Origin of the sequence: Psychrobacter urativorans (assembly GCF_904846695.1) — a bacterium.
GTDB classification, from domain to species: Bacteria; Pseudomonadota; Gammaproteobacteria; order Pseudomonadales; family Moraxellaceae; genus Psychrobacter; species Psychrobacter urativorans.
The window spans coordinates 1-57,671 of record NZ_CAJHBR010000011.1 but is presented as its reverse complement, the minus strand read 5'-3'; the positions used below and the strand labels follow the sequence as shown (position 1 = coordinate 57,671).

General features: G+C 42.5%; 42 protein-coding genes, 2 tRNA genes and 2 rRNA genes (1 of these 46 running past the window's edge). 19 read left to right on the top strand and 27 right to left on the bottom strand.

Features of this window, described 5'->3' with window-relative positions; genetic code table 11:
* From JMY09_RS08740 to rplU, 16 genes are all read right to left on the bottom strand, one after another.
* Positions 1-890, bottom strand: partial view of an NADH-quinone oxidoreductase subunit N gene (locus tag JMY09_RS08740; RefSeq protein ID WP_201623206.1) — the 5' portion only. 589 nt of this gene lie to the left of the window's left edge; the window shows 890 of its 1,479 coding nt (coding positions 1-890); the start codon lies at positions 888-890; its stop codon lies off the left edge, out of view.
* Between the two features lie 3 nt (positions 891-893).
* Positions 894-2,522, bottom strand: a complete 1,629-nt coding sequence (gene nuoM / locus JMY09_RS08735) for an NADH-quinone oxidoreductase subunit M (protein ID WP_201623205.1) — start codon at positions 2,520-2,522, stop codon at positions 894-896.
* 1 nt (position 2,523) lies between these two features.
* Positions 2,524-4,398 carry an NADH-quinone oxidoreductase subunit L gene (gene nuoL / locus JMY09_RS08730; protein WP_201623204.1) on the bottom strand — a complete coding sequence of 625 codons (1,875 nt, stop codon included), beginning with the start codon at positions 4,396-4,398 and terminating at the stop codon, positions 2,524-2,526.
* A 4-nt stretch (positions 4,399-4,402) separates the two neighbouring features.
* A complete protein-coding gene (gene nuoK, locus JMY09_RS08725; protein ID WP_201623248.1) occupies positions 4,403-4,711 on the bottom strand; it encodes an NADH-quinone oxidoreductase subunit NuoK in 309 nt (102 codons plus the stop codon).
* Between the two features lie 98 nt (positions 4,712-4,809).
* Positions 4,810-5,538 carry an NADH-quinone oxidoreductase subunit J gene (gene nuoJ / locus JMY09_RS08720; RefSeq protein WP_201623203.1) on the bottom strand — a complete coding sequence of 243 codons (729 nt, stop codon included), beginning with the start codon at positions 5,536-5,538 and terminating at the stop codon, positions 4,810-4,812.
* Positions 5,535-6,083, bottom strand: coding sequence for an NADH-quinone oxidoreductase subunit NuoI (nuoI, locus tag JMY09_RS08715; protein ID WP_227677248.1), 549 nt, complete (start codon positions 6,081-6,083; stop codon positions 5,535-5,537). The genes nuoJ and nuoI overlap by 4 nt, the downstream gene beginning before the upstream one ends.
* Before the next feature lie 38 nt (positions 6,084-6,121).
* Complete coding sequence (gene nuoH / locus JMY09_RS08710; RefSeq protein WP_373416589.1) at positions 6,122-7,123, bottom strand: NADH-quinone oxidoreductase subunit NuoH; 1,002 nt, start codon at positions 7,121-7,123, stop codon at positions 6,122-6,124.
* Between the two features lie 52 nt (positions 7,124-7,175).
* The gene (gene nuoG / locus JMY09_RS08705; RefSeq protein ID WP_201623201.1) at positions 7,176-10,262 is read right to left on the bottom strand and encodes an NADH-quinone oxidoreductase subunit NuoG; all 3,087 of its coding nucleotides are present in this window, start codon (positions 10,260-10,262) and stop codon (positions 7,176-7,178) included.
* Positions 10,263-10,272: 10 nt separating this feature from the next.
* Entirely contained in the window at positions 10,273-11,697 is a 1,425-nt protein-coding gene (gene nuoF / locus JMY09_RS08700) for an NADH-quinone oxidoreductase subunit NuoF (RefSeq protein ID WP_201623200.1), read from the bottom strand.
* Positions 11,694-12,203 carry an NADH-quinone oxidoreductase subunit NuoE gene (gene nuoE / locus JMY09_RS08695; RefSeq protein WP_201623199.1) on the bottom strand — a complete coding sequence of 170 codons (510 nt, stop codon included), beginning with the start codon at positions 12,201-12,203 and terminating at the stop codon, positions 11,694-11,696. The genes nuoF and nuoE overlap by 4 nt, the downstream gene beginning before the upstream one ends.
* Positions 12,204-12,363: 160 nt before the next feature.
* Positions 12,364-14,139, bottom strand: a complete 1,776-nt coding sequence (gene nuoC / locus JMY09_RS08690; protein ID WP_201623198.1) for an NADH-quinone oxidoreductase subunit C/D — start codon at positions 14,137-14,139, stop codon at positions 12,364-12,366.
* 105 nt (positions 14,140-14,244) lie between these two features.
* The gene (locus tag JMY09_RS08685) at positions 14,245-14,913 is read right to left on the bottom strand and encodes a NuoB/complex I 20 kDa subunit family protein (RefSeq protein WP_201623197.1); all 669 of its coding nucleotides are present in this window, start codon (positions 14,911-14,913) and stop codon (positions 14,245-14,247) included.
* Between the two features lie 234 nt (positions 14,914-15,147).
* Positions 15,148-15,765, bottom strand: coding sequence for an NADH-quinone oxidoreductase subunit A (gene ndhC / locus JMY09_RS08680; protein WP_201623196.1), 618 nt, complete (start codon positions 15,763-15,765; stop codon positions 15,148-15,150).
* A gap of 875 nt (positions 15,766-16,640) precedes the next feature.
* Entirely contained in the window at positions 16,641-17,348 is a 708-nt protein-coding gene (lolA, locus tag JMY09_RS08675; protein ID WP_201623195.1) for an outer membrane lipoprotein chaperone LolA, read from the bottom strand.
* Positions 17,349-17,811: 463 nt separating this feature from the next.
* The gene (rpmA, locus tag JMY09_RS08670) at positions 17,812-18,069 is read right to left on the bottom strand and encodes a 50S ribosomal protein L27 (RefSeq protein WP_193011160.1); all 258 of its coding nucleotides are present in this window, start codon (positions 18,067-18,069) and stop codon (positions 17,812-17,814) included.
* 97 nt (positions 18,070-18,166) lie between these two features.
* Complete coding sequence (gene rplU, locus JMY09_RS08665; RefSeq protein ID WP_201623194.1) at positions 18,167-18,478, bottom strand: 50S ribosomal protein L21; 312 nt, start codon at positions 18,476-18,478, stop codon at positions 18,167-18,169.
* A 620-nt stretch (positions 18,479-19,098) separates the two neighbouring features.
* Between rplU and JMY09_RS08660 the strand changes: the two genes are divergently transcribed.
* From JMY09_RS08660 to argB, 10 genes are all read left to right on the top strand, one after another.
* Entirely contained in the window at positions 19,099-20,028 is a 930-nt protein-coding gene (locus tag JMY09_RS08660) for a polyprenyl synthetase family protein (protein WP_201623246.1), read from the top strand.
* 894 nt (positions 20,029-20,922) lie between these two features.
* On the top strand, positions 20,923-22,347 hold the full coding sequence (locus JMY09_RS08655; RefSeq protein WP_201623193.1) for an efflux RND transporter periplasmic adaptor subunit: 1,425 nt from the start codon (positions 20,923-20,925) through the stop codon (positions 22,345-22,347).
* A gap of 35 nt (positions 22,348-22,382) precedes the next feature.
* Entirely contained in the window at positions 22,383-25,691 is a 3,309-nt protein-coding gene (locus tag JMY09_RS08650; protein ID WP_201623192.1) for an efflux RND transporter permease subunit, read from the top strand.
* On the top strand, positions 25,688-27,517 hold the full coding sequence (locus JMY09_RS08645; protein ID WP_227677246.1) for an efflux transporter outer membrane subunit: 1,830 nt from the start codon (positions 25,688-25,690) through the stop codon (positions 27,515-27,517). The genes JMY09_RS08650 and JMY09_RS08645 overlap by 4 nt, the downstream gene beginning before the upstream one ends.
* A gap of 279 nt (positions 27,518-27,796) precedes the next feature.
* Complete coding sequence (gene hemB, locus JMY09_RS08640; protein ID WP_201623191.1) at positions 27,797-28,804, top strand: porphobilinogen synthase; 1,008 nt, start codon at positions 27,797-27,799, stop codon at positions 28,802-28,804.
* Between the two features lie 407 nt (positions 28,805-29,211).
* Positions 29,212-31,245, top strand: coding sequence for a UvrD-helicase domain-containing protein (locus JMY09_RS08635; protein ID WP_201623190.1), 2,034 nt, complete (start codon positions 29,212-29,214; stop codon positions 31,243-31,245).
* 307 nt (positions 31,246-31,552) lie between these two features.
* On the top strand, positions 31,553-32,956 hold the full coding sequence (mgtE, locus tag JMY09_RS08630; protein ID WP_201623189.1) for a magnesium transporter: 1,404 nt from the start codon (positions 31,553-31,555) through the stop codon (positions 32,954-32,956).
* Positions 32,957-33,080: 124 nt separating this feature from the next.
* On the top strand, positions 33,081-33,545 hold the full coding sequence (gene dut, locus JMY09_RS08625; protein ID WP_201623188.1) for a dUTP diphosphatase: 465 nt from the start codon (positions 33,081-33,083) through the stop codon (positions 33,543-33,545).
* 56 nt (positions 33,546-33,601) lie between these two features.
* Positions 33,602-35,662 (top strand): phosphohexomutase domain-containing protein, encoded by a 2,061-nt coding sequence (locus JMY09_RS08620; RefSeq protein ID WP_201623187.1) that lies wholly within the window; start codon positions 33,602-33,604, stop codon positions 35,660-35,662.
* 274 nt (positions 35,663-35,936) lie between these two features.
* Complete coding sequence (argB, locus tag JMY09_RS08615) at positions 35,937-36,848, top strand: acetylglutamate kinase (RefSeq protein ID WP_201623186.1); 912 nt, start codon at positions 35,937-35,939, stop codon at positions 36,846-36,848.
* A gap of 146 nt (positions 36,849-36,994) precedes the next feature.
* On the opposite strand, the gene JMY09_RS08610 is transcribed toward argB, so the two are convergent.
* Both JMY09_RS08610 and JMY09_RS08605 read right to left on the bottom strand, forming a co-directional pair.
* Positions 36,995-37,360, bottom strand: coding sequence for a hypothetical protein (locus JMY09_RS08610; RefSeq protein WP_201623185.1), 366 nt, complete (start codon positions 37,358-37,360; stop codon positions 36,995-36,997).
* Between the two features lie 141 nt (positions 37,361-37,501).
* Positions 37,502-37,891, bottom strand: a complete 390-nt coding sequence (locus JMY09_RS08605) for a Spx/MgsR family RNA polymerase-binding regulatory protein (RefSeq protein ID WP_201623184.1) — start codon at positions 37,889-37,891, stop codon at positions 37,502-37,504.
* Between the two features lie 171 nt (positions 37,892-38,062).
* On the opposite strand from JMY09_RS08605, the gene leuS reads away from it, so the two are divergent.
* From leuS to JMY09_RS08570, 7 genes are all read left to right on the top strand, one after another.
* Complete coding sequence (gene leuS / locus JMY09_RS08600; protein ID WP_201623183.1) at positions 38,063-40,792, top strand: leucine--tRNA ligase; 2,730 nt, start codon at positions 38,063-38,065, stop codon at positions 40,790-40,792.
* A gap of 39 nt (positions 40,793-40,831) precedes the next feature.
* A complete protein-coding gene (locus JMY09_RS08595) occupies positions 40,832-41,521 on the top strand; it encodes an LPS-assembly lipoprotein LptE (RefSeq protein ID WP_227677245.1) in 690 nt (229 codons plus the stop codon).
* A gap of 130 nt (positions 41,522-41,651) precedes the next feature.
* The gene (locus JMY09_RS08590) at positions 41,652-42,782 is read left to right on the top strand and encodes a DNA polymerase III subunit delta (protein ID WP_201623182.1); all 1,131 of its coding nucleotides are present in this window, start codon (positions 41,652-41,654) and stop codon (positions 42,780-42,782) included.
* 165 nt (positions 42,783-42,947) lie between these two features.
* A complete protein-coding gene (locus JMY09_RS08585) occupies positions 42,948-44,402 on the top strand; it encodes an efflux RND transporter periplasmic adaptor subunit (RefSeq protein ID WP_201623181.1) in 1,455 nt (484 codons plus the stop codon).
* Between the two features lie 248 nt (positions 44,403-44,650).
* Complete coding sequence (locus JMY09_RS08580; protein ID WP_201623243.1) at positions 44,651-46,615, top strand: MacB family efflux pump subunit; 1,965 nt, start codon at positions 44,651-44,653, stop codon at positions 46,613-46,615.
* 505 nt (positions 46,616-47,120) lie between these two features.
* Positions 47,121-47,196, top strand: a tRNA-Lys gene (locus tag JMY09_RS08575).
* A gap of 285 nt (positions 47,197-47,481) precedes the next feature.
* Positions 47,482-47,557 (top strand) — tRNA-Lys (locus tag JMY09_RS08570).
* A gap of 102 nt (positions 47,558-47,659) precedes the next feature.
* Here JMY09_RS08570 and JMY09_RS08565 read toward each other — a convergent pair.
* Together JMY09_RS08565 and JMY09_RS08560 are read right to left on the bottom strand one after the other, a co-directional pair.
* Positions 47,660-48,427 (bottom strand): MBL fold metallo-hydrolase, encoded by a 768-nt coding sequence (locus JMY09_RS08565; RefSeq protein ID WP_201623180.1) that lies wholly within the window; start codon positions 48,425-48,427, stop codon positions 47,660-47,662.
* A gap of 578 nt (positions 48,428-49,005) precedes the next feature.
* Positions 49,006-51,093, bottom strand: coding sequence for a catalase (locus JMY09_RS08560; protein ID WP_201623179.1), 2,088 nt, complete (start codon positions 51,091-51,093; stop codon positions 49,006-49,008).
* Between the two features lie 292 nt (positions 51,094-51,385).
* Between JMY09_RS08560 and JMY09_RS08555 the strand changes: the two genes are divergently transcribed.
* Positions 51,386-52,177: a dienelactone hydrolase family protein gene (locus JMY09_RS08555; RefSeq protein ID WP_201623178.1), complete on the top strand. Its 792-nt coding sequence runs from the start codon at positions 51,386-51,388 to the stop codon at positions 52,175-52,177.
* A gap of 181 nt (positions 52,178-52,358) precedes the next feature.
* Here JMY09_RS08555 and JMY09_RS08550 read toward each other — a convergent pair whose 3' ends face one another.
* The 6 genes from JMY09_RS08550 to rrf (JMY09_RS08525) all read right to left on the bottom strand — a co-directional run bounded on the left by JMY09_RS08550 (position 52,359) and on the right by rrf (JMY09_RS08525) (position 55,237).
* Positions 52,359-53,009 (bottom strand): DUF938 domain-containing protein, encoded by a 651-nt coding sequence (locus JMY09_RS08550; RefSeq protein ID WP_201623177.1) that lies wholly within the window; start codon positions 53,007-53,009, stop codon positions 52,359-52,361.
* 60 nt (positions 53,010-53,069) lie between these two features.
* On the bottom strand, positions 53,070-53,534 hold the full coding sequence (locus JMY09_RS08545; protein WP_201623176.1) for a flavodoxin family protein: 465 nt from the start codon (positions 53,532-53,534) through the stop codon (positions 53,070-53,072).
* Between the two features lies 1 nt (position 53,535).
* The gene (locus JMY09_RS08540) at positions 53,536-53,949 is read right to left on the bottom strand and encodes an OsmC family protein (RefSeq protein WP_201623175.1); all 414 of its coding nucleotides are present in this window, start codon (positions 53,947-53,949) and stop codon (positions 53,536-53,538) included.
* A 290-nt stretch (positions 53,950-54,239) separates the two neighbouring features.
* Positions 54,240-54,443 (bottom strand): hypothetical protein, encoded by a 204-nt coding sequence (locus JMY09_RS08535; RefSeq protein ID WP_201623174.1) that lies wholly within the window; start codon positions 54,441-54,443, stop codon positions 54,240-54,242.
* Positions 54,444-54,592: 149 nt separating this feature from the next.
* Complete coding sequence (locus JMY09_RS08530) at positions 54,593-54,943, bottom strand: hypothetical protein (RefSeq protein WP_201623173.1); 351 nt, start codon at positions 54,941-54,943, stop codon at positions 54,593-54,595.
* 180 nt (positions 54,944-55,123) lie between these two features.
* Positions 55,124-55,237 (bottom strand): 5S ribosomal RNA (gene rrf, locus JMY09_RS08525).
* 273 nt (positions 55,238-55,510) lie between these two features.
* On the opposite strand from rrf (JMY09_RS08525), the gene JMY09_RS08520 reads away from it, so the two are divergent.
* Positions 55,511-57,250 carry a hypothetical protein gene (locus JMY09_RS08520; protein ID WP_201623172.1) on the top strand — a complete coding sequence of 580 codons (1,740 nt, stop codon included), beginning with the start codon at positions 55,511-55,513 and terminating at the stop codon, positions 57,248-57,250.
* A gap of 239 nt (positions 57,251-57,489) precedes the next feature.
* Here the strand turns inward: JMY09_RS08520 and rrf (JMY09_RS08515) are convergent.
* Positions 57,490-57,604, bottom strand: a 5S ribosomal RNA gene (gene rrf, locus JMY09_RS08515).
* Positions 57,605-57,671: the final 67 nt, after the last annotated feature.

Genomic DNA, 57,671 nt, shown 5'->3' with positions numbered 1-57,671 from the left:
GCTAATAAGTTACCGATTAGAATAGATAGGGTGGCCATCACCATAAGCAGCATTTGTACTGAAGGCAATACCAATAGCTTGGTATCTAATAAGAAGCGGATAGCCAACGCCATCATTGCCACTTTGGTCACTGAAGCCAAATAAGTTGCGACAGGCGCAGGGGCCCCTTCATAAACATCTGGTGTCCAGATATGAAAAGGTGCCGCAGATAGCTTAAAGGCAATGCCGAACATCATCAGCGCTGCACCTAGTATCAATAGTGGCGACTGATACATAGTGGCTAACTGTAAGCTAATAGGCTTAAAGCCTAGTGAGCCAACTTGCGCATAAATAAAGGCCATGCCCATCAACAATGTCGCTGATGCCGTCGCTGACAACACTAGATACTTAAGCCCTGATTCAAGCGAGCGACTACGCAAAAAGGTATAAGCCAACATGCCATATAACGGCACTGACAATAGCTCTAGGCTTACAAAGAATGAGGCCATATGCTGAGCACATACCATCAATAATGCGCCAGAAGTCGATAACAACATCAACAAATACAGCTCATCTTTATTGTCATGATAATTATCAAAATAAGCATATGATAAAGTACAGCATGCCAGCGCACAGATAAAGATAACTAGCATGTTGAACTGGGCAAAACCATCAATAGCAAATAATTGACTCGCCTCAAAAAGTGCCGGACCGCTGTCAATAATCCCAGTCATCTGACCTATTAAAGTGAATAGACCAACGTTAAGTCCTATTACTGTAATAGTACCAGCGATGACATGTGAGCGTTTAATAGTGATAGCGATCATCACTAGCAATACTGTAATTATCACCGCAACAATGGGCGCATAAGGCATCAGCCCCATCAAATCATTCATCGTAAATTCAGTCATGACTTAACGTGCCTCCGTTGCATCAAGTAATGGCGATGCATCTACTTGAGTTACTTCACTATAGATATAAGCATTATTAATCCACTGCATAGCGTGGCTCGAAGTATCCAATATTGGCTGCGGATATAGCCCGAGCCAAACTAGCCCAAAAGCCAGTATTAATAATAATGACACCTCACGTCGACCTAAGTCTCTTAGTCGGCGCTCAGGTAGGCCATGTGACTTAGTTTCGTGACTAGCGACTTCTTTAATATTATTAACACCAAATAGAGTGCGATACACTAGTAGTAATGAGTATAAACCCGCTAATACTAAGCTAAAGGTGGCAAAGACTACGAATACTGGATAGTCAGCAAATGAGCCGAATAAAATCATGAATTCGCCGACGAAGTTACCAGTACCAGGAATACCTAGCAAGGCGGCACAGAAGAACATCAGTAACGGAGCGTAGTAACGAAACTGACCCCACATACCGCCCATTACAGTGATGTCGCGAGTATGCAAACGCTCGTATAACTGTCCTGCCATAATAAAGAGCGCCGCTGAACTTAGACCATGCGCTAACATCTGTATCATCAACCCTTGCAGGCTGAGCAAACTACCGGCATAGATAGCTAGAACGATAAAGCCCATATGCGAGATACTAGTGTAAGCCAATAAGCGCTTCATATCGGTCTGCATAAAGGCCAACCACGCCCCATAGAAGATACCGATTGTTCCTAGAGTCATCGCTATAGGTGCAAACTCTTGGGAGGCTACCGGAAATAGAGGCAGCACAAAACGAATCAACCCGTAAGCGGCGGTCTTAATTAGTACCCCTGCCAAATCAACTGAACCGGCAGTAGGTGCCTGCGCATGCGCATCAGGTAACCAACCATGAAAAGGTATAATCGGTAGCTTGACGGCAAAACCAATAAAGAAGCACAACATAATGGGATATTCCCAGCCTCCCATAGGAGTGCCGAGTAAATCATTATAGTTAAAGCTAAATCTACCAGTATGTGCCTGACTAAATAGCACTAATAATAAGATACCAATCAGCATGATCAGCCCAGAGAGCTGAGTATAGATAAAGAACTTAGTGGCTGCCTGCTCTTTGGTCTTACCGCCCACTACATCATGACCCCAAATGGCAATCAAGAAATAGATAGGAACCAGCATCATCTCCCAAAAGAAGAAGAATAAGAACATATCAATGGCCATAAATACGCCAATGACGCCGCCTAAGCTCCACAATAGGTTTAAGTGGAAGAAGCCAACCCGACGTTGAATCTCGTTCCAAGAACAAGCAACGGCTGCGACCCCCAATAGTCCAGTCAAACCTACCATTAGCAAGGACATACCATCCATTGCTAAATGAAAGCTGATACCCAATCTAGGTATCCAAGGCACACTAAATTCAGCGAACCAAGGTATAGCAGCTTGCGGTGCGAGCACTTGCTTGCTCATACCACTAAAGTTGCCATACTGCCATAGCACTATAGATAAGCCAAAAGTCAGCAGCATGCCGATCAAGGCAATCCAGCGTGGCAAACGCTTATTGTAACGCTCTACCAACCAGCATAATAAACCGGCAATAAATGGAATTGCAATTAATGCTGGTAGCATCCATGTTTGTTGTAACTCTATCATCTTATACCACCGTCATCATTACCAGCACTAGCAATACAGCCATTCCCAAGCCGAAGCTTGCAGCATAACCTCGAAGTGACCCTGTCTGCGTCGCGGACAACACTTTATTACCCGCTGAAGCCAGCCTAGGTAATATTAACCAAGCTTTATCGACAGGATCGGACTTGAATAAACGACCGATGAGTAAAAAGGGTTTTACAAAAACTATATCGTATAGTGCATCAAAGCCCATACCGTGATAGCACCAGTAAAATAAGGCACCACCGATACTTGAACGCTTAAAGCTAGTGAGCAGACGACCTTTATTGACTACATATAATAATGCTGCCACTAGTAAACCTGCTACCATCGCCCCCATCGCTATAAATTCAGCGGTGTGCTTGCCATGTGCTTGACCGGCAACTTCTAATAAGTGACCAACGCTCTCTGGCAGTACGCCTTGTAGTGGTGGCACAATTAGCGCACCCACAGCAGTCGATAATACCAATAACACGCTAAGCGGTAGCCAATATGACATTCCTGCCAATTTGTGCGCATGGGTCTTCTCTTCGCCAAAGAATACTATCCAAATCATACGGAAAGTATAAATAGCAGTTAAGAAAGCACCGAACACGCCCATATAGAATAATACTTGATGGCCAGTAGCATAAGTTTCCCACAGGATAGCTTCTTTTGAATAAAAACCAACCGTTACCCAAGGAATCGCTGCTAAGGCACCACCACCAATCACATAACACCAAAATACTAATGGGATCTTCTTACGTAAGCCACCCATTTTAAAGATATTTTGCTCATGATGTACCGATAGGATGACTGCACCTGATGATAAAAACAGCAAGGCTTTAAAGAATGCATGAGCCATCAGATGAAAGATAGCCCCTTGCCAAGCACCAACGCCAAGCGCTAGGAACATATAACCAATCTGACTCATCGTCGAATAAGCTAAAATACGTTTTATATCCGTTTGTGCCAGCGCACAGAAACCAGCGACTACTAAGGTTAACGCCCCAACACCACCTACCCAATATAATAAAACCTCTGGGGTCAGTATGAATAATGGATGCATACGGGCGATTAAATAAACCCCTGCTGTTACCATCGTTGCTGCGTGAATCAACGCTGATACTGGCGTAGGACCTGCCATTGCATCAGCCAACCAAGTATGTAGCGGTAGTTGAGCGGATTTACCCATCGCTCCACCTACTAACATCATGGTAGTCAAAACCATAATAGGATTATTAATGTCGAACATATCTGGGGCGCGCGTAATGATCTCTTGAATATTGAGTGTACCAAATTCGCGGTACAGCAAGAATAAGCCAAAGGCCAAAAATACGTCGCCAACTCGGGTGACAGTAAAAGCTTTCATCGCTGCCCGACCATTGGCCCGATCATCGAAATAAAAGCCAATCAATAGGTAAGAGCAGATACCAACGCCTTCCCAACCGAGATATAACAATAATAAGTCGTCAGCTAGTACTAGCAATAACATACTGGCAACGAATAAATTCATATAACTAAAAAAGCGCGCGAAACCTGTATCGCCTTTCATATACCAAGCGGCAAACAGATGGATCAAAAAGCCAATGCCGGTAATAACCCCAAGCATAGTCAGCGCTAAGCCGTCAAAGCTAAGACCAAAAGTCGGCGCAAAATCACCAACTTGCATCCAAGTCCACATCGGTACAGTGACTACTGTACCTGCAGGATAAGTGGTCAAAAAGGTAAAGCTAACAAACAACGCACAAAGAGCTGATAGCGCCATGCTACCTACTCCAACGAGCGCTGCTGCTTGTTCAGTCAACCTGTCACGCATAAAGGCTAATATCAAAAAGCCAACGAGCGGGAATATAAAGGTTAATGGTAATAGACTCATGACATCATCCTTTCATCTCATTGGCGCTATCGACATCGAGATGTCCACGCTTATGATAAAACTGTAATAAGATTGCTAGCCCAATAGAGACTTCAGCTGCTGCGAGGGTTAATATAAAAATAAACATTATTTGTCCATCTGGATCAACCCAACGGCTGCCTGCAACTACAAATGCCAATGCGGCCGCATTCATCATGATCTCAAGACTCATCAGCATAAATAAGAAGTTACGCCTGACCATTACCCCGCAAAGACCAATAGAGAATAAAATTCCAGCTAATATAAGTCCATGGCTCATGGGGATCATACCCAAGACGTTTTGCACCTCGACAGTAGGCTGTACTAAGCCTACTACTTCATGGGCAAATGGCACAGCCGCTACTTCCGTTGCCACGCTTACTGCTTGTACCATCAGTCTAACTCCTTATGCAAGGCAGGCTTGGCTCGCTGCATACTCACTGACTTACCAACATAGTCATGCGGATCAACATCTTTATATTCATAAGGCTCAACTGTTGTCACAGCGTCAGTAACATCAGCCGAAGTATGACCATCGTATTCTTTAACACTACCTACGCTCGGCTGAGAGTCTAAGCTTTCATTACTGATGATCTCATCATCAATAGACTCTTTACCCAAGTGATAAGCAGCAACCAAAGCTGCTAACAGTAGTAAGGCGGCAATCTCAACCAATAGGATATATTTGCTAAATAATGCGGTACCTACTGCTTTGGCCGGAATACTAACACCGCCAATCATTGCTGCTGGATCAGAGTTACTACCTATCATCGCATAAAGAACCACAGCAATAATAAACGTCAGCCCTGTCGGCACTGCCCAAGTTTTGGCATCTAACCAGCGCTCTTCACGAGCATCATTAGCCATCCCTAAATTGAGCATCATAATCACAAACACGAATAAGATTAAGATAGCACCCGCATAGACCACGATTTCAAGCGCCCCAGCGAAGGATGCACCGATGATAAAAAATATCCCAGCAATAGCCATCAGGGTAACGATCATCGATAAAATAGCGTGTACTGGATTGGCCAGTATTACTACACGTAGACTGGCAAATATAGCCACCGCTGCTAACGCGTAAAACCCGACCAACTCAGGATTATTTAAAAAATTCATCATGGCAGCAAGCTCCTTAGATCAATAGGTGCTGCTTCGTTTTGTGCAGCGCCTTTTGGTTTATCTGCTACCGCCATACCGGACACCCGATAATAGTTATAATCAGGATACTTACCTGGCCCGGATATCAGCAAATGCTCTTTTTCATAAACTAAATCTTGACGAACATACTCAGCCATTTCAAAATCAGGGGTCATCTGAATAGCTGTAGTTGGACAAGCTTCTTCACAGAGTCCACAAAAGATACACCGTGAAAAGTTAATGCGGAAAAACTCTGGGTACCAGCGACCATCTTCACGCTCAGCTTTTTGTAGTGAGATACAGCCCACTGGACAAGCAACCGCACAAAGGTTACAGGCCACACAGCGCTCATCACCATCAGGATCACGAGACAAAATAATACGTCCGCGAAAACGTGGTGGTACAGGTACGGGTACTTCTGGATATAAGATGGTATCGCGTGGCCTAATGGCATGACTATTCACCATCCACATACTACGGATGATAGTATAAAAGCCAACGATGATCTTTTTTATGCTAGTAAACATGGGGTTATTATCCTTATCAGCTCTGCCCTAGCCGCTAATTAATACACTATCGGCGTTGGAAAAAAGATCAAAATTACTGCCGCAGTAACTAATAAATTAATTAAGGTTATGGGCAAACAGACCTTCCAGCCAAAATTCATTACCTGATCATAGCGTGGGCGCATGAGCGAGCCCCGTGCCAGAATAAACATGGTCATAAAGAATAGCGTTTTAATCATGAACCAAAAAGCTGGTGGAATAAATGGAATATCTAAATTAAAAGGGGCTAACCAACCACCGAAGAACAGACAAGTCATCAAGGCTGAAATGAGTACCACGTTGACATACTCACCAATAAAGAACATACCAAACTTCATACCTGAGTATTCAACATGATAGCCTTCGGCAAGCTCTTGCTCAGCTTCTGGTTGATCAAAAGGATGTCTATGGGTAACTGCCACGCCCGCTATAACAAAAGTTAAGAAGCCAAAGAACTGTGGGAAGATATACCAGCCATCACTCTGCGCTTCGACGATCATTCGCAAGTTAAAGGAGCCTGTTAACGCCACTACGCCCATCAATGATAAGCCTAAGAATACTTCGTAGCTGATGGTCTGTGCGGCTGAACGTAAGCCCCCTAATAATGAGAACTTATTCGCTGATGCCCAACCGCCGAACATTACTGCGTAAACGGCAAGACCTGCCATAGCAAAGAAGAATAAAATCCCGATATCCCAATCAGCAACCCCAAAGGTTGGCGATATAGGAATGATGGCAAATGACGCCAGTGCGGTAAACATCGCTACCGCTGGTGCCAAAGTGAACATAAACTTATCGGTAAAATTCGGCGTCCAGTCTTCTTTAAAGAAGATCTTGAGCATATCGGCAACTAACTGTAAGGAACCAAAAGGCCCTACACGGTTCGGACCATAACGATCCTGCCAAAGCGCCAGCATCCGACGCTCATAAACGATCATCAGAGCGGCAACAATAACCACCACTAAGAAAATAACTAATGACTGTATGACCAAAAATAGAATGGACCAGCTGTCAAAAGTCATTATACCAGCCAAAAAGCTTGGCACATCAGGGATAATACGAGTAAACGACATCTTACACTTCCTGTATGCTAGTTGGCGCTGCTAAATCTATGACATTTGCCATGTCACCTACGATAGTCATCACTTCTACTGGCGCGGCAACCTTACTTACCGATGCTGGTAGCGAAGGATGGATAATACTTACCTGCCCGACTGGATAGCCAATACAGCCCTCTGCTAAATAAGGCACTAGCTGCACAGGTAAAGTAATCTGTTGGTTATCAACTTCAATAGCCAAATAATCACCAGCGGTAATTTGCCAGTCCTGAGCATCCTCAATACCGATACGCCAAGTAGCGATAGGTAATTGTTCCGCTACTACTGGACTGCGTGAAGCCATCATAGAGCTGGCATAAATATTATAAATAGGCACTAATTTGGCGTGCCCTTGTTGAATATTAGTACTAGGTAAAGCGCTAGCTTCTGGAGCTATATACTGGCGTAGTGCCAAACGCTCGTTTTGATCAAATAAGCGTACACCGGGATCACCATTTTTAAGGCTACCCCCTACTTTATCTTGGTATTTATTCCAAGCTTGTGGTGAGTTCCAACCAGGAGTGTTAGCAAACGGAATCATCGAACTTGGCGTTTCAGTACCACTATAGCCTTCCATTGAGAAGGTTAAGCCCGTATCCAAATCTTTTGGTTGCATTGGCTCATGTACTGATAACGGTGCACGCATAGCAGTACGACCTGAATAGCGACGTGGCTCACGAGCAATTTTCAGACCAGTTATACGATAATCTGCATCGGGCGCCGCGCCTTTGATACCAGCAAGCTTAGGATGAGTGGCTATCAAAGCATTGATGACGTCGTCGAGCTGAGTCCAATCGACTGATTTACCTTGTAAGCTGCTATGTACTGCATGCAACCAACGCCAGCCTTCTTTAATGCTACTGAGCGGTTGATAATAATTGTTATCGTAAACTTGGAAGAAGCGTTGCGCACGGCCTTCGGCAGATACCAAAGTACCATCTGCTTCTGCAAAACTAGCCGCTGGTAAGACGATATCGACATGCTCATGCCAGTCCAATAACTGATGATCAAGGGCAATGACTGTCTTATTGCTTAATAATTGGCTAAGTTTTTGTGCATCAATAGCATCAGTCAGCTGATTTTCAGCAACTACTACTACTTCAAAATCAGAGGCTAGCAACTCTTCTACAGACTGCCCCCCTAGCATGCAGACCCCAATACTATTGGCATCAGGCACTGTTAGATAAATACCTGCTTGAGCGCTATAGCGAGTGTTTTGCTCTTTAAGCTCAAGCTTTTTAGCAGGTTGGCGCTCGAGATTATCTTCTGTCTCTTTGTTAGTGCCGCCTGCCGGCTTCGCCGGTTTAGCCGCTAGTTCTTGATCTTCAGTAGGCTGCGTGGTTTGTGCTTGTTGTTCAGCGGCCGCCACATTAGCTGCTTGTACTTTGGCATTATGATCATCAACTTGACTCTGCTCAGTAGCTTTAATCGCTGCACGTTTTTGACTCAGAGCTTGAGTGATTTGAGCAGCAGCTTCAATCATCGCTATAGATGACAAGCTAGTGCCCGCTACAACCAGCGGCTTATCAGCTTGAATTAAATCATAAGCAATTTGCTGCGCTAAGGCTTGCATCGGACTTACTTGCTGATTCGCTGCCTGTTCTGGAGCAATATCCGTGGTTTGCGGATCGATGATGTCCGCTAAATCGTTAGCTAACTTATCAATCTCATCGGCTACTTTAAAGCCAAGCGCAGTAATATCTTCTGGAGTGGCGACTACACTGACCTTACTGATATCGTCAAGTTTAGTTTCGCAGACATCCAAAACATAAATAGGACTGAGCGCCCCTTGAGCTATACGTTGTACAGGTTCAGCTAGCCAAGCTTGCGTTTTGGCAGCAGCAGCCATTTTTATCGCTTCATTCTTAGCAGCTTGACGAATAGACAAAGCAACTCGTGAAGACGTCTGAGTAATATCTTCGCCTAAAATCAGCACTGCATCATGACTTTCAATATCAGTCATTCCGGGGTTATAAACCCCTTCGGTACTGAGCACTTCAATACATTTATTAACTAACGCTTGCTGCTGATGATTGAGGCCAGTAGAGAAGTTATCAAAACCAACTAGATTTTTCAGCGCAAAGTTAGTCTCAAGGCTAGCGCGTGGCGAACCAATACCTATAACTTTTTTATTTTCTAGACGCTTGATAGTTTCATCCAAAGCGTAGTCAATATTTATTTTGACATGCTTGCCATTGATGCGCTCAAGCGCTTGCGTTGGACGGTCTTCGCGATTGACATAACCATAACCAAAACGGCCTCGGTCACATAAGAAATAGCGGTTTACTTCACCGTTATAGCGGTTTTCAATCCGGCGCAACTCGCCATAGCGTTCACCCGGTGAAATATTACAGCCTGCTGAGCAACCATGACAGATGCTTGGTGCATACTGCATATCCCATTTACGGTTGTAGCGTTCTGAGTGAGTCTTATCAGTGAACACCCCTGTTGGGCAAACCTCTGTTAAGTTACCCGAGAACTCGCTTTCAAATTGACCATCTTTATCACGACCAAAATAAACCCGATTATTAGAGCCATAAACGCCTAAATCTTCGCCACCAGCATAGTCTTTATAAAAGCGTACGCAACGATAGCAAGCGATACAACGATTCATCTCATGGGCAATAAAAGGCCCAAGCTCTTGGTTATGATGGGTACGTTTGGTAAAACGATAACGACGATGATTATGACCAGACATATAAGTCATATCTTGCAAATGACAGTGACCGCCCTCTTCACAAGTAGGACAATCATGCGGATGGTTAGTCATCAGTAGCTCGATCATTGACTTACGAAATGCTTTCGCTTCATCATCAGTGACTGAGATATACATATCATCGCTTGGGGCGACCATACAAGACATTACTAATCTACCGCGACCTGCTTCTAAATCTTCTTTGCTTTGAAATTGTTTGACCGCGCACTGACGGCAAGAGCCTACTGAGCCTAGAGCCGGATGATAACAAAAATAGGGCACATCTATACCTAGCGACAAGCACGCTTGTAGCAAGTTGTCCGCGCTATCTACTTCGACAGTGGTTCCATCAATATGTATGACTGCCATGCCGCTCTCCTTATTTCGCTACTAGCTGTTGACTATCTACAGCCTCAATGACCTGTGCACCGACCGCTTGTTCAATTTTTTGATCAAACTCAGGACGGAAATATTTGAGCGCACTCATAAGTGGCTCCATAGCACCCGGGGCATGAGCACAAAAAGTCTTGCCAAGCCATAAATCACGAGTTAATTCTTCTAGTTTTTCCACATCACCCAGCTGACCTTGGCCATCATTGATAGCAGTCAGCAGCTTGACACCCCAAGGTAGTCCATCGCGGCAAGGCGTACAAAAACCGCAAGACTCACGTTGGAAGAAGATCTCAAGATTGCGTAGCAAAGGCACCATATCTTGCTCTTCATCGACGACCATAATCAGTCCAGTTCCCATCCGACTACCAGCAGCCTGAATAGTATCAAAATCGACTACAGTATCTAAATGATCAGCGGTCAAGAAGTCAGTAGAAGCACCGCCTGGCAACCAAGCCTTAAGAGTGCGGCCTTCTTGCATACCACCGGCGAAGTCTTCAATAATTTCTCGAGCAGTATAGCCAAAGGGCAACTCCCATAGACCGGGATCATTAACTAACCCTGAGCAGCCAAACAACTTAGTGCCCGGAGTTTCGACTACCCCTTTAGCCTTCGGTAAATCCTGATACCACTCGCTACCATGTAACATAATGGCGGAAACGTTATGCAAAGTTTCGACGTTGTTGACTACGGTTGGACGACCCCATGCTCCAGCTACTTGCGGGAATGGTGGTTTAGTACGTGGATTAGCACGACGCCCTTCTAAAGAGTTGAGCAAAGCAGTCTCTTCGCCACAAATATAGCGTCCAGCACCAGTATGCACATGCAGATCAAAACTATAACCTGAGCCTAAAATATCATCGCCAAGTAAGTTATTGGCTTTAAGCTCTTCGACAGCAGCATTAAGACGCTCAGCTGCTAAGATATATTCACCGCGGATAAAGATATAGCCCGCCGTAGCTCCGATGGCATAAGCAGAAATGATCATACCTTCGATAAGCTGTAGTGGTAGGCGCTCCATCAGCAGTCGATCTTTAAAAGTACCCGGCTCCATCTCATCAGCATTACAAACCAAATAGCGGGGACCGCCATCAGGTGGCGCCATCAACGACCATTTGATACCCGCTGGAAACCCTGCACCACCACGGCCTTTGACTACCGCTTCTTTGATAGTCTTTAGCGTAGCTTCTGGCGTTTGATTTAGAGTCATTTTAAGCGCTTCAAAACCACGTAGTGATTCATAAGTCGCCAGATCTAATACCGCATCATGATGGGCTAAACGCCAAGTTAGCGGTCTAGTTTCACTAGTAGCAGTGGCTTTGTCACCATATATTGGGATACGCTGCTCATTGAGCTGGCTAGGTGCTTTACCTTGGCTACGAAGGGCAACTTGTTCTGCAACCGTTAATCTCATGCGTATAGCTCCAATAATTGCGCCACCTCAGTAGGATGAACTGGGCCATAAGTATCTTCATCTATCAATACCGCAGGACCTTTATCACAGTTACCTAAACAGCAAATTGGTAATATAGTGAAGCGTCCATCAGCAGTGGTTTGACCATAATCGATACCCAACTGCGCTCTAAGCTCAGTAGATAACGCTTCATAACCTGTTAAATAACAAGCAATGGAATCGCAAATTAAGATCACATGACGACCTACTGGCTGACGATAGATACGATTAAAAAAAGTAGCTACCCCATCGAGATCAGTCACTGGAATATCTAGCAAGTTAGCGATCGCATTCACTTGCGCATCATCGACCCAACCATTACGCTTTTGCACTATCTTCAATGAATCTAGAGAAGCTGCACGAGCATGTGGGTAATGATGAATAAAATCACCAATAGCGGTAATCTCTTCAGTGGTTAGGATGCTTTCTACATCTACCTTTGGTGCTTTATCAGTAACAATTCTCATATCTTTTGTCTTATCCTCACTCATCGCGCTATTTTCTATAAAATGTCATGATAGCTATGGCGTCTTACAAGTATAGCGTTTTGGTGCACCATTAGGTGGTAACTCATTGATTAAGCTTATTTTATAACTATTCTTTTATTACTAGTCTTTTATAACTTCCCTAACGATCACAGTCAGCCATTACGATGTCAATAGAAGCCAAATACATGATAGCATCGGATACTAACGAGCCGTTGATCACTGAAGGCATCTGCTGAATATGCGCAAACGTCGGAGTGCGAATACGAGTACGATAGCTCATAGTGGCGCGATCTGAAGTAATATAATAACTGTTTAAGCCTTTAGTAGCCTCAACGATAGTGGCACACTCACCAGCGGGCATCACTGGACCCCAAGATACTGAGATAAAGTGATTAATCAAAGTCTCAATATCATTTAGAGTACGATCTTTCGGTGGGGGTACGGCTAATGGATGATCGGCTTTATAAGGGCCTTGCGGCATATTATCCATACATTGACGAATAATACGCAAGGATTGACGCATCTCTTCAACTTTAATCATACAGCGATCATAAGCATCACCGTTATACCCTACTGGCACTTCAAAATCATAATTTTCATAGCCCATATAAGGACGGGCTTTACGTAAATCAAAATCGACACCAGTAGCACGAAGACCTGCGCCAGTCACACCCCAAGCTAAAGCTTGCTTAGCATCATATTGAGCCACACCTTGCGTACGACCTTTGAGCACACTATTATTCAGTGCTGCTTTTACGTACTCATCTAAACGTTTTGGCATCCAGTCCAAAAACTCACGGACTAAACGCTGCCAGCCACGCGGTAAATCTGCGGCAGTACCGCCAATACGGAACCAAGCCGGATGCATACGATAGCCTGTTACTGCTTCGATTACGTCATAAGCTTTTTGGCGATCGGTAAACATATAGAATACTGGGGTCATACCACCAGCATCTTGAATAAAAGTACCGACGAATAGTAGGTTGTTAGTGATACGGAAAAACTCACTCATCATTACCCGGATAGTTTCAGCACGTGCTGGAATGGTAATACCAGCTAACTTCTCCACTGACATAATATACGGCAGCTCATTCATCACCCCACCTAAGTAATCAATACGGTCGGTGTAAGGAATGTAAGAATGCCAAGTCTGACGCTCAGCCATCTTTTCTGCGCCGCGATGGTGATAACCAATATCCGGAATACAGTCAACAACTTCTTCACCATCGAGCTGAAGTACTAGTCTAAAGGCACCATGCGCTGAGGGATGGTTAGGACCGATGTTCAAGAACATAAAGTCTTCATCACGTCCCGAACGTTTCATGCCCCACTCTTCAGGAACGAAGCGCAAGTTCTCTTGCTCGTACTCTTGCTTGGCCGTATTTAGGAAGTAAGGAGTAAATTCAGTGGCGCGCGCATGATATTCTTTGCGCAGTGGATGACCTTCCCAATACTTAGGCAGTAAGATACGGGTTAAATGCGGATGGCCAGTAAAGACAATGCCGAACATGTCCCAAACTTCACGCTCATACCAATTGGCATTAGGCCAAATGTTAGTAGCGCTAGGCACATTTAAGTCATCTTCACTAAGGGCAACTTTAATCCTTACATCGCTATTACGCTCCAGCGACATCAGATGATAAAAAACCGTAAAGTCGCTAGCTGGCAGACCTTCACGATGTTGGCGCAAGCGCTCATCCATCGCTGATAAGTCGAACAACATGACATAAGGTTTTGGCAGCTTACGTAAGAATAATAAAATATCTAGTAAATCAGCACGTGCGACCCAGACTGTCGGGATCTCATCGATAGTCTGCTGCACTACAAACTTACCAGCATACTTGTGCCCTAGCTCTTGAATTACTGCAGGTACAGGCTTGATCTTAGGATCTATATTTTCGACTACCGTGACCATGAATGATGTTTTCCTTCATTAATCATAACTGAGTTATTATCACTAAATGATGATAAGCGCCTGCGCCTGTTTATCGTTAACGGCCCAACAAGCCAAGCTATTAAGTTAAATACTGTCTGGACTACGTAGATTTTTTACTGCAATACGATCCGCTTGTTTGCGGTCACGCTCAGACGTCATTTGTGGCTGATAAATGCCTTGATCTTTCATATGAATACCTAAAGGGCGACGCTCTTTAGTAATCGATTCTTGTAATAGCATCAAGCCTTGGATCAAGGCTTCTGGACGCGGTGGACAACCAGGTATATAGACATCTACCGGAATAATCTTATCCACGCCTTGGACTACTGAATAGATATCGTACATACCACCAGAGTTAGCACAAGCGCCCATAGAGATGACCCATTTAGGCTCTAGCATTTGCTCATAAAGGCGTTGAATAACTGGTGCCATTTTGATAAAACAAGTGCCCGCTACGATCATGACATCAGCTTGTCTTGGTGAGGCACGAATAACTTCTGCACCAAAGCGCGATAAATCGTGGACGGCAGTCAAAGTAGTAGCATATTCAACATAACAGCATGAAGTACCGAAGTTAAAAGGCCACAACGAGTTCTTACGCCCCCAGTTAGCCGTCGAATGAACTAAATCTTCTAGACGACCCATAAAGACGTTTTTATTAACTTCATCTTCGAGAGGATCACCGACCGTTTCCCGAGTCTCTGCAGGATAAATATCTGCATCAGGATTGGCTCTGGTTAAGGTATATTTCATAACATTCAACCTTTATATTGGGTGCAGCATAGCGTTGAGGTTGCCAGCAAGCTAATCATATTATTGTTGCAAATATGACCTTCATAACTAACTATCGATTGAACCACCTACCTGTTATATACTGCAGAATTTATCATCTAAACTCTTGCTTTAATAGGCAATCTAATCGCAAATATAGTTATTCTAAAAACTGAGATTAACTACTTATAACAAGCAGTATGCTAAGGACTGATACTAAGTATTTTCACGCTGAGCAGACGCAGCAAAATCCACAGAAGTAATATTACCTGTGGTATTAATATGGTCGATGCTTTGTAGATGGCGACGATTAGCTTCAATGTTATTTGATACATTGATCTGTCCTGAAGACTGTGCTGGTATTTTACCCGTAGGGTCAACCATCAGTTCTTCAACCCCATCAAACTTGGTAATGCTCGCTAGATTAAAGCCAGCAGGCGCGGCATAAAGACGAGATTTTTTGCGCAGTTTATCAGCAGGTGCCCAGTTTAGTGCGCCCAAACTCAAGGCATAGACTAAACCAATCAACAGATCAATAATAAAAGTCGAAGCCGCAATAAAACCGGCCCACCCTGTTTCTCGAATTGAGACGGCGTAAGCATATAAATACAAGGCTTCTAAATCGAAGATAACAAAGAAGATAGCTACTAAATAAAATTTAGCAGACAAGCGAATACGGGCATTGCCAGCTCCGACAACGCCTGCTTCAAATACATGTTCTTTTTGCAGACCATGAGACCGCCCACCTAGCAAACGCGGGACGACTAGCATGAATATAACCAGACCGATAGCGGCTAGAATAAAAGCAACGGCTGACCAATTAAAGGCAGACATGATAATACGTGCTCCTCACCCAAGCGAGTGTTAGGTATAACGCAAACTAGTACTCAATAACAACATAGTTATACGATAACCATAACGCAAACGAATATGCAAAGTGCGACTAATACCTTATTTATAATATTAAAATAAGCTATAAAACACTTTGCTGGTAACGGCCAATTATCAAGGTTATCGACGTTAGCATCAGATAGGACCAACTGTAAAGATATCCGACATAGTCAAGGATAAGGGCTGGTCATCAAAAACATCTACTAAACGCCTTGAATAAACTTAGTAAATCAATATCTCTATTGCTAATTAAATAACAACTTATTTAATTGATTTAATAACTCATTACAAAGGGTCAATAATGGTGTGACAACTGGCATAAACGGTTTACCTACTATACGCATATTAGTGCCCAAAAGCCAGTTTTTCACTGTATCAGGCGGTCACTTTATATGCTACAAAATATGTATCTACAGCGATAAATTATGCTATAGGGTACGCCCTATTTAAATTTTTGCAAGGCCTTAATTTTACTATAAACTTAACTTTAAGCCCAATTGTAAAACACACCTCAATCAGCATGGCAATGACTGTAAAAATTAAAAGATTAATTCAAATAAAAACAGGCTATTACACTCGATTAAGAGCAATACCATTAAGTGCGCAATGCTGCCCAATCAGTTGTGTTGCAGATCAATAATTAGCTAACAAAATATTTATAACTGATTATGATAGTCATTTAGCTACCGCAAATCTGAGTTTATACCTGCTTATAGCGGTAGCAAACAGGCAAAAAGACAGGCCGAATAATCGACCTGTCTTTTTATATCATTAATAGATCAGCCATCAGCTATGAGTTACTGATTACTGATTACTGATTACTGATTAATAATATCAACACCTTTTGGTGGAGTAAATTTAAACTGGCTGCTGTTGATACTTGGATTCAGCTTAATATTACTAAATTTGATGGAGGTAGTCTGACCTAAAGTATCATTCAGTACCATCATTACAGGTTTACCACCACTAAAGCTCATCGACAGAGTCTTAAAGCTGGCATCACCAGACTTCGGATAGAGTACGTAGTAGTTCTTATTGTTATAAGGCTGAGTGACTTTAAAGCTTTTGTCAATCTTGCTTGGATCTCCAGATAGTAACAATGCTGGAGTATTACCCACTTGACTATCGACCGCTTGCTTAGTCGCTTGCTCTAAGTCTTTGTCATAAATCCACATCGAACTACCATTAGCGACGATCAATTGCTGAGAAGGTGATTTAGTCTCCCAACGAAAATTATTTGGACGCTGGACACTCATACTACCTTGAAAAGATCCGCTACTTGCGCCTTTGGTAGTTTGACTGAAGTTAGCCGTCATACTCTTAGTATTAGTCAATAAGGCATTTAAACGTTTGGCAGCAGTCAAGTTATCAGCAGGAGCTGCATTAGCAGATTGGGTCAAGGCCACCATAGGCGCTGCAACCCCAAGGCTAGTTAAAAGCACCCCAGCTAAAGCACCGCTCATCAGTTTTTGTTTTACCGTAGTGCTGTTAGTAGTGCTAGTAGTATTGTTAGTAAATAAAGTCATGATTTTTCCTCTCATTATGAATTTCAATATAAATTAATTCAGTCATTAAATAGTACAGTCGATTGCTATGATCAAGGGTGTTTATTATTGGTGCTTATCACACTGTATTGGGCAGTATCATAGTAGAACATTTAATAGCTTCTGATCGATGAGGGACAGTGTGCCAGCTTTTTTATTACACGGCTAGGCTAGAATTGCAATCAATACTACGCCTGCCATACACGCTTGTAACTAACACAACTGACTATAATTGCTGATAGCGTTTACTGCTCTTAATAAGTTTTTGTACTATGGTAAGGCTAAGATTAATGGGTAAAACTTAGTCTTAGCCTTCTTGATCTTAGCCTTATTGTATGAATGCAAAAAGTCCCTATCACCAATTGGTAACAGGGACTTTTTTTATTCACTACAGCGATTTATGGACTTGATATATCAAGCCTATAGCTCAGTAGCAAAACGCTAACTAGGCGCTTTCAACCATCACATAACGACGGTTAAACTTACCTTTAGTTGCAAACTTCACTACACCGTCATTCAGTGCAAATAAAGTATGGTCGCGGCCCATGCCAACGCCTTCACCAGCATGGAATTCTGTTCCACGTTGACGAACGATGATGTTACCAGCGACGATGGTTTGACCACCAAAGATTTTTACGCCGAGCATTTTTGGGTTTGAATCACGACCGTTACGTGACGAGCCGGCAGCTTTTTTATGTGCCATGAGAAAATCTCCTTGTTAATGTGACTTATCGCTTATGCGACAACTCTTAAGCTTTTATTGCGTTATTAATTATCAGTAAGTAACTGATAATAGCTAATTAAGCATTAATCGCTTTGATTTTTAACAAGGTGTACCATTGGCGGTGACCTTGCTCTTTGTGATAATGCTTACGACGGTTGTGCTTGATGATACGGATTTTTTCGCCGCGACCATGTTCAATCACTTCCACTTCTACGCTAGCGCCTTCAACGACTGGCTGACCGATTTTGACAGTATCACCATCAACAACCATCAACACGTCTTCAAATTTGATTGTTTCGCCAGTTTCTGCTTTTAGCAGTTCAACTTTTAGCAACTCATCGACGACTACACGGTGCTGTTTACCACCAGTTTTGATTACTGCGTACATAGTCTAACTCCGCTTAACCCGTGTGCCGTGGCTGATATTATACCAACGCTTCGACGACGAACACGACAGGGAAAAATTAAAGGCATGATTTTACGGCTTTTTCACCGTAAAAGCAAGTTTCTTGTCACAGCTTTTACTAGCTAGTACTAAGCCCAATCACCCTATTGCAAATTCAGCAAAAGACTAGCTTAGCCGTAGCCCTATAACTGCGTCTAACGGCAGTCATTATAGCTTATCCATTCAATAACTTACAATATTGCTTTAACGCTGTTTTTATATAACATCGACTTAACATCGACTAGGGCCAATAGCCATTCACATTAGCGCAAAAAAAATTATTATACGCCCATAACTTAGCGGTTAGTAAAGGATAGCTATTGTTATGAAGAACGCATTTTAGACAACAATAAAAGCTACTAGCTATGCTATTATGATGGTATTTGCACCTCATCAGTTACACTGACTTAATTTACTCATCGACTATATGATGATTTTTTCACCCAAATAATATGACTATTCTTATGACCAGTACCTCAATAACTGCTTTAGCAGCTACTCCTGCCCTGCCTAAGCCAAGCTATGCCGATATCCAAAGCATCGTTGCTGATGACTTTGAGATTATGGATAAGCAAGTGTTTGGTAGTCTTAATTCAAAAGTTCAGCTAGTCATGAACGTCTCACAGCATGTCATTAATGCTGGTGGTAAACGTATGCGTCCGTTAATCACTCTATTGTGTGCGCGTATGCTCTATGACAGCGCATCAGAGCAAGCGATGCATTTGGCCGCTATTACTGAGATGCTGCATACAGCCACTTTAGTTCATGACGATGTGATTGATGAGTCAGGTCAGCGCCGTGGTAAACCTACTGCTAATGCTACTTGGGACAACGCCACTGCCGTGCTAGTAGGTGATTATCTTATTGCTCGCGCCTTTAACTTATTAGTTGGCTTTAAGAGTTTACCCCTATTGCAACTGTTCTCTGATGGCACGTGTGACATCGCTGAAGGTGAGGTGCTACAATTGCAACATCAGCATAATCCACAGGCTACTGAAGACGATTACTTACGCATCATCGATGGCAAAACATCACGACTATTTATGATGGCCACTCAAGGTGCGGCTATTTTACAAGACCAAACTCAATACTTGCCTGCATTGGCAGATTTTGGCCAGCACTTTGGTAATGCTTTTCAAATTATAGATGATGTGCTGGACTACAGCGGTGACAGTGAGCTGATGGGCAAAAACCTCGGTGATGACTTGGCAGAGGGTAAGCCTACCCTGCCTACTATCAAAGCCCTTGCGCTATTAAAGGATAGTGACAAATCAGGCTATGACCAGCTACGTGTAGCCGTACAAACTGGCAAAACGCCTAATGCTGAACAACTGATTGCCTTAGTAAGAAATTCAGGCTCATTGGCTTACTGTACTCAGCGTGCACTTGAAGAGACTCGATTGGCGCAGCAAGCGCTAAGCCTGCTTCCGGATAATCGCTATCGCCAAGGCCTATATCAGCTGACTGAGCTTGCCAGCTCACGCTTGATATAAGCTAAAATTAAAAACTAATTTTGCTAGCTGCTAAATGATCAGTGACAAAGGTAATGGCTGTTAAAACGTCAGGATTAGAATGCTGAGGGATTCATCGCTCAGCTGTTGAACTATCCGCTGTTAAACTATCAGTTATTACTGTAATTCCTGTTAAATTAGTCACCGAGCAATTCAATAACTCAATCGACTGTTGCTATTTCTTAAACCCCTGATCTTAAGACAACAACCTTAAAACTATAAGTAGCCTGTAACTAGCAACTAATTACTATTGATTAGTTATTAATGAGTAATAGTGATAGATTCTGCCCTAGTAGCAAAGGTATAGGTTGTTAATCAACAAATCAGATATCAATGCTTACCTGTAGTATTTTTTAACATTCACATTAACTTATTGCTAAATTATATATTTTGCTTACAAGCCATATTTTTATGGCTGTTCGTCACTTAGTACGCTATAAATAAACTCATATAACAAAAATTAACAATATATTAACTATAGCGTTATCTTAAAGTTTTATTTAAGGTAACTTGTGTAACGCTTATACTATCAACGTTTGCTGTAACTAAAAAATAACTTATAGTTACTTAATGGCATAAGTCTACTATTTAGTTGCTTGACTGTAGGGTAGACCCGATAGTTTATAATAGCTCACTAAATTTATTACTAATATCATTAGCTTTCATATTATTATCTTGCCTTAGTCGATGGGATACCTCCTTGAGGCTAACCGTAATCGTAAAACATGGTTATTGTTTATTAGCACTAGTTATTAGCATTAGGGTTATATCGATCACGCTTATAAAGGCTATTTTTTTAAGCCTATTATAACCTAGCGTATTAAAAATTATTGTACTACAACCTTTTATTAAAACTGAATACTCCAGAGGACATTGATGAAGCACTCTTATCTTACGATTGTAATAGCATCTGTACTATCGACAGCGGTACTGGTTGGCTGTGACAAAAAAGAGGACGCTGCTGCCGAAGCCGCTCAGCAACAGATGCCGCCTGCCGTCGTCAACGTCCAAACCGTTACTTTGGGTACTATACCTCAAGTACAAACCTTTTCTGGACGCACCACTGCATTCGAAACTGCAGATGTACGTCCACAAGTAGACGGTATTATTGACGAGATACTCTTCCGTGAAGGCAGTAACGTCAAAAAAGGCCAGCCTTTATATCGTATCAATACTGATAACTATGCCACTTCTATCGCTAGCGGTGAAGCTGCTGTTCAACAAGCACAAGCTAATTATCAGACTGCTTTGGCTAATAATGCCAATGCTAAAGCTGAATTGGCCAGTCGCCAAGCTTCATTGGCACAAGCAATAAACGATTTTCAGCGCCTAAAGGGTCTAGTCGAAATCGACGCTATCTCTAAACAGCAGTATGATCAAGCGCAAACCCAAGTTCGTACCGCACAAGCAGCGGTTGCTAGTGCCAATGCCGCAGTCAGTCAGTCTCAAGCTGGCATAGAAAGCTCGAAAGCTGGTATTCAAAGCGCTAGATCAGGTTTGGATGCTAGTACTTTAGATCTTAACCGTACTATCGTACGCTCACCCATTTCCGGTCGTAGTGATCGCTCAACGGCTACTGCAGGCTCATTAGTAAATGCTAGCCAAGCGACTCCATTAGTAACGATTTCGCGCTTAGATCCTATCTATGTCGATATCAGCCAATCCTCATCTGAATTGTTAAAACTACGTCAACAGATATCTCAAGGTAAAGCGCAAGCAGGGATGAATATTGTTGAGCTAGTGCTAGAAGATGGTAGCGTATATCCAGTAACGGGTAAATTGGAGTTGTCAGAAGCTAAGGTTGACGAATCAACTGGCGCAGTTACTCTACGCGCAGTATTCCCTAATACTAATAGCGTGTTATTGCCTGGTATGTATGTTTCTGCACGCTTGATTCAAAGCGTTATTACTAATGCCGCTTTAGTCCCCCAAAGTGCGGTTATGCGCTCAACCAAAAGTGAGACGCAAGTCTATATCGTGGATGCTAATAATAAAATCCAAGTACGTCCAGTGACTGTTAATGGCACTTATAAAGGTCAGTGGGTAATTACTGACGGTCTACAGAGCGGCGACCAAGTTGTAGTGATTGGTGGTGCCAAAGTCAAACCTGAACAAGAAGTGGTAGCTAAGCCTTTAGAAGATCCTAATGCGGCCCCTACCCAACCCGGTGCGCCAGCAGCTAAAGGCCAAGCGGCAAATCAGCCTCCTGCCAAAACACCACAACAAGCTGCAAAAACAATGAATAAGCCAGCTAGTGACACAGCCAAAGCTGACGCCAAACAACCAGCAGCCGCTAATTAATTCCATTCAAAGCTAGGAAGACCTAGGGATATACTATGTCACTTTTTTTTATTAACCGACCTATCTTTGCATGGGTATTGGCTATATTAGTCATGCTTGTCGGGATTATATCGGTCATCAGTTTACCGATTGAGCAGTACCCAGCTATTGCGCCACCGACTATTTCGGTCAGTGCTAGCTATCCTGGTGCTAATGCGAAAACCGTTGAAGATTCAGTAGTACAGGTTATTGAGCAGCGCATGAAGGGCCTGGATAACTTGATGTATATGAAGTCATCAAGCTCTTCAAATGGCGGCGCCTCAGTGACTTTGTTCTTTGAGAACGGTACTGACGCCGATACTGCGCAAGTACAAGTACAGAATAAACTTCAAGCAGCCATGAGCTCGCTACCTGAATCCGTTCAGCGTCAAGGGGTCAACGTCAATAAGTCCTCTAGTGGCTTTTTGGTAGTACAAGGTTTTGTCTCTGAAGATGGCAGTATGGATCGCGCTGATATCGGCGATTATATCAACTCTAATGTGGTCGATCAGCTCAGCCGTATTGAAGGCGTTGGTGAAGTACAAGCATTCGGTTCCTCTTATGCGATGCGTATTTGGCTTGATCCTGCGCGCTTGCGTAGCTTCAATATGGTACCATCTGACGTTGTTGAAGCCGTGCGATCACAGAATGCTCAAGTATCAGCAGGTCAGCTTGGACAAGCACCAGCGAATCTGGACGAGCAAGTTATCAATGCCACGGTTACCGTGCAAAGCTATCTACAAACTCCTGATGAATTTGAAGACATCTTACTCAAGACCGATAGTTCTGGTGCGCAAGTACGTTTAGGTGATGTTGCTAAGGTTGAGATTGGTAGTGAAGACTACGGTGTTATTTCACTTTATAACGGCCAAGATGCGGCCGCCCTTGCTGTGTCTTTAGCCAGTGGCGCTAACGCTCTACAAACCCGTGACTTAGTTAGCGCGCGTATAGCCGAATTAGAAGCAAACTTCCCAGCAGGTCTAAAGTCTGTCGTACCTTATGATACTACGCCGTTCGTACGTTTATCTATTGAACAGGTAGTCATGACTTTGATTGAGGCAATTGTCTTAGTATTTATCGTCATGTTCATCTTCTTACAGAACTGGCGCGCTACCATCATCCCTACTCTTGCAGTGCCTATTGTATTACTAGGTACCTTTGCGGTGCTTTATGTTGCCGGCTTTAGTATTAACGTATTAACCATGTTTGCGATGGTACTATCGATTGGTCTACTGGTCGATGATGCTATTGTGGTGGTAGAGAACGTTGAGCGAATCTTGGAGGAAGACTCTGAGATCTCCATCAAAAACGCTACTATTCAATCGATGGGCGAAATCAGTAAAATCGTTATCGGTATTGCGTTGATCTTGTCAGCAGTATTCGTGCCGATGGCCTTCTTTGGTGGCTCAACAGGGGTCATTTATCGCCAGTTTGCGATCACTCTAATCACTAGTATGGTATTGTCAGCATTAGTAGCACTTATCTTTACCCCAGCGCTTTGTGTGACTTTACTCAAACGTAGTAAAAGTCATGAAAAAGGCAATAGTGAAAATCAGAAAGGTTTCTTTGGTTGGTTCAACCGCAGCTTCGCTAAAGTAAGTCTTCGTTATGAGAAGCTCGTTGGTAATAGCTTCCGTTTTAAATGGTTATATCTAATCGCTTATGCAGCCATTATCGGTATTATGGCAGTAGTGTTCTTACGTATTCCTGGCTCCTTCTTACCTGAAGAAGACCAAGGGATTATGTTTACTTTAGTCCAGCTACCAGCAGGGTCTACGCTTGATCAGACCCAAGATGTTCTCGATAAGGTTAGTGACTATTATACTAATCAAGAACCCGATAACGTCGCTTCAGCCTTTACTATCGCCGGTTTTAGTTTTGTCGGGCAAGGTCAGAACGTGGGTCTAGCATTCGTTAAGCTCAATGATTGGGCGGATCGTGAAGGCGATGATAATGGAGTAAAAGCCATTTCTGATCGTGCCAACGGTTACTTCTTTAGCCAAATCAATGAAGCGACTGTCTTTACTATCATACCGCCAGCAATTAGTGGCCTTGGTAATGCTAGTGGCTTTGATTTAATGCTACAAGATTCCGGTAACTTAGGGCATGATGAATTACTTGCAGCCCGTAATATGCTGTTAGGAATGGCTGCTCAGAATGATCAAGTAGCTGGTGTACGTCCAAATGGACAAGAAGATGCACCGCAGCTCAAGGTCGATATTAACCAAGAACAAGCCGCTGCTTATGGTTTATCGCTTGGCAGTATCAACAGTGTGATATCTACAGCTTGGGGCTCAAGCTATATTAATGACTTTGTCGATCGTGGTCGTATCAAGCGTGTCTTTATTCAAGGTCAGCCTGAAAGCCGTACTAACCCTAGTGATATAGGTAAGTGGTATGTGCGCAATGACAGCAATGAGATGATTCCATTTGATGCTTTTTCTAGTAGTCGCTGGGAGAATGGTTCTCCGAACTTAACCCGTTATAACAGCTTACCCTCAATGAATATTCAAGGGAACGCTGCTGAAGGTCTAAGTACTGGCGATGCTATGAACGCTATGGCAGCTATGGTAGATAAATTGCCGGAAGGTATCAGCTTTGAGTGGACAGGCTTATCACTTGAGGAGCAAAAGTCAGGCGCTCAAGCACCTATGCTCTACGCTATCTCTATCTTAGTGGTATTCCTATGTTTGGCGGCCTTGTATGAGAGTTGGTCTATTCCATTCTCAGTACTACTAGTCATTCCACTTGGGGTATTAGGAGCGGCATTATTTACTTGGCTACGAGACTTCGATAATGATGTTTACTTACAGGTTGGCCTACTGACAGTAGTCGGACTATCTGCCAAGAATGCCATCTTGATTATTGAGTTTGCCAAAGATCACCAAGAGGAAGGCTATAGTCTCAAAGATGCAGTCATGCTAGCCGCAAGACAGCGTTTGCGACCTATTATTATGACCTCACTTGCCTTCGGTATTGGGGTTGTGCCATTATTCCTAGCCAATGGTGCAGGTTCTGGTAGCCAGAACGCTATTGGTACTAGTGTCCTTGGCGGAGTAGTTAGTGCTACCTTGCTGGGTATCTTCTTTATTCCTATGTTCTATATTTGGATACGTAGTATGTTCCCTTATATGAACAATGAAAGCCATGAAGTAGCGGGTAGCCCTAAAGGTAATGGCAGCGCTGACAATAGTGGTGATGATGGTGACGACGACCAACCTACGCCACCAACTGACAACACGCCAACGCCACCAACTGACAATACGCCGGATCCAACTCCCTCTGAGAGTTATCAGCCTGCAAGTTTTGGAGATAATACCAAATGAGTTCTCAAATCATTTTTACGCCTAACTCAACCTCTACGCCAGTAGTTACTATGGCTCAACGCTCAGTGGTAGGTGTACGATTTGCCTCGTTATCTGCCGCTCGCACTCGCAAAAATGCTACTCGACTTTTAGGCTTAAGCGCCCTAGTCCTTAGTATGGCTGCGTGTAATACTATTCCAAAAGCTGATATGCGTCCGGTACTTGTTGAGCCTAATCTACCTATTGAGCAAGCTTACGGTGCCTTTGATAATCAGACCGTAAGCACTGCTGAGCAACCTAGTGTGGCTGGTCAGCGCTGGCAAGACTTCTATAGTGATGAGCGTCTAAAAGGCCTGATTGCTTTAGGACTGCAGAATAACAAAGACTTTGAAAGTGCACGCTTAGCGATTGAAAAAGCCCGAGCACAATATCAAATTACTGATATTCGCGACTTGCCAACTATTGATGGCAGCGCTGGCTATTCACGCCGACGTCAAGGCAGTGCATTAGGTAGTAGCACTGGTGATAGTTTTAATGTCAATTTGGGTCTAGCCAACTATGAGCTCGACTTTTGGGGCAAGATTGCTAGTCTAAAAGATCAAGCTCTACAGAACTTTTTGGCAACTAGTGCGGCTAAAGACTCAACGCAGATCAGCTTAATCAGTAATATTGCTCAAAGCTACGCTAATCTTAGTTACAGCTTAGCGCAGCTCAAGTTAGCTGAAGCGACCGTTGAGAGTCGTGAACGTTCTTTATTCATTGCTAATAAGCGTTTTGAGGCCGGTATTGATCCTAAGCTGCCTACTCTGCAATCTAGCGCCTCACTTGAGAATGCTAGGCTGGCAGTACTACGTGCCCAGAGCAGTATTCTAAGAGCACGTAATGCTTTGCAGTTTTTAATTGGCACGCCTATTCCAACCAATCTAATTCCAGCTCCAGCGATTAGCAATATTACTAATCATGAAATCTTTAATGCAGGTCTACCTAGTGAGCTCCTGCGTTATCGTCCTGATTTGCTACAAGCGGAGTACAACCTAAAAGCGGCTGGTGCTAACATAGAAGTGGCGCGTGCGGCTTACTACCCTTCTATAAGTTTGGCTAGTAGTGTTGGTCTTGGCAGTAGCAGCTTAGATAACTTATTCAAAAGCGGCGCTGTTGGCTGGTCATTCGGTCCTAATATTAGTGTGCCTATTTTTGATGCTGGCCGTTTAGATGCCAATTATGATGTGGCAAAAATAGAGCGTGCGCAGACCCTAGCTAATTATGAACGCTCTATTCAGACAGCCTTCCGTGAAGTGTCAGATGTGCTAGCAACGCGGGCAACGCTTGGTGAACAGCTTGCTTCGCAATATCGCTTACAAGATAACTTTGACCAAACCTTTGTGATCGCTGATGCACGCTTTAAAGCGGGTATCTCTAACTATCTAGATGTTCTAGATGCGCAGCGCTCGTTATTCTCCACGCAGCAAGGTATTTTAGATTTAGAATTACAAAAAATCATCAGTCAAATAGAGCTTTACCAAGTGCTCGGTGGCGGTGCCAACCTTGCAGTACCAGTGGCTATTCCAGTAGCGCAATATACTAACTTATCAGGTATTGCCAACTTAAATAAAAACAGTGCTGAATCTCAAGCGGCTTATGCTATTAACGCTGCCAGCTCACCACGAGTAGCTTCTCTACAAGAAGCCATCGCAATCAAGCAATCAAAAACCCCAGCAATGGCTACTTTTGATCCAAAGGCTATAGTCGATATTAATAACGACGGCAAAGCCGATGCGGCGGTTGGTACAGTGATTAAAGACACGCCAGTTGAGCAAGTGCCAGTATCACAGATTATTGAGCCTTAGTGGTTGGCCAAGATAGCTTATTACTAGTAATCGCTATCTATTGATATTTTACAATTGGCCCTACCGCTTTGGTGGGGTTTTTTGCTTTTATGATTAACTTTTACTTATAGCAATCTTATTAATAACACCCTATTCACAGTGATATCATAGACAAGCATAAAGCCATTAATTAATAAAACCCTTAATAAACACTGCGCTTTATAACTAGCATTACTAATGGCCTGTTCAATAACAGCCAGCTAATAAACACCCTCTAATAAACTATCATTAGGATTCATTATGACTTATACCTTTAATCGCCAGTTCCCTGCTACCCGCTTACGTCGTCTTCGTTATAACGATAACGTGCGAGCGATGATTCGTGAAGTTGAGCTGCATCCTAAGCACTTTATCGCTCCTGTATTCGTAATAGAAGGCCAAAACCAACGCCAAGCTATTACTAGTATGCCTGGTGTTGAGCGTTTATCTATTGATTTGCTGATCAACCATGCCAAAGCGTTATTAGCTGAAGGGGTGACGACTATAGATATCTTCCCAGTTATAGATAATAGCTTAAAGACTGCTGATGGTCGTGCCGCTTATGACGAAAATGGCTTGAGCGCAAGAGCGGTCAAAGCAGTCAAAGATGCCGTACCAGAAATGGTGGTTATGACTGACGTGGCGCTAGATCCTTATACTTCACATGGTCAAGATGGTCTACTCGATGATAGTGGCTATGTAGTCAATGATGAGACAGTAGAAGTGCTAGTGCAGCAAGCTTTAGTCCATGCTCGTGCTGGCGCTGATATCATCTCTCCTAGCGACATGATGGATGGCCGTATCAAAGCCATGCGCGATGCCTTTGAGGCAGAAGGTTTCGTCAACACAGCTATCATGGCCTACTCAGCCAAATATGCCTCGGCTTATTATGGCCCGTTCCGTGATGCGGTCGGTAGTGCTGGCAATCTAAAAGGCGGTCACAAAAAGCAGTATCAGATGGATTTTGGTAACCGTGCTGAAGCTTTACATGAAGTAGCGATGGATATTGCTGAGGGCGCAGATATGGTGATGATTAAGCCAGGTCAGCCGTATCTTGATTTGATTCGAGAAGTCAAAAATACTTTTGGTGTGCCGACTTTTGCTTATCAAGTCTCTGGTGAATATGCGATGCACATGGCTGCTATTCAAAACGGTTGGTTAACCGAAGCGGTGATTTTAGAATCATTGATTGGCTTTCGCCGCGCTGGTGCTGACGGCATCTTGACTTATTTTGCTCTTGAAGCTGCTCGTCAATTGAATAACGCTTAAATTCATTAGTTATAACAATATTGCTTAGTTACTATGGCACCAATTGACGCCGTTCAGTTGGTGCATTTTAACGCTCTGTATTTTAATTAGCTGTATTTTAACGGGCTGTATTTTAAAAAAGTGCTCAGACTATTATCTACAATTAGCCAAGTGGTTAGCCGTTAGCCTCGCTATTAACTGGGCAAAAAATTTGCAAAAGCTACACAGTCCTGCATATCGGCTCATTATCTATCTACTCCCCCTAAGTATTATTTTTGCTTTATAATAACTCACCTAATTTTAGTCACTTATAAAGCCATTTATATATATTTTACTGCTTGTATTAGACTTAATCTTTTTAATATTACACAGATATTCAAAGTCTAGCCCTCTTTTGCTTTTGCCCTATTTGTCCCAAAGGTTTCGCTATGAGTCAACTAAATCCCAAACAACAAGAAGCCATGCTCTACGTCTCTGGTCCGCTGCTAGTACTAGCTGGCGCAGGCTCAGGCAAAACTTCAGTGATTACCCGTAAGATTGCTTATCTTATCGAAGAATGCAACATGCCAGCTGAGCGTATCACTGCGGTAACTTTTACTAATAAAGCTGCCCGTGAAATGAAAGCGCGAGTGAGCAAGTTGTTGCCTAGCGAAAAGACCCGTGGCCTAACCGTGTCGACTTTTCATCAGTTTGGTTTACAGTTTTTGCGTTATGAGTTAATACATACGCCGCTCAAAGGTAACTTCTCCATTATGGACAGCGACGATAGTAAGCGCTTGCTGATGGAGCTAATGATGCGCGATAACTTGAGTGGCGCTGAGAGTCGTGAGCTGGTTGGCAAAGCCATAAAAATGATATCTGATTGGAAAAACGATTTAGTTGAACCTGATAAGGCGATGGAAACCTTAACCGATCCAGAAGACATGATCTTTGCCACTTTATATGCCCTTTATGAGCGTAATTTGCGCGCTTATAACGCTGTTGATTTCGATGACTTAATCGTTTTACCGACTAAGATACTCCGTGAAAACAGAGAGCTGCGTGATAAATGGCAAAACCGTATTCGTTATTTACTAGTCGATGAGTATCAAGATACTAATACCGCTCAGTACGAAATGATCAAGTATCTGGTTGGGCCGCAAGGGCGCTTTACGGTAGTAGGCGATGATGACCAATCTATCTACGCTTGGCGTGGGGCTAAACCTGAAAACATGGCGCTGCTCAAAGAAGACTTTCCCAAATTAAAAATAGTCATGCTTGAGCAAAATTACCGCTCAACCAGCCGGATTCTGACCTCTGCTAATGCCGTGATTACCAATAACGAGCATTTATTTGAAAAGAAACTCTGGTCAGATAAAGGGCAAGGCGAAAAGATTCGTATCATCAACTGTCGCAATGATGACGATGAAGCGGAACGAGTTGCTAAGGAGATTGCTACTCATAAACTGCGCTATGGCAATGAGTGGGAAGATTATGCCGTGCTCTATCGCAGTAACTTTCAGGCGCGGATGTTAGAGGCTAATTTACGTCAACTACAAATACCTTATAAGTTATCTGGGGGTCAGTCCTTTTTCGCTCGTAGCGAAATCAAAGACATCATGGGCTATCTGCGTCTGATTTTAAACCCTGAAGATGATAGTGCTTTTTTACGTATTATCAATACCCCTAAGCGGGGTATGGGGCCGGCAACCCTTGAGAAACTTGGACTGTTTGCACAAGAGCATAGTATCTCGCTACTGGCCTCTTGTACTCATGCTGGTCTTAGTCATGTATTGCCTAGCAAAGCTTATGGCACTCTTAAAGAGTTCGGTGATTTTATTGAGCACTATACCCGTGAGCTCGATCAGCATCCTGATCCAGTACCTTTAGTCAAACAGATGATTGACGAGACTGGCTACGTCGATGTAGTACGCTCAGAGGCCAAGACCCCGCAGCAAGAGAAAAATCGTTTAGATAATATTGAGATCCTCTATACCAGTATCCAGTCGCTTATTAATCGCGCTGAGTCAGATGAAGACCGTACTATTGATACTATTATTCGTAAACTGGTATTGTTAGATATGCTTGAGCAGCAGCAAGAAGAAGAGAACACTAATAAAGTGAACCTAATGACTCTGCATGCAGCCAAAGGCCTAGAGTTTAACTATGTCTATATCATGGGTCTAGAAGAAGAGATGTTACCGCATCGCAACTCTATTCTGAGCGAGACTGTAGATGAAGAGCGACGCTTGATGTACGTAGGGATTACCCGTGCGCGTCGAGAGCTGACCTTGACCTTAGCGACTCAGCGCCGTTCAGGGGGACAGATGCGAGTTACCTCAGAGTCTAGATTCTTAGATGAGCTACCGGAGGATCATATCGACTGGCCTGCCAAGGCTAAGAAGAAAAAAGCCAGTAAAGATCCAGAAGCCGTTGCTGATGAATATTTAGCCAATATCCGTGCCTTGTTAGGTAATCGATAGTTAAGCCGACGTTAGGTACCTATCAGTTAGCGCATTAAGAGTCCATTGAACCCTAGTGGAGTATGAACTAAACCTTGTCATACTAGTGTCAGTAATCAAATTTTGCCCTGTTCTATTGCTGATAGCGATACTGTGCTTACAGAGTGTGCTGGCAAACTATACTGACAACTAGCGCAACTTTGGCTTTACTGCTCCTTTGGCGCTTTTCTTGCTTATTTTTAATAATCAGCGGGTTAGTCGCCGCCTTTTTGCTTAGCAATAGCTTTAATTGTGAACGGTTATAGCTTTTACCATTTTTGGAATATTTATGTCCGTGCCTAATTCTAGCCCTGACCGCATACCGACATTGCAGCCAGACTATAACCCACTTGAGTATAGCGCTGAGTACAAGCTGCTGTACTTGCAGGACTTAGTGGCTAATGACGATTTTGCGGCCATTAGTGATTTTTTATTAAAGCAGTCCGAGTATGAGATTGCCAACTTATTGGAGTCGTTTCCCTCACCGAGTCGTCAGCTAATCTGGGAACAAGTTGCGGCAAAAATCAAAGGCCAAGTATTAGCAGAATTAGAGTTCGATACCCGTCAGCCTTTGTTAGAGAATATCTCTTCACAGGAGATATCGCTACTTGCGCAGGATCTTGATGCGCAAGATATCTCAGAGCTATTAGACACCGTTACTGAGAAAGTGCGTACCTCAGTGATGGCAACTTTGGACGAAGATATCCGCATTCAAGTCAATAAGCTGGATACTTATGAGGACTGGGAAGTTGGCAGCTATATGGATCCTGATATCATTCAGGTACAAGACGACAGCAGTCTTGCGCAAGTACAGCAATGGCTACGCAGCGATACACGCTTACTTGATGATCAGAGCCAAGAGTTATTAGTGGTTGATAAGAGTAAACAACTACTGGGACTATTGAGCTTAGCTGATTTAATCAAACATGATCAAAGCACTTTAGTATCTAGTCTCGTCGATAATGCAGTGACGATTAACGATCGTTTAGACATTCAAGATGCAGCGGCGATTTTTCGCTCAGAAGACATTCGCTTTGCGCCAGTGATTAACAGTCATGGCGAACTGGTTGGACAGCTAAATGGTGAAGATATCTCAGAGATTATTCAAGATGATGTCGATAGTACTATGCGTAACCTTGCGGGTGTCAGTCAAGACGAAGAGCTGTTTGCGCCTATTCTAACTAGTGCTAAAAGTCGTAGTATTTGGCTAGGGATTAACTTATGTACCGCTTTACTAGCGGCTGCAGTTATCGGTCAGTTTGAAGAAGTGCTGGCGAAAGTAGTAGCGCTGGCAATACTAATGCCGGTAGTGGCAAGCATGGGCGGCATTGCCGGATCACAGACTTTAACTATCGTTATTCGTGGTATGGCTATGGGTCAAATCGGTGGTTCCAACCGCTGGTGGCTATTCAACAAAGAGCTGTGGGTTGGCGCTATCAACGGTATTGTTTGGGCGCTAGTTATGGCAATAATTGCTCAGCTGTGGTTTCAAGATGCGAAGATTACCGCCGTAATTGGCTGTGCTATTGCCATCAATATGACCGCAGCGAATGCCTCAGGGATTGCCATTCCTCTGATGCTTAAAAACATGAATATCGATCCTGCGCTATCCGCTTCTGTCATTTTGACTACAGTGACTGATATTGTCGGCTTTATGTCATTTTTGGGTTTAGCTAGTATTCTGATCCTTTAGCCAATAGTTGAAATTTGAAGCTAAAAACTATAAATTAAGAACCGTTTTTCGCTATTTGCTTAAAATAAAAATAATTGACAAACAAAATTTTATAAACCCTGTTAAATTGTTAAGTGAGAAGGTTATGCAAGCGGTACAAGTTAAAGTTCTAAACCCTAAAGTTATTGAAGATCCAGCATTCTCTTTACCGACACGAGCTACTGATGGCTCGGCAGGTATTGATTTACGCGCTTGTATTGATGAGCCGCTAACTATCAAGTCTGGCAGCACGCACTTAATCGGTACGGGCTTAGCAGTTTATATCTCTGATCCTAACTATGCCGGCATGATTTTGCCACGCTCAGGTCTTGGTCATAAACATGGTATTGTCTTAGGTAACTTAGTAGGTCTTATTGATGCTGATTATCAAGGCGAGCTAATGGTTAGTATTTGGAATCGTAGTGGCGAGGATTTTTTACTCAATCCTGCTGAACGTATGGCTCAGTATATAGTAGTGCCGGTGGCTCGCCCTGAGTTCGAAGTAGTCACTGAATTTAGTGACCAGAGCGCACGCGGTGCTGGTGGTTTTGGTCATTCAGGCCGTCAATAATACCTGATGTTAACTATTGCTCATATTGGTTGTCACTAGGATAAGGAAGTAAAAACATGCCAAATTTACCTGCTTTTACTGCCCAACAGCCCTTATTCCGAGCTTATGACATCCGTGGTGAGCGCCAATACTTTACTATTGATTTTATAGCCGCATTGGGCGAGGTTTTTGCCGACCTCTATCATTCTCGAAGCTATTATGAGCGTTTTAGTAAAGCCTCTATTACTAATAAGACTCACACTAATCCGTCTCGAAATAATCAGGCTTATACTACTGAAACTACGGCTGAAACTACGGCTAAAACTATAGTCATCGGCTTTGACGTACGCTTAGGTAGTGACACTATGGCGCACATGCTAGCCGACATCTTACGTCAACGAGGGCTAACGGTTATTAATTTGGGACTGATTACTACCCCGATGATGGCCTTTTGGGCACAAAAGTATGATGGCCATGGCATTATGGTCACTGCTAGTCATTCGCACAAAAACATTTTAGGTATCAAATGGCTAGTGGCTAATACTTCTCCTAGCAGCCTAGAAATTCAAGCGCTGTATCAGCAGTTGCATAGCTTTGAGCTTAACAAAAATAGGCCTCATAACTATAGCAACGCTCTAAATATTTCGTTAACCTTAGACTCTAACTCGCATTTCAACTATGAATCCGCTGGTAGCCCTAAGAGCAATGATATTGGGGCTATTATCGGTACTGATACTGCTATCAGCACTGACTTGCCAGCTGAGCTGATTGCTACTACTTATATTGAGGCTATCGTACAAGTCTTTAATACTATTGATCAGTGTTATGCTAATGAGCACTCTATTGGTAATAGTAAAATTAATGACCGTAAAATCGATCGCCATTGCACTGATAGCAACCTTATTAAGAAGCATCAGTCTCTAGCGCTGATTAAGCCTATAAGCCAAGCTAAGTTAGATTTGACTTTAGTTATTGACTGTATGAATGGGGCAACTAGTAATATCGCTCAGCCTTTATTCGAGCGCTTTTGTCAGCGGGTTATTATGCTTAACGATAGACCCGATGGCTGTTTTCCTATAGGTAACCCTGATCCTACTGAGCCTAATCGCTTGGCTGAGTTACAACAGACAGTGATGGTTAATCAAGCGGATATCGGCTTAGCTTTTGACGGTGATGGCGATCGACTAATGATCGTTGATAATAGCGGCAAAGTTATCAACGCTGATCATTTATTATACTTACTAGCGCAAGTAGCCGTCACTGAATGTCCTGTCAAAGCTGGCGCTACAGCAGCAGCACCTGAAGTTCTATTCGATATAAAGTGCTCACATCATTTGCCTCGCTTGCTGAGTAAGCTTGGTGCTACCCCTATTATGACTAGAACGGGTAGTAGCTTATTAAGGCAGCAGCTACAAACGGCTACTCAGCCGACTATATTTGCTGGCGAGCTATCAGGCCACTTTATATTTAATGATGGTTACTTTATAGCTTACGATGATGCGATGTATGCAGCTCTACGCTTGTTGCATTGGTTAACTCATACTGCGCCTACTCTTGCAGCTTTAGCCAAATTAATGGACGCTGATAGCTTGAGTTATGCTGCGCCCCTAAGCACTGATGTATGGGGTGAGCCTAGAGCCCTAGTAGCCCCTTATCAGTTGACTGACATCACTAAAAACCTGCCTGTACTTATTAGTAGCGCTGATCACTATCTGCCTTTTAACGATGCTAATACTAACAGCTGTACCTTTATTGAACATTTAGTCGAGTACTGTCAGTATCTACAGCATGTAGTCGCTGATAATACAGGCGATCAACTCCTGACTCAGACGGCATTATTTACTCAGTCGATATCTTGTAAGTGCTTTAATCCTGAGCCGCCTATCTTAAAGACCGTCACAGAAGCGCAGCAGTTATTGCCAGCAGGCACTTTATTATCTCGTATAGATGGCGTGCGCTTAGACTTCGCGCATGGTTTTGGGGTAGTACGCCGATCCAACACTAGTAACAGTCTGACCGTGCGCTTTGCAGGCGACACTATGGATGAGCTCCTAGCAGTGCAAACCCGTCTAGTAGCTCTATGTCGCTTGTTCGATGAAGATATGGCAGATCAAATAGCGGCTATTCAACCTGAATAACTTCGATAAAAAGTCCATAAACGCAGTAAAGTCACTACTATTACTGGCTTAGTTCTTTAAGCTGTTTTTCTAATAATGGTTTGATAGCTATTTGATAGTTATTTGATAAAGGTTTGATAGCTGTTTAATAGTGGTCTTCGCTCAAGCTGATCCTTTAAAAGCCTTGTTAACCTTAGATTTTTGACGTCTTTACTAAATCTATTTGCTTAAAGCTTTTTTAAGCTATTCCTGTGTAATTAATTACAATCTTAAAACCCTATTTTAGGAGCTTATCATGTCGCTTAATCTAGATGATGCCAAGATCACCGCTGAAGTACTGACCACAGCACTGCCTTATATCCAACGTTATGTTGGTAAGTTAATCGTTGTCAAATACGGTGGCAATGCGATGACTGATCCTGAGCTTGAAAGCTCATTTGCTCGCGACATCGTACTATTAAAAACAGTCGGACTACATCCAGTGGTAGTGCATGGCGGTGGGCCGCAAGTCGATAACCTACTCCAAGAGCTAGGGCGTAAATCTGAACGTATCGATGGTATGCGCGTTACTGACAAGAGCACTATGGATATCGTCGAGATGGTATTGGGCGGTGGGGTTAATAAGTCTATCGTCAGCTTAATCAATAAGCATGGCGGACAAGCTATAGGCTTGACCGGTAAAGACGCCAATCTTATTCAAGCTAAAAAAATGCTGATGGAAAAAATAGGAGAAGACGGTGTTGCGGTGCCAGTAGACTTAGGTTATGTCGGTGACGTGGTTAGCGTTAATAAAGACGTGATCGAACTACTGATCTCTTCTAACTTTATTCCTGTTATTGCCCCTCTTGGCGTTGATAGCGAAGGCAATACTTATAATATCAACGCTGATTTAGTCGCTGGTAAAGTAGCTGAGTTTTTGCAAGCTGAGAAGCTAATGTTATTGACTAATATTAAGGGTGTATTAGGTCGCGATGGCGAAGTAGTCACCGGCTTAACCCCACAGACTGTAGATATGCTGATTGAAGACGGTACTATATCAGGCGGCATGATTCCTAAGATCCAATGTGCCCTAGATGCAGTACGTGGTGGGGTGAAGAGTGCGGTTATCGTTGACGGTCGTGTCCCTCATGCGACTTTATTAGAGATTTTCACTAACGAAGGCGTGGGTACTTTGATTAGTAGTGATCTAAGCTTAGCGCTAAGCTAGCTTCCTGTTGCCACTCAAAAAACGCTAAAACACTAGCGCTAAAAACACTTAAGCCCAAGCTTAGTATCCTCTAAGCTTGGGCTTACTATTAAAAAAGCATTAGTAAAAACAGCACTTATAAATAAATCTTTATCATTTTTAGCGACTTAATAAGCACAGAACTCAACAGAGCTATAGCTACTATTACCATAAACCTTTATCTTGTGATTACCTTTACGTTCAGTAAAATAAGAAGTCTCCTTATCATAGCGATCACCATCTAAGCGACCATTAGGCCCTGTGACATAAGCTACGCTAACTTGATCATCGCCAATATTACGAATGACTAAGTTTTGCTCTGGTAGCAACCATACACGGAACTCCTTACCGTTTTTGATATTACCGGAAAAGCTACCACAATAACTATCTTTAACAAAAGTTATTTTGGTAGAAGTATCAGCAGCTTGCGCATTGCTAGACACAGCCATAAACGGTGCTGTGACTAGCGCAGTCACTAGTAATAACTTTTTCATAAACGTCCCCTTTTGATTAATAAAAACTTATTAATAAAGAACTGTTAATAAAGAACTGATAGTGAAGATTAGTTAATGAGCAATATAGAATATAGTAAGAATACACTAAACCTAATGTGGGTTTATGCAAAGATTGTGTTATTAATCAAAGGTTGTGTTAAAAATTTGTTGTTCAAAACCACAAAGCAAAACAGGCTGTTGTTTATAGCTACCTTCTACTATCGGGCGCTTAATCATACTAGTATGCTCTAGCAGCAAATTAATAGCCCTATCTACATCAGCATCAGCATCAGCATCAGCATCAGCATCAGCTGATTGTTTTTGCTCATCGCTTAATTTGCGCCATGTCGTTCCACGCTTATTCAACACCTTATCTATACCCAAAGCATCGACCCAACGTTGTACGCTATCTTTGTCGATGCCTTGTTTCTTATAGTCATGGAAGTCGTAGCTAACCCCGAGCTCATCAAGTTTAGTGAGCGCTTTTTTCATAGTGTCGCAGGATTTGATACCGTAGATAGTAATAGTCATTAGTGTTCCTAGTCATCGATTTATCATTAATAGTTAGAGATTGCCGCATCTATCGCTTTAATAGTTCGGCAAAATTACTTTGCCCCATCGCAATTTTGCCCGATTTAAGCTATTCTACCCTATCTAAATTAATCCATTTTTCTTATTAAAACCTTTACTCTTGAGCCAACTATGAACAACGCTGTGACCTCTGACCAAGCCAATACTAATAATATCAATAATCCTGTCAATGATCTGGTTACTGACAGCACCCTCTATCAGCCACAGCTTATCGAAGCGACGCAGCAAGCCAAATGGGCGGCTGACAAACGCTTTGAAGTTAGCAATGAGCCTAGCGACAAACCAAGTCGCTATATGCTGTCGATGTTCCCATACCCCAGCGGTAAGCTGCATATGGGCCATGTACGTAACTATACGATTTCTGACGTCCTAAGCCGCTATTATCGCCTGAAAGGCTTTGAAGTTATGCAGCCAATGGGCTGGGATGGCTTTGGCTTGCCCGCTGAGAACGCCGCGATTGCCAATCAGATGTCTCCAGCGGCATGGACCTACGCTAATATCGATAACATGCGTGCCCAGCTCAAATTGCTAGGCTTATCTGTTGACTGGTCGCGTGAACTTGCAACTTGTAGCCCAGATTATTATCAGTGGGAGCAATGGCTATTCTTACAATTGTACAAAAAAGGCTTAGTTTATAAAAAGCTTGCTACTGTCAATTGGGATCCGGTCGACAATACGGTCTTAGCTAATGAGCAAGTTATCGATGGTAAAGGCTGGCGTAGTGGCGCTGCAGTTGAAAAACGTGATATTCCGATGTATTACTTCAATATTACTGACTATGCCGACGAGCTTCTCGACGATTTGGATCAGCTAGAAGGTCATTGGCCCTCAGAAGTACTGACCATGCAGCGTAACTGGATTGGTCGTAGTGCTGGTATGGAAGTGCATTTCCCTTATGAGCTTGAAGCTCAAGACAATACTTTGGATGTATTTACCACTCGTCCTGATACTTTGATGGGTGTTACTTATGTGGCAGTCGCCGCTGAACATCCTTTAGCGCAATATGCGGCTGAGCATAATGAATTGATTGCCGAATTTTGTGCTTTATGTAAAAAAGGCTCAGTTGCAGAAGCGGACCTTGCCAAAGCTGAAAAGATCGGTATGGATACAGGCCTTACTGTTTTGCATCCTCTAACGGGCAAAAAAGTACCTGTTTGGGTGGCCAACTATGTACTAATGAGCTACGGCTCAGGTGCGGTGATGGCAGTGCCAGCTCATGACGAGCGCGATTACGAGTTCGCTATTAAGTATGATTTGCCAATCAAGCAAGTCATTGAGATGCCAGACGGCTATGCTGATAAGCTTAAAGCTCAAGCCGCAGCTGATAACACTGAAGTCAATCTTGCTTATACCGAACGCAATACCTTAGTCAACTCCGGTGAGTTCGATGGCATGAATTTTGAGCAGTCCTTTGCAGCTATGCTCGAACGGCTCGAACCCCTAGGTCTGGCTAATAAAAAAATTCAATATCGTCTGCGTGATTGGGGTGTGTCACGCCAGCGCTATTGGGGCTGCCCTATCCCTATGGTCAACTGTGAGCATTGTGGTACGGTGCCTGTTGAAGAGAAAGACTTGCCAGTAGTACTGCCAACGGACGTAGTGCCTGATGGTCGCGGTAATCCTCTCAAAAACATTCCAGAGTTTGTCAATACTAGCTGCCCTAAATGTGGTAATCCTGCTGAGCGTGAGACTGATACTTTTGATACTTTCGTTGAGTCTAGTTGGTACTATGCACGCTTTGCTAGTCCTAATGACAGTCAAAACATGGTCAACAAGTCGGCCGCTAACAAATGGCTGCCTGTAGATCAGTATGTCGGCGGTGTTGAACATGCGGTCATGCATTTATTGTACGCACGCTTCTTCCATAAGCTGATGCGTGATGAAAACTTAGTATCTGGTGATGAGCCCTTTAAAAACCTGATGACTCAAGGCATGGTATTGGCCGGTACTTTTTATCGGGTTAATGCTGATGCTAGTACCACTTACTACTTCCCGCACGATATCGATATCGATTATAACGAACGTGGGCAGCCAATCAAAGCCATACTAAAAGCTGACGGCCAACCAGTGACTATTGGCAAAATTGAAAAAATGTCAAAGTCCAAGAATAACGGCGTTGATCCACAGACCACTATTGATCAATACGGTGCTGATACGGTTCGGTTATATACCCTATTTACCGCTCCTGCTGATCAAACCCTTGAATGGTCAGATGACGCCCTTAAAGGTCCTTATAACTTTGTTAAAAAAGTTTGGCGTATCGCAACTGAACATATGCAGGCGTTAACTGATGCCAATATAGATCCAACCGTCTTAAATAGCACAGCGCTAAATACTGACGACTTAAGTAAAGCGGCTAAGGACTTACGTCGCAAAACTCATGAAACTATCGCGAAAATCGATAATGACTTGGGCGAGCGCTTGGCATTGAACACTCCAGTATCGAGTCTTATGGAGTTGGCTAACGAGCTCAGTAGCTTTAAGGCTAGTGGCGAACAAGACTTACAAGTCAAGCATGCAGCGCTCTTGGACTTGTTAATCATGCTTTCGGTATATGCGCCACACGTTGGTGAACATCTACTTGAAGCTTTAGGCTTGGATACCCAAAACTTGGCTTATCCTACTGTCGATGCTAGCGCTTTAGTGCAAGACACTATTACTATGATCGTACAGGTTAACGGTAAGATGCGCGGCAAAATGGAAGTCGCCCCTAACGGTGATCCTGAACAGCTCAAAGCACAAGCACGAGCTATAGATAGCGTGGCAAAATTCATCACTGGTGAGATCAAAAAAGAAATCGTCGTGCCTAATAAGCTAGTTAACATCGTCGTTGTAGGTTAGGCTTACTAAGCCTTTTTAGACTAAATAAGGATAGCGATTATGGCGTATCAGTCATCAACCAAACCATCGACAGTAAATAAGCTTGCCGTTATGCTACTGGCAAGCCTGCCAATGGTTACCGTACTCGGTAGCGCCAGTTTACTGACTGGCTGCGGTTTTCATCTACGGGGTTACGATGCGCCTTTGCGCTTTGAGGTTGCTAAGACAGCTATTATTGTCGAAGACAATCGCATCTCATTCCCGTTGAAGCTACCACTGACTAGACGCTTAGAAGCTTTAGGCGTTGATGTGGTCGATGGCATTACTATGATCGAGAGTGCAGCTAATAGCGCTGCTGCTAATACTGATGCAGAGCAGATTGCCAGTATCAAAATCGATAACTTGCGTTTTAAAAATTATGAGTTGGTCGGGGTATTGACAGAGATTCGCCTAGTATTATCTGCCGACGTTACTTATCAGACTATGAAAAACGGTCAACCTGTGACTTTGACCAGTCCTATCCAAGTTGAACGCAGCTATCAGTATAACGAGGCCTCGGTCAGTACCGATGATCAGCAAGGCACTCAAATCCGTGGTTGGCTATATGACAGCTTAGCTCGTCGTATTACTGATCAGTATGTGGCTATTAGCCTACCAAAATTAGCGCCTAACAGTGCCAGTAGCTCGTCTTCGATGGTGCGTCAACCCACTGCAAATTCTAGCGCAAAGATTATTGCGCCAAAACCTTAGCTTTTTAGTTTTGGTTGATAAATGCTCAGCATAGTTATAGTTACCCGATAGCTATGCTAACGCTAGACTAAATACCACCAAGATACCGTGCTCAACAAACCAACCTGCTGAACTAAATAGCCTATACCTTATGCAAGAGACTTTTACCCAAGCTTATCCTAAGTTACTGCAGCCTACTGTTGCAGTAGCCGGCTTGTGGCTAGCGCAAGGTGATGAGGCGTTATTACAGCAGTGGTTAATCGACGCGCTACGACCGCATTGGCGTGCACAAAATTATGCCATTAAACGTATTGAGCTAATATCAGTAAAAAGCTGGCAAGAGGTCCTTTCAGAACTGAGTAGCTTATCGTTATTCGACGATGCTAGCGCCTTGATTGTCACTGGCAATCATAAACCGGACAAAGCTATCCTCACTGAGTTAGAACGCTTCGCCATTGATGCCCAAACGGGCGCACATAGTCATAGTTTATTATGGTTAACACCTAAACAGGATAAACGTGCGCAAAGCAGCAAATGGTTCGCACCTTTTGCCCAATACGGCCACATTATTGATTGTAATTTATATGATGAGCGCCAACGTCAGCAGTTGTTACAGGTTCAAGCACAGCAGTTTGGTTTACGCTTATCACAAGATGCTTGGCAGCTGCTGATGTCGCATACTGAGCATCATTTACTCAGCGCTTATCAGACTTTATGGCGCTTGTCTTATCTGTTTGCGCCGACATTGAGCGCTTTTAACCCTAAGCAACAGCCGCAACCAGACCATCACTCTGGTAATGATGCTGATAAAAGCTCTATACCTGAGCTTAGTTCTAACAATACTAGCCCTGAGGCAAAACCCTTAGCGTTAGATATTACTGACTTACAAGCCGCGCTAGTGAGCGACGCACAGTTTAGCGTCTTTGATCTATCTGATGCGATGCTCGCCGGCGACCTTAGACAAGTTACCAAGATTATATTGCAGCTTAAGGCTACTGACGAACCGACTACGTTAGTGCTATGGGCGATCAGTAAAGATATGCGTCAGTTTATGGCATTAATGGATGGACAAGACCCACAAGCATTAGGTATCTGGCGTAGTAAACAGGGCTTATACCAGCAGGCCTGCCGTCGCCAAACCACCGCGCAAACCGCCCAATGGCCTGACTTACTTTATCGCTGTGATCAGGCGATCAAAGGTCTAATACGTCAACCTGCTTGGGAGCTTTTATTGCAAGCTGCACTGCAATTATCCGGCCAAACACTATTTGCCAATAGATAAAAGCGGGCAAGTTTGTCCCAGTTACTGTTAATAACTTTTACTGCCTTTTAGTGCTTTGCCCTCCTATCTACCTGCTTAACCTTTCGCAAACTAATTACCATTCACTTTTAGTAGCTAAGCCTTTACTATAACTATATTTTAGTCGATTGAAATTGGATTGTCATAATGCGCAAACTTAGTAAGAAGTCTGCTATTAAATGGGGCATCATTGCCCTTATCCTAGTCGCCTTAGGGGCACTAGCATATAGCAAATTTAAACCCAAAGAAGAAACCCCCAATTACATCACCGCAACGGCTAAGCTAGGCGATGTCGAGAATAACGTCATGGCCTCAGGTAAGGTGAAGGCGTTAAATACCGTTGATGTAGGTGCTCAGGTATCTGGGGAAGTGACTAAGTTATATGTCAAAGTTGGCGATGAAGTCAAAAAAGGCGACTTGATTGCTCAGATTGATCAAGTGACGCAAAAAAACAACCTTTCCAATCAGCAAGCTTCGTTAGCGCAAAGCCGTGCAGGTCTGCAAAGTGCGCAGGCGGAATATGGCAGTCGTCAAGCCAGCTTAGATAGTGCTTATGCTGACCTTACTCGTAAGCAAGTGGCCCTCAAACAAGCCCGTGTGGACTTCGGCCGCTTAAAGTCTTTAGTAGCTATCGATGCTATTTCTCAGCAAGATTATGACTCGGCAGCAGTCAAAGTATCTTCTGCCGAAGCCGATGTCATTGTCGCTCAAGCGGCTATTGATAATGCTAAAGCCTCTTTAATCACCGCACAATCCAATATTGCCAGCGACCAAGCCGGACTACAGAAGTCACAAACAGACCTCGATACCGCCTCTGAAAACTTAGGCTATACTACTATTCGTGCCCCTATGGATGGTACGGTAGTATCAGTAACTACAGAACAAGGTGCCACGGTCAACGCTAATCAGTCAACGCCGACTATTGTCACTTTAGCCGATTTATCAACTGTGCGTATCAATGCGCAAATATCTGAAGCTGATGTGATTAACGTACGAGCTGGCCTACCAGTTTATTTCAATACTATCGGCGATCCAGATCAAAAGTATGATGCGGTATTAACGGCTATCGAACCTGCTCCTGAAACTATTAGTACTACTAGTGCGGCAGACTCAGCGATTTATTATGTCGGCTATATCGAAGTGCCTAATCCTGATAAGCGCTTCCGTATTGATATGACAGCGCAAGTATTCGTGGTTATCAATCAAGCCAAAAATGTGTTATTAGTGCCCTCTTCAGCCTTACAAAACATGCCAAGCATGAGCGATAATAGCTCAGGCAAGTCGAAGGATGCTAAAGGCAATAAGGTGCAAGCTCAACGTTCAAACGGCGAAGAGGATAAGTCTGCTACTGCTAATCGCAAAGGTACTAAGCAAGGAAATACTGCTCAACCAAAGGATGCTCTAAGTAGCAAAAAGCGTTTTGTGCGCGTCCTTAATACTGATGGCAGTGTGGAAGATAAAGCCGTCACAGTCGGTATTGATAACCGAGTAGACGCCCAAATTTTAACTGGTTTACAAGTTGGGGATACCGTGATTATCGGCGAAGAAGGCCCAAGTAAAGGAGGCGCTGGAGGCCCCCGTCGTCGTCCACCAGGTATGTAACCTGACTTGTGGATGACCACTCACCTTTGCCAGCTCCCTTACCGTGGCGACTGTTAACTGCTGTGTTAAATACTAAGTAGTAGCTGTCGCCGTCTGTAACGCTTTGATAAGAGATCGCTATGACCAGCCCTTCTTCGCCAATTCTTGCTCCGTCGGCAGCAGATTCGTCTGTTAGCTTGGCCAAAACCGAACCTTCCACTGAGTTAAACAAGCCAGCTAACACTCACCCTCCTAAGGGTCAGCCGATCATGGAGCTGACGGGTATCATCAGAGAGTTTCCTGCCGGTGAGCAGAGAATTCGTGTATTGCATGATATCGATTTGACTATTTATCAGGGCGAAATGCTCGCTATCATCGGCCAATCCGGCTCAGGTAAGTCGACCCTGATGAATATCTTGGGCTGTTTGGATAAAGCCAATGCCGGGCGTTACTTGATCTATGGTCAACCTGTCGAGCGCTTAGATGCCGACGATTTGGCCAAGCTACGCCGTGAGCATTTTGGTTTTATTTTTCAGCGCTATCATTTGCTAGGGGATATCAGTGCACGTGACAACGTTGCAGTCCCTGCTGTCTATGCCGGTATGGATGGTGAAGCTCGAATTGAACGCGCTGAAAGTCTGTTAGCCGATTTGGGGCTCGCTGATAAAGTAACCAACCGTCCTAATCAGCTTTCTGGTGGTCAGCAGCAACGAGTTTCTATTGCTAGAGCTCTGATGAATGGCGGGGATGTCATTTTAGCCGATGAGCCTACAGGTGCCTTAGATAGCAAGTCTGGCGCTGATGTCATGCAGATTCTCAAAGATCTTAATCGCCGAGGTCATACCGTCATCATGGTAACTCATGATCCTAGTATCGCAGCGCAAGCAGAAAGAGTCATCGAGCTAAAAGATGGTCATATCATTGCCGATTATCACAATGAGGCTTATTTACAAGCTGGTACTGAACCGAAACCTGCCCCACCAAATATCTTAGCTAGTAATCAAAAAGGCCCGCTAGCTAGCTTCATCGATCGCCTGACCGAAGCCTTTAAGATGTCTTTATTAGCGATGCGAGCGCATAAGATGCGTACTGTCCTGACGATGCTAGGCATCATTATCGGTATTGCCTCTGTAGTTTCAGTAGTGGGCTTAGGTAAAGGCTCGCAACAGCAAATCTTATCTAATATTAGCTCTTTAGGTACTAATACTATCACGGTGACTGACGGCTATCCCTATGGTGATCCACGTCGCCAATATAATGATGATAGTCTCACTCCAGAAGATGCTAAAGCAGTGGGTGATCAACCTTATGTGGTCAGTGTTAGCCCGCAGTTAGATACTAATACTAGTGTGCGCTACCGTAGTATTCAAGAGTCAGCCAGCGTCAGCGGGGTTGGCCAAGATTATCTAGCGGTGACTGGTGAGACCTTAGCCTCAGGACAAGGCTTTGATGAGCAAAGTGTCAACCGCCGTACCCAAGATATTATTATCGATGACAATGCTAAAAAGACTTTTTTTGCTGATACGCCAGATCCGATTGGTGAAGTGATGCTGATAGGCAACGTACCAGGACGAGTGATAGGGGTATTAGAAGCAAAAGATGCAGGTGGCTTTGGCATGTCTAGCGATGCGCCGACGATTTATATGCCTTATACCACTATGATGTCTCGCATTAAGGGCACGGCCTATATCGATCGCTTCGTAGCTTTGATTGATACTGAGATTTCCTCGGCTGCGGCTGAAACCGCTATTACTAAGCTTATTGAAGGCCGTCATGGTGCCGATGACTTCCGAGTTCGTAACTCGGATTCTATTCGTCAGACTATTGAAGCCACTACCACCACTATGACCTTGCTGATTTCTTCCATTGCTATCATTTCATTGATCGTAGGCGGTATTGGGGTGATGAATATCATGTTGGTCTCTGTGACTGAGCGTACTAATGAGATTGGCGTGCGCATGGCAGTAGGTGCTCGTCAAAGCGATATCATGCAGCAGTTTTTGATTGAGGCGATACTAGTCTGTATTTTAGGGGGCAGCCTTGGGGTGTTTTTAGCCTTTATGATTGGTGAAGGCATCAATAGTATTGGCTCTGATAGCTTTAAAGTTATCTATTCGCCAACTTCTATCATCGCCGCTTTTATTTGCTCCACCTTAATCGGGGTGATTTTTGGCTTCTTACCCGCTCGCAATGCTGCTAGATTAGATCCTGTAGAGGCTTTGTCTAGAGATTAGCGAAATATAGGCCCTTAAAGCGGTAAAAATAGGCCTAATTTGGCCTAGCAGAAAGTATATTTTAATAAATTGGTAGTTTTTACATAGAATTTACGTTTTTTTGGGTCTATAGGGTTGTATTTATCTCAAGACTATATATAATGTGCTCTCACGTTTAGGGATAGAAATTATCTAAGCGTGGATACGAAGTTCTATTTAATGAATTTCAGTTGCACTCAAATAGAATTAGTAATTTGAATGTGATGTTTTTAGAAAATCTCCTTTAAGGAATTTTCTCTTGTAGAGTTAAAATTGTCATGCAATTTTTATACGCTATAAGAACCAAATATTTCCCTTTAAGGAAATATTACTTGCAATACCTTAGTGTTGATATCGAGTTTTTTAGAATTTACGAAAATGTAAATTTACTATAAATTCTTTCTAAACATTAAGTTTAAGAAAAACCTATTTAAAGGTTTTTCTCTTGCGAAGCTAAAATTGCAGTGCAATTTTTATACGCTTCTCAGGACCGATAGCTCAGTTGGTAGAGCAGTTGACTTTTAATCAATTGGTCCCGCGTTCGAGTCGCGGTCGGTCCACCATTTTTAGTAGTATGCTTGTGAAGTGTTTTACCCTACTCGGTATTAACTTGATAAGTTTAGTTTTAAGTAGTTTTCTTTTAAGAGGATTACTTAGGACTAACCCCGAAATTTACCTTTAAGTAAATTTCACTTGCAATACCTTAGTGTTGATATCGAGTTTTTTAGAATTTACGAAAATGTAAATTTACTATAAATTCTTTCTAAACATTAAGTTTAAGAAAAACCTATTTAAAGGTTTTTCTCTTGCGAAGCTAAAATTGCAGTGCAATTTTTATACGCTTCTCAGGACCGATAGCTCAGTTGGTAGAGCAGTTGACTTTTAATCAATTGGTCCCGCGTTCGAGTCGCGGTCGGTCCACCATATTCCAAAAGCCCAGTCATTATTTATAATGATTGGGCTTTTTTTATGCCTATAATTTCTGTGCTAGTAGTTGCTATCTCCTATCAGCGCTCAAGGGGATAATTAATATTCGCTAAAATTACTCTTTTTGCCTCTTAGCTTATGCTTGATAGTATCTTTTACTGTACGTGGCTCTTTAGGGGCTTGTACGATAAGCATATCAAAAGTAGCGGCGTCGATAGCCAGCTCACGCCCATGCGCCATCATTACCTTAGTAGGATTAAGATTTTTTATTTTTTGCAGGGAATTGATATAAGATTTGGGATCATAAATAGGAAAAGGGGCGACAAACTTATGACGAAGCTTAATGATTAGATCAGCGATATATACTTGTCGGGTTGGCAAATGATACAACGACAAATCTCGATCAGTATGTCCAGGTGTCTCTAACACTTGCCAATCTTCAAACTCAGGAATACTCTCCCCATCACTAACTTTTATATCAGCTTGCAAATGAGCGGAGTACCATAGTTTTTTGAAAGGACGATTTTGCCTATTGGCCACATAATGAGCTAAGCCAATATCTACTAAGTGCATCATTTGACCACCAATACCGGCATACCATTGTTTTGGTTTATCAGCGGATACGACTAGGCAGCCTGTCGCCTCTCGCAACTTGTGAGCACCACCAGCATGATCTGGATGCATGTGAGTAACCATAACTACTTTTAGGTCACTTATAGGACGCTGCAGCGTGTTTTTGATGTAGCGTAATACTATCGGCACATCAGCACGACAGCAACCATCGAGTAATAGCAGCTTATCTGGGTATACGGCCAAATAACTACTTTGGATATACCCGTCTATACGAATAATATTACTTAAAGTCATAAATATTTCCTGACGTAATATCTGTCATTGTTTTATTCAAATTAGCTGGTGTCAAACCATTGATTACAGCATTAATATGTTTTTAATAGAGACTATTTCTAGTCCAATAATTTTAAAATAGCAGCAAAAAGCTCTGTAGTACAGTGTGGCTAATGGCCTAGCTTTAGCGCCGTAGCACAAAAAAGCAGTCCTGTTGTTGACGACTGCTAGGAGGTTTTACTGCTGAGCTTAAGAAGTAGGAGGTAGCAAATCTAGCCGCTTATCCTAATAAAAAACCCTCTGCGTTATTTGCAATTTCGATCTAGTTTGCCATCCAGCTTTGAGCCATTGCCAACAGTATTGCTCGGCTGATAAAAATTTAACACCCCCTAAGTATAGCCTTGCTACGGTCAAAATATATTATTCTCAGTGAACGCTTGTGTTTATATTTTTTTAATTACTCTATGCCTATATCTGTGTTGTTATATATCTATGCGCTTAATAGCAAAAACCCAGCACTTAGGCTGGGTTTTTGTAGTCTAAAATCAAAGTAAATTAATAGCAATTAACCATAATTAATAATCAATAATCAATAACTGTTAAGCCAAGTCACGGACTTTTGGCTCACGCTCCCATAAACGCGATTTAGCGTTTTCGATAAAGCCATCTAGATCAGACAATGGCGTAACAAAAGCATCTTTTTCAATCGGTAATTTACTTAAGATGAATTCGTCAGTCGCCCCGCAATAAGCGATAGCTTTACAATGCACATAGGCATCGGTAAACCAATCTAATGCTGAGCTGTCTTTAGCCAGCTTTTTAGCTTGCTCTGGCATGATGATACTAACGACGGCATCAAATAGCACCGATGGACCACCAGCTAGACGCTCATCAGCTTGGATACGAGTACCATCATCTAATAGCACTTCTTTATTCGGAGCGACGATCTTCACGCTAGCGCCCTGCTCTTTGGCTGCATCTTCAAACTTTTGAATTTCGCTATGCTTAGACCCATCAGCAACTAAGATACCGACTAAACGTCCTTTTAAGCTCTTAGGTGTACGACCGATAGTTTGTAGTGGCTCAGAAGTAGCCATATCAACTATAGCTGCTGCTGGCTCAGCGGCTTCAGGTAATTTCATCCCTAGCGCTGTCGCCACACGCTTGGCTAAATCTTCATCGATATTGAGCAAGTGACTCAAAGTACGTACCCGAACATGAGCCGTATCTACTTTACCTAGCTCAAACGCATAAGCAGAAGCGATGTGGGCTTGTTCTATAGCGGTCTGACTACGATAGAACATACGAGGCTGACTATAATGATCAGCAAAGCTCTCAGCGCGTACACGACCTTTCACCCCATCGTCCATTTTTTCATGGAACGACTCAAAGCCTTTTTTAACACTTTCACGCGGTCTAGTAGGGTCTAAGCTTTGCGGCTCATAAAGAACTCGAGTCTTAGGAACCTGCATCTGCATATGACCATCTTGCTGATTATTAGCAAACGGACATTTTGGCGCATTGATTGGAATCTGCGCAAAGTTTGGTGAGCCAAGACGAGATAACTGAGTATCTAGATAGCTAAATAAACGTCCTTGCAGCAGTGGATCGTTACTGAAGTCGATACCAGGTGGTACGTGTGATAAGCAGTACGCCACTTGCTCAGTTTCAGCAAAGAAGTTATCTACATTGCGATTCAATACCATTTTACCAACGATTTTAACGGGTACCAGTTCTTCTGGAATCAACTTAGTGGCGTCTAAATGATCAAACGGGAACTCATTAGCTTGCTCTTCTGAGAATAGCTGAACACCGAATTCCCACTCTGGATAATCGCCACCATCAATCGCTTCAAACAAGTCACGACGATGATAATCAGGATCGGCTCCAGATATTTTTACGGCTTCATCCCAAGTCGTTGACTGTACGCCTAGTACTGGTTTCCAATGAAAACGGACAAAGGTGCTTTTGCCATCTTTATTAATCAAGCGATAGCTATGAATACCAAAGCCTTCCATCATTCTCAAGCTACGGGGCAAACCACGATCACTCATCAGCCAAATCACGTTGTGCATAGTTTCAGGACTTAGTGACACAAAGTCCCAAAAAGTATCATGGGCAGAGGCCGCTTGCGGAAAGCCACGATCAGGCTCAGGTTTTACCGCATGAACTAAATCTGGAAACTTCATTGCATCTTGGATAAAGAAGATGGGCATATTGTTACCAACGATATCCCAGTTACCCTCTTCGGTATAGACTTTTACCGCAAAACCACGGACATCACGTGGAGTGTCTTTTGAGCCTTTGTTACCAGCCACAGTAGAGAAACGTGTAAACAAAGGGGTTTGCTTACCAGTCTCAGTCAATATCTTAGCAGTAGTATATTCTTCTAGCGATTCAGTTAATTCAAAATAGCCATGGGCAGCACTACCACGTGCATGAACCACACGCTCAGGAATACGCTCATGATCAAAATGATTAATCTTCTCACGCAACACGAAGTCTTCTAATAAAGTCGGTCCCCGACTTCCTGCTTTAAGAGAGTTTTGGTTATCAGATATGACTACACCTTGTTGGGTGGTCAAAGCCTTAGTATCGTCACCAGCACGCTGATGGGTTTCACCACCATTACCACGTGTTGGATTCATATCTTTGGCGGGGTCAGTATGATCAATATTACTTTTCATAATCCATCCTAGCTAGTTATCGAAAGTGAAAACTAAAAACATTACTAGACAATAGTACCCAAAAACAATGATTCAATCATGGCTATCCTTGTTGATTTTTAGTTAACTTTTGCACTCTACCTAAACTCCTTTCTTAGTTTTTCTAGGTCATGCTATGATCGATAATAGCTGCTGTTAGGGTAGTTATCATTTACTATAAATAATGCTAACCAATCAGCAGTATTTATAGTATTTGCTCTCAATCGATACGACTTTTAGTCAAAATTTATTCATTTAAACGATGAGGCTACTTATGTTATTCACTTCAGTCAATGTCCCGATCACCCCTTACCGCTCTTTGCTACTAAGCTGTTGTTCAGCGGCTATGGGATTAATGGTTAGCCAAACAGCCAGTGCTATTACTACTAAAGATATTAGCTATACGGTAGATAATATGCCTTATCAAGGCTATTACGCCAAAGCAGATAAACCTAATGCGCCTTTTATTCTACTGATACACGATTGGGATGGGGTTACCGACTATGAGCGTAAGCGGGCAGATATGCTCGCCAGTCAAGGCTACAATGTATTAGCAGCTGACATGTTTGGCGCTGGCATTCGTCCAACCACTATGGAAGATAAAAAACGTCTGACTGCCAGATTATATGATGATAGAAATAAAATGCGCCGCTTGCTTGCTGGAGCATTAAACGTCGGTCAGCAACAAGGTAATAACGTGCAGCAAGGGGTGACTATGGGCTACTGTTTCGGTGGCACGGTTGCCTTAGAGTTGGCGCGCTCGGGATTCCCACAAAAAGCTTTTGTCCCTTTCCATGGAGCCTTTGATATTCCAGCAGGTCAAAATTATGACACTACTAGCGGAGAGATTTTAGTTTTTCATGGTACAGCGGATGAAGCAGTATCTCTTGAGAGCTTTACGATGCTGGGCAAGACTTTAGAAGCCGCCAAAGTACCACATGAGATGGTAACTTATAGCGGCGCTAAACATGCCTATACGGTTTTTGATACGGCTAGCTATGATGCGCGTGCCGATCAGCGCTCTTGGAAACGTTATCTGGACTTTTTAGCAGACGAGTATAAATAAGGCTGATAATTAGCAGCCTTACAATCTTAAAACATTAAAACATTAAAACATTAAAACCCTAAAATTAAGGCACTATAAATAAGCTCGAACCAACAGATATCTCAAGTTAAATCTTATCAAGGTCGATTGAGATATTTTTTTATCCTAAAGCGGTAATGACTCATTTTAATAACTGAGAGGGTTATTGTTTTTGAAACACTAATAATTGATTATTAGCAGGCATCTGATAGCTAGTTTGCAGCGTTAAACCGTGCATAGTCGCTAGAGCCACAACCTTTTCTTTATCACGAATACCGCTATCAGCATTGCCTTGTCGTAGCATAGCGTCGAACTGCTGATTGCCAACACTAGTGTAATAACCGTCTTCATTAAAGGGGCCATAAATGATAAGTTTGCCATCGGTAGCTAATGCCTCGCCTACTAACCGGAATAACTGCTCAACTAGTGCCCAGCTAATAATATGTAAGGTATTAGCGGTAAATACTGTATCGTAAGCTATAGTATCAATAGGACTATTAGGAAAAGCATCACTAGCCAAATCAAAAGCTAAAGGCCCCTGTAAATTAGAGGCAGGGTGAGCGGCGTGCCAAGCTTTAATAGCCCAATGATTAGCTCTAACATCGCTAGTGTGCCACTGCAGATGAGCTAGATTTGGCGCAAAATAGACGCTATGTTGACCAGTCCCTGACCCTATCTCTAAGACTTGCTGCGAATCTTGCAGCTCTTTTTGCAGAACCTCTAAAATAGGCTGTTTATTATTCTCACAAGCTCGCGATAATGGCAAATTAGCTGTTATCTGTACACTAGCTTGCGCTGATTTATCTGCGTTCATAACGACCTCTGATAACTGACCCTAATAATTACTGTTAAAAATGAGCATTATAAAATAAGTCTAGTAAATACCGGCTTCTAGTCCAGCCGCCAAAGTCATGGCTAGCTCTTCAACTTGCTCAGCGAAGCCTTCTTGCCACTCTCCTTGTAGGATCAACGGCTCTTGTACATAGTTCCAGCGTAGACCAGTAATGATAGTCTGCATAGCACGTTTGGTCCCTGTACCATCATGACCAGCACGGATATACAAGGCAAAAGGCATGCCTTGCTTTTTCTCTAACACCGGATAGTAGCAACGATCAAAAAAGTCTTTGGTCAGTCCTGCCATATAAGCTAAGTTCTCAGTAGTCCCCAATAACAAGGCATCAGCGGCTAACACATCTTCCGGCTGCGTATCTTGTGGTGACTTTAGCACCACTTTGACATCAATCTCTGGATGATTAGCGCCTTGGTAAGCGGCTTGCGCTAGCTTCTGAGTATTCTGTGATGGCGCGTGAGCAACGATAAGTAGCGTTTTGACGGACATATTAAGATTTATTACTATTGCTAAAAACTAAGTTCTGGGTAATATCAGGATGTAGGCTGTTAGCCACTGGACAAGTTAGAGCAGTTCTATAAAATATGGTTAATGTCTTTTCATCTAGCTCTTGTAGAAAAGTCATCACTATGTGTATTTCACTAACTCGTCTTGGATCAGCAGCCATCACCTTAGTCACTTCAGCAGTAGTACCAGTGACATCAATACCCATATCAGCAGCTTTGATACCGATAATAGTTAGCATACAGCTGGCTAAACTCGTCGCTAAAAGATCTGTTGGCGAAAAAGCTTCACCTTTGCCATGATTATCTGTCGGCGCATCAGTAATAATTTCGTTATTTGATTGCAGGTGAATAGCTTGAGTACGCAATTGACCTTGGTAGGTTACTTTTGAGGTTGTCATATTTTTCCCTTTTATAATTCTGTTCGATATTTATAATGTATTTGCACCTTTCAATGCTCATATAATTACATCATCTCTTTCAAACTGAGGTCGCCGCCCTAATTCGAAGTTAGGACAGATGAAGCACACGAATTTTAGTTTGGCATTAGTCTCTAATACCTTATTTATATCTTTCTTAAGCTGCTGATTGTTTGTGGGAGCCACTGCAGCAAATACTTCAGCAGCTAACTCACCACATTCTGATTCAATATCTGAACCTGAAGCAATTCCAAGATTAAGTCTGAATGGAGCTAATTTGGGGTATTCAGTAAATAGAATTTCCAATGCATAAAATGATGACAAATACGTAAAAGATTGATTTGTTCGACTATATTCAGTTCACGCTTAGAATCTAAAGGATCAAAACCTATACCGCCAAACTTAATTTTTGAAAAGAGCATTTTTGAAGAGTTTGAATTAATCTCAGGGCTAATTTGTAATAAAGCCTTATCCATTGACTCGTACAATTTCTACTCAAGTTGTTCGAGCTCATTGATGTCGTTTACTATAAAAGACTTAACCATACACTTCGTTTGAAATATAACACTTCATTAAATTATCAGCTAACAACTAATTATTATCAATCAAGTGCAGCTTTCAAATTTTAGCACGAATTAACTAGGTCTTTATTGTCTTGGAAAGGTGCAATAAGTCTCCTAAGACGACGTGAAATTTCATTTAATAGATCTCTGGATTCAGAAGAACTTAATTCAAAGTCAAGTTTATCTAGTCGCTGCGCTATTTCGGTTAATTCAATGGTTATTGTTTGAATTTTGACTGTTTTCTCAGCTTCAAATGCGGCCTTTTTTGCGGCTCTAGCTTCACGATATGCCATTATAGAGAAAATCACACCTGCTACACTTAATATTGTGGAAATCCAAAATTTAGCTTGGATATAGAATGGATTCGAAGAACTCACCATTTCTACAATATTCACTAGCTCTGCTTCAGTCAAAAAACTTCTGCATTTTTAAGCTAAGAAAAAGCAACTCGCTTTTATCATAAGCATAAGTGTATTGCATGAATATAGCAAGAGTATTGCTATTAAAGGCTGCAGTAAATAGTACTGGAAGCAACCTCATGAACGGAAGAAACCCCCTAACGAATTCACGTTGGGGGTTTATCTAGAAAAGACAGCTGACAACAACATACTCTTACAGGGGCGAACCCACATTACCATTAGCGCGATGATGTTTCACTTCTGATTCCGAGAAGGGTCAGGTAAGGTCATCAAGCTATTGTCATCAGCAAAGGGGTTAGATATGAGTCTGTTTTGATTGTCTTTGATTTAAATTCTAGGTTTAAATCGACCAATCATAACCTAACTGAATCAAGGGTAAAGGTGATATCGAAATACTAGATTGTTAATTGCAATGATCAGAATCTACATTGAAGTAGATTCGATTTGTAAAAATAATAGATAAAAGTTGACTAATAATACTTTATATTCTTATAACATATATTATAATCAAATCTTCACCCCATGAAACACATGACAAAAATATTTAAAAGGCTATAACTAATGAATATTCATGATCTTTCTGAGTACCAGCTATATAAACTAAAGTCTATAGATCCAACACTTAGCTCAGATTGGTTAGAAGTCATTAGGGATATTCTTCCTAAGCTAAATAAAGAAGCTCAAATTAGCGTTTATAAGAATATCTTAAAACCACGAGGTATCTATATAGGAGCGGATAGGAAGCCCATATATAATCGACCTGATACCTTAGCATTAACCATAAAAAACCTGCAGACTACAAATAAAGACTTAGTGTCTATAGCCCTGCATATGGCAGAAATAATTGATCCACAGGTTACCCAATACAATGCTATAGAACTGGCAGATAAAATTGAGGCAATATTAGGTTACTTAGATAATTTAGAAGTTAACGACCTGCTGCAGGATCAAAAGAACCGTCAAAAAATACGAGTAGCCTTTTTATACGATTTAGCATTATGGATCGATAATGTTAGTTTAGATATAGATGCTGGCATACGTAATATTGACGTTGATTTAGTCAAATCGTATTTCAAAGAAGTTTTTATTAAACAGCAAATCCAAGGTCGAGATTTCCGTAATTGGGATTCTTCTGACCTGAGCTTTCAAGAAACCAGTTACTTGCCACCTTTTATCAAGCAACAAGGCACAGAAAGAAAGTTTTTTATTGTCGAAGGACAGCACTATTGGTATCTAATCGGCACTGCTAATAAGATGGAAAACAACCCCTACTCCTTTCGGCGCTTTCTGTATGAAGATCATAGTGGTAGTAGCAATAAGTATATTTACTTAACTCATATTGTTCTAAAAAAAGACAGTATGCATAACTCAGAATATATAGCACATGCTTCTTACTGTATGAGCAGACTATATACTCTTGATAGAGGAGTTTCAGATAATCTGCTGAAGTTTATACACCAGATTCAGCAATTGTATCAAGACTATCTTCGACCCCTGCTCAAAAAACCACTACAACAAGATGGTAGTGATCCTGAGTTAATAATAAAAGATCGAATGATAAAGTATGAAAAACAACTATCAATTTTAATACTACAAAAGCTACCCAACATCATTGAAAAAACTTCTCATGATTTAAATGACCAAGATTATTTATTCTATCATTTAGACCGACTGATGAAACAGATGAGTGAGAACATTCAGGATTTTAGACTACAGCCTTTATCTATGTACTCTGCTAGCAGCGAAATAATGCTAGTAAAATTAATTACTCTAAGAAGATTACTAACTAAATCACGTGATTTATTTTATGAGGGGCAGCTAAGCTTAGATGATGATTGTCAAGTTATGGGCAAATCTTTAGTGACTGTTAAGCAACAGTTGGATGAAACGGAAGTCTCTATAGAAAAACTGCAGTTGTTCAAAAAGGGCATCAACAAATACTATTACCTGCAAAAAAATGGCAGCTTCTGGCAAAAAATAAAACTAGGTAAGACTCCTGAGTATTCATTAGCAGAAATTGATCAAATGAACCTATCTATACACGAAGACCTTTTTATATCCATAGTTCGTTTAGCCAAAACAGAGAAGAACAGCATGGTCTATACAGAATTTGAATGTAATGAAATAATAAATGAAAATTATAGGCATTATGCTTTAGCAGATGGCAAACTAGGAATCAGTACCCTACCGCGAATACTTCGCTTAAATGAAGATAGAAATAAGCTTAGCATTCAACTAATAAGAGAAGCGCTTTACCAAGACATATTTAAATCTAGTCAGCAATGGAGTACTAACTCGTAATATAGTCAGTTAATATATACAAATTCAAGCCAAAAGAAAAGCCCCTTAACCGTTAAGTTAAGGTGCAAATCTAGAATAGAGAGCTGACGATAACCTGAGCGCCGTTAAAACAAAGCACTGCTTTGTTAGGCTGCGCAAGACAAAACCCTTTAAATAGGGTTTTCTGTGTAGGTCACTACTAAAGTAAAGATAAAAAAATTCCCTAACCAGATAACTGATTAGGGAATTTTAGAATAGAGAGCTGACGATGACCTACTCTCACATGGCCGGAGCCACACTACCATTGGCGCGATGATGTTTCACTTCTGAGTTCGAGAAGGGATCAGGTGGGGCCATCATGCTATTGTCGTCAGCAAAGGGGGTTAGATATGAGTCTGTTTTTATTGTTTTTGACTTAAACTTTTGGGTTTAAATCGACCAA

What these genes read in the sequence shown, in the direction of transcription:
- JMY09_RS08555 (WP_201623178.1), top strand. Translation starts at nt 51,386, where the DNA reads ATGTTATTCACTTCAGTCAATGTCCCGATCACCCCTTACCGCTCTTTG.
- rplU (WP_201623194.1), bottom strand. Translation starts at nt 18,478, where the DNA reads ATGTACGCAGTAATCAAAACTGGTGGTAAACAGCACCGTGTAGTCGTC.
- JMY09_RS08655 (WP_201623193.1), top strand. Translation starts at nt 20,923, where the DNA reads ATGAAGCACTCTTATCTTACGATTGTAATAGCATCTGTACTATCGACA.
- JMY09_RS08635 (WP_201623190.1), top strand. Translation starts at nt 29,212, where the DNA reads ATGAGTCAACTAAATCCCAAACAACAAGAAGCCATGCTCTACGTCTCT.
- hemB (WP_201623191.1), top strand. Translation starts at nt 27,797, where the DNA reads ATGACTTATACCTTTAATCGCCAGTTCCCTGCTACCCGCTTACGTCGT.
- nuoG (WP_201623201.1), bottom strand. Translation starts at nt 10,262, where the DNA reads ATGGCAGTCATACATATTGATGGAACCACTGTCGAAGTAGATAGCGCG.
- nuoF (WP_201623200.1), bottom strand. Translation starts at nt 11,697, where the DNA reads ATGAGATTAACGGTTGCAGAACAAGTTGCCCTTCGTAGCCAAGGTAAA.
- JMY09_RS08645 (WP_227677246.1), top strand. Translation starts at nt 25,688, where the DNA reads ATGAGTTCTCAAATCATTTTTACGCCTAACTCAACCTCTACGCCAGTA.
- rpmA (WP_193011160.1), bottom strand. Translation starts at nt 18,069, where the DNA reads ATGGCACATAAAAAAGCTGCCGGCTCGTCACGTAACGGTCGTGATTCA.
- dut (WP_201623188.1), top strand. Translation starts at nt 33,081, where the DNA reads ATGCAAGCGGTACAAGTTAAAGTTCTAAACCCTAAAGTTATTGAAGAT.
- JMY09_RS08545 (WP_201623176.1), bottom strand. Translation starts at nt 53,534, where the DNA reads ATGTCCGTCAAAACGCTACTTATCGTTGCTCACGCGCCATCACAGAAT.
- JMY09_RS08685 (WP_201623197.1), bottom strand. Translation starts at nt 14,913, where the DNA reads ATGAAATATACCTTAACCAGAGCCAATCCTGATGCAGATATTTATCCT.
- JMY09_RS08535 (WP_201623174.1), bottom strand. Translation starts at nt 54,443, where the DNA reads ATGGATAAGGCTTTATTACAAATTAGCCCTGAGATTAATTCAAACTCT.
- JMY09_RS08585 (WP_201623181.1), top strand. Translation starts at nt 42,948, where the DNA reads ATGCGCAAACTTAGTAAGAAGTCTGCTATTAAATGGGGCATCATTGCC.
- JMY09_RS08620 (WP_201623187.1), top strand. Translation starts at nt 33,602, where the DNA reads ATGCCAAATTTACCTGCTTTTACTGCCCAACAGCCCTTATTCCGAGCT.
- nuoJ (WP_201623203.1), bottom strand. Translation starts at nt 5,538, where the DNA reads ATGATGAATTTTTTAAATAATCCTGAGTTGGTCGGGTTTTACGCGTTA.
- nuoL (WP_201623204.1), bottom strand. Translation starts at nt 4,398, where the DNA reads ATGAGTCTATTACCATTAACCTTTATATTCCCGCTCGTTGGCTTTTTG.
- JMY09_RS08550 (WP_201623177.1), bottom strand. Translation starts at nt 53,009, where the DNA reads ATGAACGCAGATAAATCAGCGCAAGCTAGTGTACAGATAACAGCTAAT.
- nuoE (WP_201623199.1), bottom strand. Translation starts at nt 12,203, where the DNA reads ATGAGAATTGTTACTGATAAAGCACCAAAGGTAGATGTAGAAAGCATC.
- JMY09_RS08520 (WP_201623172.1), top strand. Translation starts at nt 55,511, where the DNA reads ATGAATATTCATGATCTTTCTGAGTACCAGCTATATAAACTAAAGTCT.
- JMY09_RS08580 (WP_201623243.1), top strand. Translation starts at nt 44,651, where the DNA reads ATGGAGCTGACGGGTATCATCAGAGAGTTTCCTGCCGGTGAGCAGAGA.
- nuoC (WP_201623198.1), bottom strand. Translation starts at nt 14,139, where the DNA reads ATGGTCACGGTAGTCGAAAATATAGATCCTAAGATCAAGCCTGTACCT.
- mgtE (WP_201623189.1), top strand. Translation starts at nt 31,553, where the DNA reads ATGTCCGTGCCTAATTCTAGCCCTGACCGCATACCGACATTGCAGCCA.
- JMY09_RS08595 (WP_227677245.1), top strand. Translation starts at nt 40,832, where the DNA reads ATGGCGTATCAGTCATCAACCAAACCATCGACAGTAAATAAGCTTGCC.
- nuoH (WP_373416589.1), bottom strand. Translation starts at nt 7,123, where the DNA reads ATGACTTTTGACAGCTGGTCCATTCTATTTTTGGTCATACAGTCATTA.
- argB (WP_201623186.1), top strand. Translation starts at nt 35,937, where the DNA reads ATGTCGCTTAATCTAGATGATGCCAAGATCACCGCTGAAGTACTGACC.
- JMY09_RS08565 (WP_201623180.1), bottom strand. Translation starts at nt 48,427, where the DNA reads ATGACTTTAAGTAATATTATTCGTATAGACGGGTATATCCAAAGTAGT.
- nuoM (WP_201623205.1), bottom strand. Translation starts at nt 2,522, where the DNA reads ATGATAGAGTTACAACAAACATGGATGCTACCAGCATTAATTGCAATT.
- JMY09_RS08605 (WP_201623184.1), bottom strand. Translation starts at nt 37,891, where the DNA reads ATGACTATTACTATCTACGGTATCAAATCCTGCGACACTATGAAAAAA.
- leuS (WP_201623183.1), top strand. Translation starts at nt 38,063, where the DNA reads ATGAACAACGCTGTGACCTCTGACCAAGCCAATACTAATAATATCAAT.
- JMY09_RS08560 (WP_201623179.1), bottom strand. Translation starts at nt 51,093, where the DNA reads ATGAAAAGTAATATTGATCATACTGACCCCGCCAAAGATATGAATCCA.
- JMY09_RS08650 (WP_201623192.1), top strand. Translation starts at nt 22,383, where the DNA reads ATGTCACTTTTTTTTATTAACCGACCTATCTTTGCATGGGTATTGGCT.
- JMY09_RS08660 (WP_201623246.1), top strand. Translation starts at nt 19,099, where the DNA reads ATGGATAAGCAAGTGTTTGGTAGTCTTAATTCAAAAGTTCAGCTAGTC.
- lolA (WP_201623195.1), bottom strand. Translation starts at nt 17,348, where the DNA reads ATGACTTTATTTACTAACAATACTACTAGCACTACTAACAGCACTACG.
- ndhC (WP_201623196.1), bottom strand. Translation starts at nt 15,765, where the DNA reads ATGTCTGCCTTTAATTGGTCAGCCGTTGCTTTTATTCTAGCCGCTATC.
- JMY09_RS08610 (WP_201623185.1), bottom strand. Translation starts at nt 37,360, where the DNA reads ATGAAAAAGTTATTACTAGTGACTGCGCTAGTCACAGCACCGTTTATG.
- nuoI (WP_227677248.1), bottom strand. Translation starts at nt 6,083, where the DNA reads ATGTTTACTAGCATAAAAAAGATCATCGTTGGCTTTTATACTATCATC.
- JMY09_RS08540 (WP_201623175.1), bottom strand. Translation starts at nt 53,949, where the DNA reads ATGACAACCTCAAAAGTAACCTACCAAGGTCAATTGCGTACTCAAGCT.
- JMY09_RS08590 (WP_201623182.1), top strand. Translation starts at nt 41,652, where the DNA reads ATGCAAGAGACTTTTACCCAAGCTTATCCTAAGTTACTGCAGCCTACT.